56 protein-coding genes, 1 tRNA gene and 1 pseudogene (2 of these 58 only partly in view) are annotated in these 54,138 nt (G+C 65.7%); 35 read left to right on the forward strand and 23 right to left on the reverse strand.

Translation table 11 applies throughout. The annotated features are described in order from the left end of the window. From putA to ACZ47F_RS06820, 4 genes are all read right to left on the reverse strand, one after another. A protein-coding gene (putA, locus tag ACZ47F_RS06805; RefSeq protein WP_464926516.1) for a trifunctional transcriptional regulator/proline dehydrogenase/L-glutamate gamma-semialdehyde dehydrogenase crosses the window boundary here: on the reverse strand, positions 1-3,685 show its 5' portion. It extends 350 nt beyond the left edge of the window; the window shows 3,685 of its 4,035 coding nt (coding positions 1-3,685); the start codon lies at positions 3,683-3,685; its stop codon lies beyond the left edge, outside the window. A gap of 105 nt (positions 3,686-3,790) precedes the next feature. Continuing rightward, positions 3,791-3,949, reverse strand: coding sequence for a hypothetical protein (locus ACZ47F_RS06810; protein ID WP_464926517.1), 159 nt, complete (start codon positions 3,947-3,949; stop codon positions 3,791-3,793). Between the two features lie 297 nt (positions 3,950-4,246). Beyond that, positions 4,247-4,323: transfer RNA gene (locus ACZ47F_RS06815), tRNA-Pro, on the reverse strand. A 33-nt stretch (positions 4,324-4,356) separates the two neighbouring features. Then, positions 4,357-5,286, reverse strand: a complete 930-nt coding sequence (locus tag ACZ47F_RS06820; protein WP_464926597.1) for a polyprenyl synthetase family protein — start codon at positions 5,284-5,286, stop codon at positions 4,357-4,359. A gap of 345 nt (positions 5,287-5,631) precedes the next feature. Here ACZ47F_RS06820 and rplU point away from each other — a divergent pair, with 345 nt between their 5' ends. From rplU to proB, 4 genes are all read left to right on the forward strand, one after another. Further along, positions 5,632-5,943, forward strand: a complete 312-nt coding sequence (gene rplU, locus ACZ47F_RS06825; RefSeq protein WP_464926598.1) for a 50S ribosomal protein L21 — start codon at positions 5,632-5,634, stop codon at positions 5,941-5,943. Positions 5,944-5,955: 12 nt separating this feature from the next. Then, on the forward strand, positions 5,956-6,213 hold the full coding sequence (gene rpmA, locus ACZ47F_RS06830) for a 50S ribosomal protein L27 (RefSeq protein ID WP_464926518.1): 258 nt from the start codon (positions 5,956-5,958) through the stop codon (positions 6,211-6,213). A gap of 150 nt (positions 6,214-6,363) precedes the next feature. Further along, positions 6,364-7,428, forward strand: a complete 1,065-nt coding sequence (gene cgtA / locus ACZ47F_RS06835) for an Obg family GTPase CgtA (protein ID WP_464926519.1) — start codon at positions 6,364-6,366, stop codon at positions 7,426-7,428. Then, positions 7,415-8,557: a glutamate 5-kinase gene (gene proB / locus ACZ47F_RS06840; protein WP_464926520.1), complete on the forward strand. Its 1,143-nt coding sequence runs from the start codon at positions 7,415-7,417 to the stop codon at positions 8,555-8,557. The genes cgtA and proB overlap by 14 nt, the downstream gene beginning before the upstream one ends. Positions 8,558-8,575: 18 nt before the next feature. Here the strand turns inward: proB and ACZ47F_RS06845 are convergent, their stop codons facing one another. Together ACZ47F_RS06845 and ACZ47F_RS06850 are read right to left on the reverse strand one after the other, a co-directional pair. Beyond that, the gene (locus ACZ47F_RS06845; protein ID WP_464926521.1) at positions 8,576-9,127 is read right to left on the reverse strand and encodes a CNP1-like family protein; all 552 of its coding nucleotides are present in this window, start codon (positions 9,125-9,127) and stop codon (positions 8,576-8,578) included. Then, positions 9,124-9,714, reverse strand: coding sequence for an RNA pyrophosphohydrolase (locus ACZ47F_RS06850; RefSeq protein WP_464926522.1), 591 nt, complete (start codon positions 9,712-9,714; stop codon positions 9,124-9,126). Before ACZ47F_RS06850 ends, ACZ47F_RS06845 begins: the two co-directional genes overlap by 4 nt. 169 nt (positions 9,715-9,883) lie before the next feature. Here ACZ47F_RS06850 and ACZ47F_RS06855 point away from each other — a divergent pair, with 169 nt between their 5' ends. Both ACZ47F_RS06855 and ACZ47F_RS06860 read left to right on the forward strand, forming a co-directional pair. Further along, positions 9,884-11,614, forward strand: coding sequence for a proline--tRNA ligase (locus ACZ47F_RS06855; protein ID WP_464926523.1), 1,731 nt, complete (start codon positions 9,884-9,886; stop codon positions 11,612-11,614). Between the two features lie 20 nt (positions 11,615-11,634). After that, positions 11,635-12,282 carry a lytic transglycosylase domain-containing protein gene (locus ACZ47F_RS06860; RefSeq protein WP_464926524.1) on the forward strand — a complete coding sequence of 216 codons (648 nt, stop codon included), beginning with the start codon at positions 11,635-11,637 and terminating at the stop codon, positions 12,280-12,282. A gap of 94 nt (positions 12,283-12,376) precedes the next feature. Here the strand turns inward: ACZ47F_RS06860 and ffh are convergent, their stop codons facing one another. Continuing rightward, positions 12,377-13,726, reverse strand: coding sequence for a signal recognition particle protein (gene ffh, locus ACZ47F_RS06865; protein ID WP_464926525.1), 1,350 nt, complete (start codon positions 13,724-13,726; stop codon positions 12,377-12,379). A gap of 114 nt (positions 13,727-13,840) precedes the next feature. On the opposite strand from ffh, the gene ACZ47F_RS06870 reads away from it, so the two are divergent. The 10 genes from ACZ47F_RS06870 (at position 13,841) to dcd (ending at position 25,080) form a co-directional block, all read left to right on the forward strand. Continuing rightward, positions 13,841-14,680: a cytochrome C assembly family protein gene (locus ACZ47F_RS06870; RefSeq protein ID WP_464926526.1), complete on the forward strand. Its 840-nt coding sequence runs from the start codon at positions 13,841-13,843 to the stop codon at positions 14,678-14,680. Further along, positions 14,677-14,904, forward strand: coding sequence for a PP0621 family protein (locus ACZ47F_RS06875; RefSeq protein ID WP_464926527.1), 228 nt, complete (start codon positions 14,677-14,679; stop codon positions 14,902-14,904). Before ACZ47F_RS06870 ends, ACZ47F_RS06875 begins: the two co-directional genes overlap by 4 nt. Next, the gene (locus ACZ47F_RS06880; RefSeq protein WP_464926528.1) at positions 14,885-16,618 is read left to right on the forward strand and encodes a sensor histidine kinase; all 1,734 of its coding nucleotides are present in this window, start codon (positions 14,885-14,887) and stop codon (positions 16,616-16,618) included. The genes ACZ47F_RS06875 and ACZ47F_RS06880 overlap by 20 nt, the downstream gene beginning before the upstream one ends. Beyond that, a complete protein-coding gene (locus ACZ47F_RS06885; protein WP_464926529.1) occupies positions 16,615-18,060 on the forward strand; it encodes a sigma-54-dependent transcriptional regulator in 1,446 nt (481 codons plus the stop codon). Before ACZ47F_RS06880 ends, ACZ47F_RS06885 begins: the two co-directional genes overlap by 4 nt. A gap of 17 nt (positions 18,061-18,077) precedes the next feature. Continuing rightward, complete coding sequence (gene ampD, locus ACZ47F_RS06890) at positions 18,078-18,650, forward strand: 1,6-anhydro-N-acetylmuramyl-L-alanine amidase AmpD (protein ID WP_464926530.1); 573 nt, start codon at positions 18,078-18,080, stop codon at positions 18,648-18,650. Positions 18,651-18,950: 300 nt separating this feature from the next. Further along, the gene (locus tag ACZ47F_RS06895) at positions 18,951-21,884 is read left to right on the forward strand and encodes a ribonucleoside-diphosphate reductase subunit alpha (RefSeq protein ID WP_464926531.1); all 2,934 of its coding nucleotides are present in this window, start codon (positions 18,951-18,953) and stop codon (positions 21,882-21,884) included. A 153-nt stretch (positions 21,885-22,037) separates the two neighbouring features. Further along, on the forward strand, positions 22,038-23,252 hold the full coding sequence (locus tag ACZ47F_RS06900; protein ID WP_464926532.1) for a ribonucleotide-diphosphate reductase subunit beta: 1,215 nt from the start codon (positions 22,038-22,040) through the stop codon (positions 23,250-23,252). 434 nt (positions 23,253-23,686) lie between these two features. Beyond that, positions 23,687-24,115, forward strand: a complete 429-nt coding sequence (locus ACZ47F_RS06905) for a histone (protein ID WP_464926533.1) — start codon at positions 23,687-23,689, stop codon at positions 24,113-24,115. 55 nt (positions 24,116-24,170) lie between these two features. Next, on the forward strand, positions 24,171-24,494 hold the full coding sequence (locus ACZ47F_RS06910) for a DUF167 domain-containing protein (RefSeq protein ID WP_464926534.1): 324 nt from the start codon (positions 24,171-24,173) through the stop codon (positions 24,492-24,494). A 19-nt stretch (positions 24,495-24,513) separates the two neighbouring features. After that, entirely contained in the window at positions 24,514-25,080 is a 567-nt protein-coding gene (dcd, locus tag ACZ47F_RS06915) for a dCTP deaminase (protein WP_464926535.1), read from the forward strand. 22 nt (positions 25,081-25,102) lie between these two features. On the opposite strand, the gene argH is transcribed toward dcd, so the two are convergent. Further along, entirely contained in the window at positions 25,103-26,521 is a 1,419-nt protein-coding gene (gene argH, locus ACZ47F_RS06920; protein ID WP_464926536.1) for an argininosuccinate lyase, read from the reverse strand. A gap of 85 nt (positions 26,522-26,606) precedes the next feature. Between argH and ACZ47F_RS06925 the strand changes: the two genes are divergently transcribed. After that, complete coding sequence (locus ACZ47F_RS06925) at positions 26,607-27,638, forward strand: sensor histidine kinase (protein ID WP_464926537.1); 1,032 nt, start codon at positions 26,607-26,609, stop codon at positions 27,636-27,638. Continuing rightward, positions 27,635-28,444: a LytR/AlgR family response regulator transcription factor gene (locus ACZ47F_RS06930; protein WP_464926538.1), complete on the forward strand. Its 810-nt coding sequence runs from the start codon at positions 27,635-27,637 to the stop codon at positions 28,442-28,444. Before ACZ47F_RS06925 ends, ACZ47F_RS06930 begins: the two co-directional genes overlap by 4 nt. Here ACZ47F_RS06930 and ACZ47F_RS06935 read toward each other — a convergent pair. Beyond that, positions 28,430-29,251 (reverse strand): undecaprenyl-diphosphate phosphatase, encoded by an 822-nt coding sequence (locus tag ACZ47F_RS06935; RefSeq protein WP_464926539.1) that lies wholly within the window; start codon positions 29,249-29,251, stop codon positions 28,430-28,432. The two genes, ACZ47F_RS06930 and ACZ47F_RS06935, sit on opposite strands and share 15 nt — an antisense overlap. A 168-nt stretch (positions 29,252-29,419) precedes the next feature. Here ACZ47F_RS06935 and ACZ47F_RS06940 point away from each other — a divergent pair, with 168 nt between their 5' ends. From ACZ47F_RS06940 to ACZ47F_RS06955, 4 genes are all read left to right on the forward strand, one after another. Continuing rightward, a complete protein-coding gene (locus tag ACZ47F_RS06940) occupies positions 29,420-29,998 on the forward strand; it encodes a hypothetical protein (protein WP_464926540.1) in 579 nt (192 codons plus the stop codon). 134 nt (positions 29,999-30,132) lie between these two features. After that, positions 30,133-30,468, forward strand: a complete 336-nt coding sequence (locus ACZ47F_RS06945) for a c-type cytochrome (protein ID WP_464926541.1) — start codon at positions 30,133-30,135, stop codon at positions 30,466-30,468. Positions 30,469-30,485: 17 nt separating this feature from the next. Further along, on the forward strand, positions 30,486-30,842 hold the full coding sequence (locus ACZ47F_RS06950; RefSeq protein WP_464926542.1) for a c-type cytochrome: 357 nt from the start codon (positions 30,486-30,488) through the stop codon (positions 30,840-30,842). A gap of 499 nt (positions 30,843-31,341) precedes the next feature. Further along, complete coding sequence (locus tag ACZ47F_RS06955; RefSeq protein ID WP_464926543.1) at positions 31,342-31,545, forward strand: hypothetical protein; 204 nt, start codon at positions 31,342-31,344, stop codon at positions 31,543-31,545. Between the two features lie 24 nt (positions 31,546-31,569). Here the strand turns inward: ACZ47F_RS06955 and ACZ47F_RS06960 are convergent, their stop codons facing one another. From ACZ47F_RS06960 to tsaB, 4 genes are all read right to left on the reverse strand, one after another. Further along, positions 31,570-31,869 carry a hypothetical protein gene (locus tag ACZ47F_RS06960; protein ID WP_464926544.1) on the reverse strand — a complete coding sequence of 100 codons (300 nt, stop codon included), beginning with the start codon at positions 31,867-31,869 and terminating at the stop codon, positions 31,570-31,572. A 192-nt stretch (positions 31,870-32,061) separates the two neighbouring features. Then, positions 32,062-32,928 (reverse strand): uracil-DNA glycosylase, encoded by an 867-nt coding sequence (locus tag ACZ47F_RS06965; protein WP_464926545.1) that lies wholly within the window; start codon positions 32,926-32,928, stop codon positions 32,062-32,064. 5 nt (positions 32,929-32,933) lie between these two features. Continuing rightward, on the reverse strand, positions 32,934-33,419 hold the full coding sequence (gene rimI, locus ACZ47F_RS06970; RefSeq protein ID WP_464926546.1) for a ribosomal protein S18-alanine N-acetyltransferase: 486 nt from the start codon (positions 33,417-33,419) through the stop codon (positions 32,934-32,936). 65 nt (positions 33,420-33,484) lie between these two features. Further along, on the reverse strand, positions 33,485-34,300 hold the full coding sequence (tsaB, locus tag ACZ47F_RS06975; RefSeq protein ID WP_464926547.1) for a tRNA (adenosine(37)-N6)-threonylcarbamoyltransferase complex dimerization subunit type 1 TsaB: 816 nt from the start codon (positions 34,298-34,300) through the stop codon (positions 33,485-33,487). Positions 34,301-34,354: 54 nt separating this feature from the next. On the opposite strand from tsaB, the gene proC reads away from it, so the two are divergent. Next, positions 34,355-35,212 (forward strand): pyrroline-5-carboxylate reductase, encoded by an 858-nt coding sequence (gene proC, locus ACZ47F_RS06980; RefSeq protein ID WP_464926548.1) that lies wholly within the window; start codon positions 34,355-34,357, stop codon positions 35,210-35,212. Here proC and ACZ47F_RS06985 read toward each other — a convergent pair whose 3' ends face one another. From ACZ47F_RS06985 to argB, 3 genes are read right to left on the reverse strand one after another with little or no spacing between them, the layout of a single operon-like run. Further along, complete coding sequence (locus ACZ47F_RS06985) at positions 35,213-35,923, reverse strand: pyrimidine 5'-nucleotidase (protein WP_464924030.1); 711 nt, start codon at positions 35,921-35,923, stop codon at positions 35,213-35,215. Next, on the reverse strand, positions 35,913-36,596 hold the full coding sequence (locus tag ACZ47F_RS06990) for a Dph6-related ATP pyrophosphatase (protein WP_464924031.1): 684 nt from the start codon (positions 36,594-36,596) through the stop codon (positions 35,913-35,915). Before ACZ47F_RS06990 ends, ACZ47F_RS06985 begins: the two co-directional genes overlap by 11 nt. 7 nt (positions 36,597-36,603) lie before the next feature. After that, the gene (gene argB, locus ACZ47F_RS06995) at positions 36,604-37,518 is read right to left on the reverse strand and encodes an acetylglutamate kinase (RefSeq protein ID WP_464924032.1); all 915 of its coding nucleotides are present in this window, start codon (positions 37,516-37,518) and stop codon (positions 36,604-36,606) included. Between the two features lie 101 nt (positions 37,519-37,619). Here argB and ACZ47F_RS07000 point away from each other — a divergent pair, with 101 nt between their 5' ends. The 6 genes from ACZ47F_RS07000 (at position 37,620) to ACZ47F_RS07025 (ending at position 42,445) form a co-directional block, all read left to right on the forward strand. After that, a complete protein-coding gene (locus ACZ47F_RS07000) occupies positions 37,620-38,267 on the forward strand; it encodes a DUF1345 domain-containing protein (protein ID WP_464924033.1) in 648 nt (215 codons plus the stop codon). A gap of 26 nt (positions 38,268-38,293) precedes the next feature. Then, the gene (purT, locus tag ACZ47F_RS07005) at positions 38,294-39,499 is read left to right on the forward strand and encodes a formate-dependent phosphoribosylglycinamide formyltransferase (protein WP_464924034.1); all 1,206 of its coding nucleotides are present in this window, start codon (positions 38,294-38,296) and stop codon (positions 39,497-39,499) included. Positions 39,500-39,690: 191 nt separating this feature from the next. Then, positions 39,691-40,701 carry a serine/threonine protein kinase gene (locus ACZ47F_RS07010; protein WP_464924035.1) on the forward strand — a complete coding sequence of 337 codons (1,011 nt, stop codon included), beginning with the start codon at positions 39,691-39,693 and terminating at the stop codon, positions 40,699-40,701. Between the two features lie 123 nt (positions 40,702-40,824). After that, a complete protein-coding gene (locus ACZ47F_RS07015) occupies positions 40,825-41,052 on the forward strand; it encodes a hypothetical protein (RefSeq protein ID WP_464924036.1) in 228 nt (75 codons plus the stop codon). A gap of 21 nt (positions 41,053-41,073) precedes the next feature. After that, positions 41,074-41,904: a mechanosensitive ion channel family protein gene (locus ACZ47F_RS07020; protein ID WP_464924037.1), complete on the forward strand. Its 831-nt coding sequence runs from the start codon at positions 41,074-41,076 to the stop codon at positions 41,902-41,904. Further along, positions 41,882-42,445: an RNA polymerase sigma factor gene (locus tag ACZ47F_RS07025; RefSeq protein WP_464924038.1), complete on the forward strand. Its 564-nt coding sequence runs from the start codon at positions 41,882-41,884 to the stop codon at positions 42,443-42,445. Before ACZ47F_RS07020 ends, ACZ47F_RS07025 begins: the two co-directional genes overlap by 23 nt. A gap of 35 nt (positions 42,446-42,480) precedes the next feature. Here the strand turns inward: ACZ47F_RS07025 and glmS are convergent, their stop codons facing one another. Further along, positions 42,481-44,316 (reverse strand): glutamine--fructose-6-phosphate transaminase (isomerizing), encoded by a 1,836-nt coding sequence (gene glmS, locus ACZ47F_RS07030; RefSeq protein WP_464924039.1) that lies wholly within the window; start codon positions 44,314-44,316, stop codon positions 42,481-42,483. A 147-nt stretch (positions 44,317-44,463) separates the two neighbouring features. Here glmS and ACZ47F_RS07035 point away from each other — a divergent pair, with 147 nt between their 5' ends. Beyond that, entirely contained in the window at positions 44,464-44,958 is a 495-nt protein-coding gene (locus ACZ47F_RS07035) for an Lrp/AsnC family transcriptional regulator (RefSeq protein ID WP_464924040.1), read from the forward strand. On the opposite strand, the gene glmU is transcribed toward ACZ47F_RS07035, so the two are convergent. Both glmU and ACZ47F_RS07045 read right to left on the reverse strand, forming a co-directional pair. After that, entirely contained in the window at positions 44,927-46,336 is a 1,410-nt protein-coding gene (glmU, locus tag ACZ47F_RS07040; protein ID WP_464924041.1) for a bifunctional UDP-N-acetylglucosamine diphosphorylase/glucosamine-1-phosphate N-acetyltransferase GlmU, read from the reverse strand. The two genes, ACZ47F_RS07035 and glmU, sit on opposite strands and share 32 nt — an antisense overlap. Positions 46,337-46,500: 164 nt before the next feature. Next, positions 46,501-47,292 carry a hypothetical protein gene (locus ACZ47F_RS07045; RefSeq protein WP_464924042.1) on the reverse strand — a complete coding sequence of 264 codons (792 nt, stop codon included), beginning with the start codon at positions 47,290-47,292 and terminating at the stop codon, positions 46,501-46,503. A gap of 203 nt (positions 47,293-47,495) precedes the next feature. Here ACZ47F_RS07045 and ACZ47F_RS07050 point away from each other — a divergent pair, with 203 nt between their 5' ends. Next, the gene (locus tag ACZ47F_RS07050; protein ID WP_464924043.1) at positions 47,496-48,848 is read left to right on the forward strand and encodes a chloride channel protein; all 1,353 of its coding nucleotides are present in this window, start codon (positions 47,496-47,498) and stop codon (positions 48,846-48,848) included. Positions 48,849-49,067: 219 nt separating this feature from the next. Further along, positions 49,068-49,462 (forward strand): annotated as a pseudogene (locus ACZ47F_RS07055) (MFS transporter); the annotation flags it as partial. Between the two features lie 160 nt (positions 49,463-49,622). Here the strand turns inward: ACZ47F_RS07055 and ACZ47F_RS07060 are convergent. After that, a complete protein-coding gene (locus tag ACZ47F_RS07060) occupies positions 49,623-50,102 on the reverse strand; it encodes an Lrp/AsnC ligand binding domain-containing protein (RefSeq protein ID WP_464924044.1) in 480 nt (159 codons plus the stop codon). Positions 50,103-50,360: 258 nt separating this feature from the next. Beyond that, positions 50,361-51,101 carry an acetoacetate decarboxylase gene (locus ACZ47F_RS07065; RefSeq protein ID WP_464924045.1) on the reverse strand — a complete coding sequence of 247 codons (741 nt, stop codon included), beginning with the start codon at positions 51,099-51,101 and terminating at the stop codon, positions 50,361-50,363. Between the two features lie 163 nt (positions 51,102-51,264). Here ACZ47F_RS07065 and ACZ47F_RS07070 point away from each other — a divergent pair, with 163 nt between their 5' ends. From ACZ47F_RS07070 to tatA, 3 genes are all read left to right on the forward strand, one after another. Then, on the forward strand, positions 51,265-51,432 hold the full coding sequence (locus tag ACZ47F_RS07070; RefSeq protein WP_464924046.1) for a DUF6726 family protein: 168 nt from the start codon (positions 51,265-51,267) through the stop codon (positions 51,430-51,432). A gap of 12 nt (positions 51,433-51,444) precedes the next feature. Beyond that, entirely contained in the window at positions 51,445-52,947 is a 1,503-nt protein-coding gene (glpK, locus tag ACZ47F_RS07075) for a glycerol kinase GlpK (RefSeq protein WP_464924047.1), read from the forward strand. 119 nt (positions 52,948-53,066) lie between these two features. Beyond that, positions 53,067-53,330, forward strand: a complete 264-nt coding sequence (gene tatA, locus ACZ47F_RS07080) for a Sec-independent protein translocase subunit TatA (RefSeq protein WP_464924048.1) — start codon at positions 53,067-53,069, stop codon at positions 53,328-53,330. A gap of 110 nt (positions 53,331-53,440) precedes the next feature. Here the strand turns inward: tatA and ACZ47F_RS07085 are convergent, their stop codons facing one another. Then, positions 53,441-53,926 carry a hypothetical protein gene (locus tag ACZ47F_RS07085; RefSeq protein ID WP_464924049.1) on the reverse strand — a complete coding sequence of 162 codons (486 nt, stop codon included), beginning with the start codon at positions 53,924-53,926 and terminating at the stop codon, positions 53,441-53,443. Between the two features lie 188 nt (positions 53,927-54,114). Further along, positions 54,115-54,138 carry the 3' portion of a THUMP domain-containing class I SAM-dependent RNA methyltransferase gene (locus ACZ47F_RS07090; RefSeq protein WP_464924050.1) on the reverse strand. 1,275 nt of this gene lie beyond the right edge of the window, so 24 of the gene's 1,299 nt are visible here — the last part of the coding sequence; its start codon lies beyond the right edge, outside the window; it ends in the stop codon at positions 54,115-54,117.

The following is a 54,138-nucleotide window of genomic DNA, read 5'->3' on the forward strand; positions in this document are numbered from 1 at the left end:
TGGCGAGTGTGGCGGCGATGTGATGCACCAGGCCCAGTACCGTTTGCGGTATGCACCACACACCGCCGCTGCGGGGCAGGAGTCGGTAGCGGTTGGATTCTCCCGTCGGCCCAGGCAGGGTGTAAACCGTGCTGATCGGACTGTGGGCGAGATAGTGCTCGCATGCAGCCTGCGCCCGCGTCGTGGCCTCGTCATCCAGATTCATCGTGTGATTCTGCAGGGCGGCTAGCAGATCGCGCAGCGCGGCGAGGCTGGCAGGTTCTGCGGCGATTTGGCTGCACTCGGCGGCTGCGGCCGCGAGGTTGGCCGATAGCGCGCTGGTGGCCTGCACCGAAGGCTGCACTAGGCGGTGCAGATACAGCGGCCCGCCGGCCTTGGGGCCGGTGCCCGACAGGCCCATGCCGCCAAAGGGCTGCACCCCGACCACGGCGCCGATCATGTTGCGGTTGACATAGACATTGCCGGCGTGAATACGGCTGCTGGCCTCGGCAATGGTTTCGTCGATGCGGCTGTGGATGCCGAAGGTCAGGCCGTAGCCGGTGGCGTTGACGGCGTCGATCACCGCACCGAGTTGCGCGCGGGGATAGCGCAGCACATGCAGCACCGGGCCGAACACTTCGCGCTGCAGACGGCTGATCGTGTCGATTTCGATCAGCGCAGGCTGGACGAAAGTGCCATGACCGCCGCTTTGATCGCGCGCCAGTCGGGTGACCGCCTGCCCGTCGGCCTGCATTTGCGCGATATGCGCCTCGAGGTGCTCGCGCGACTCGGCATCGATCACTGGGCCGATGTCGGTGTGCAGACAGTCGGGGTTGCCCACGGTCCATTCGCGCATGGCCTCTTTGAGCATAGTGATCACGCGGTCGGCCACGTCTTCCTGCACACAGAGCAGCCGCAGCGCCGAGCAGCGCTGCCCGGCGGAATCGAAGGCCGAGGACAGCACGTCCGCGACCACCTGCTCGGCCAGGGCCGAGGAGTCGACGATCATGGCGTTTTGCCCGCCGGTCTCGGCGATCAGCGGAATCGGGCGCCCTTGTGGACTCAGGCGCTGCGCGAGGGTCTGCGCGATCAGCCGGGCCACCTCGGTGGAGCCGGTGAACATCACCCCGGCCACCGTGGGGTGGGCGACCAGCGCCGCGCCCACCGTGGCGCCATCGCCCGGGACGAGCTGCACCGCATCGGCGGGTACGCCGGCGGCGTGCAGCAGACGCACCATCGCCGCGGCGATCAGCGGGGTCTGCTCCGCCGGCTTGGCCAGCACTGCATTACCCGCAGCCAGCGCTGCTGCCACCTGGCCGCAGAAGATGGACAGCGGGAAATTCCACGGGCTGATGCACAGCACCACCCCGAGCGGGCGGTGCGTGGCGTTATCGAACTGCGCCGCCGCCTGCGCCGCGTAGTAACGCAGAAAATCTACCGCCTCGCGCACCTCGCCGATTGCGTTGGGCAGGGTCTTGCCGGCCTCGCGCACGATCAGACCGAGCAGCGGTTGCATCTGTTGTTCCAGTGCGTCGGCAGCGCGCTGCAGGCAGGCGGCGCGCGCAGCAGGCGGGGTGACCTGCCAGATCGGCGCGGCGTGCGCCGCCCGCTGCACGGCGAGGTCGATTTCGTCGGGCTGGGTGTTGCGCACCCAACCGACCAAATCGCGGTGGTCTGCCGGGTTGCGCACCGGCTGCCAGCCCTGTGTCGGCGGCTGCGCGGCGCCGGGCATGGCGTCGGCGACGATGCCGGGCGCCGCGAACGCCGGTTGCCGGGCGCTGCGCAGCAACGCGGCGGACAGCGAGGCCAGCTGCTGCTCGTTCGCCAGATTCAGGCCGATCGAGTTCAGCCGCGCCTGCGCGCCCAGGCCAGAAAACAACTGGCGGGGCAGCGGGATGTGCGGGTGTGGCGCGCCGAGCACACCGGTCTGCGCGGCGATCGCGCGGACCTCGTCCACCGGATCGGCCACCAGTGCGGCCACGTCGACCGCGGGGTCGTGGATCCGATGGACGAACGAGGTGTTTGCGCCGTTTTCCAGCAGGCGACGCACCAGATAGGCCAGCAGGGTGTCGTGGGTGCCTACCGGTGCGTAGATGCGGCAGGGGCGTCCGAGCTTGCCGTCGGCTGCCGCGCCGACCACCTGCTCGTACAGCGGCTCGCCCATGCCGTGCAGACACTGGAATTCGTAGCGGTCGGTTGGGGCGTCTTCCCCCGCCATGTGCAGGATGCTAGCCAGGGTCTGCGCATTGTGCGTGGCGAACTGCGGGTAGATTGCATCGGGTGCCGCCAACAGCTTGCGTGCGCAGGCCAGATAGCACACATCGGTGTGCACCTTTCGGGTGTAGACCGGATAGCCGTCGAGGCCATCGATCTGCGCCCGCTTGATCTCGCTGTCCCAGTAGGCACCCTTGACCAGCCGGACCATGAGGCGGTGGCCGCTGCGCCGGGCCAGGTCGATGAGATAGTCGATGACGACGGGGCTGCGCTTCTGATAGGCCTGCACCACGAAACCGATGCCGCTCCAGCCGGCGAGCGCCGGGTTGAAGCACAGCGACTCGAGCAGATCGAGCGAGAGTTCCAGACGGTCGGATTCCTCCGCGTCGATGTTGATGCCCACGTCGTACTGCCGCGCTAGCACCACCAACCGCGTGAGGCGCGGCAGTAGTTCAGCCATCACGCGGTCGTACTGCGCGCGGCTGTAGCGCGGATGCAGCGCAGAGAGTTTGACCGACAGCCCGGGGCCTTCGAGCACGCCGCGGCCGTGCGCGGCCTTGCCGATGGCATGCAGCGCCTGTTCGTATGCGGCGTAATAGCGCTGCGCGTCGCTCTCGGTCACCGCGGCCTCGCCCAGCATGTCGTAGGAATAGCGAAATCCCTTTTTCTCGTGGGCACGGCTATTGGCTAGCGCCTCGGAAATGGTCTGGCCGGTGACGAACTGCTCGCCCATCAAGCGCATCGCCCGTTGCACGCCCTGGCGGATCAGCGGCTCGCCACCCTTGCTGATCAGTCGGGTCAACGCGCTGCCTAGCCCTTTTTCGCTGGCGGTGGCGGTCATCCTGCCGGTGAGCATCAGCCCCCAGATCGTCGCATTGACGAACAGCGACGGAGAGTGTCCGAGGTGCGATTGCCAGTCGCCGCGGCTGATTTTGTCGCGGATCAGCGCGTCGCGCGTGGCGTTGTCCGGAATCCGCAGCAGTGCCTCGGCCAGGCACATCAGCGCCACGCCTTCCTGGCTGGACAGCGAGAACTCCTGCACCAGCGCTTCCACCCCACCCATTTCCCGCCGTGCCCGCACACCCTCGACCAATCGGGTCGCCAGGTGGCGGATCGCCGTGCGCTGCGCCGGATCGCGCACCTGCGCCAGTTCCACCAGCGCGGGCAGACAGTCCTGCTCCGGGCGGTACCAGGCCGCGGTGATGGCCGCGCGCAGGTCGGTCTGCGGCAGCACGCTCTGCGCCCAGTCCAGAAAGGGTTGAGCGTCCGATGTGGTTGCGCTCTCAGCGTCGATGGGGGGTGCTTCTGGTTGCGACGTGTTCGATGGATCGACAGCTTCGGCCGAAAAATGGCCGTGTTCGATCTGCTCGACCAACTGCAGCGTCGCCTGCTTGATCAGCCAGTGCGGCGTACGGCCGACCCGCGCTGCCGCAGCCCGCACACGCTGGCGTAGCGCTTCGTCCATTTTGATGCCGATCGTGGTTGCACCCATAGGTTGCTCCTTTGCGGGCCATGGTTGCGATCATGACAGGCCGGGAGGCTTGGCGCAACCCGGTCGTTGCCGATGTCGGGGTGCGCCGTGCGAGACGTTGCGCGGTCACGCCCGGTGCAGACGCAGTAGCGCCAGACCGAAGATGCAGAACACCGATCCCGACACGCCCTGCGGCCAGCCGACGGCAAACCAGCTGCGCAGGTGACTGCGCACCAGCACCGCCAACGCTGCATAAGTGCTCAGCACCCGCAGCGAGATCAGCATGCGGCTCAGGGTCAGCACAAGTCCCCGGCGTCGAGCACCCGCGGAGCTCGTGCGCGCCGCGCTTTAAGGCCGAGGAAACGACGGCCAAAGTGCCTGGATGCAGTGATTGACGCGCAAGCAGGCGAAACGTGAGATGCGCCGAATTGGAGCAACGTGTCGCTTTCATGCTGAAAAACGGCACGTCCAGTTTTGTGTCCGCGGTGCGATGTCCTGATGTTCCGACCGAGGGCTTTTTCTAGTCTTTGATTTACAAAACGAAAACGGCCACTTGTGGTGGCCGTGTCGATTTGGAAATTCTGGTCGGGGTGAGAGGATTCGAACCTCCGGCCTCTACGTCCCGAACGTAGCGCTCTACCAGGCTAAGCTACACCCCGATGATCTTCGTCAAGCGCATCGCAACCGGGAGGTCAAGCAGTGCGCTGCAAAGAGTAAGCGCATAAGTCTAGCAGAGCCTGTTGCGCGGGGCCAGGGCTGAGCTGTTGCAGCGCGGTTTCGGCGATGCGGATTTCCTTTTGCGCCGCGTCGCGTACGGCCTGCATCGCGCCGCACTGATGCACCACGGCCATGACTTCGTGCAGCGCGGAGGCGTCGCCCTGGCGAATGGCGTTTTCGATCAGCGCTCGCTGCTGCGCGGTGCCGCGCTGCATGGCGATGATCAGCGGCAATGTGGGCTTGCCTTCACGCAGATCGTCGCCGATGTTCTTGCCAAGTTCCTCCGAGAGGCCGCTGTAGTCGAGCAGATCGTCGATCAGTTGGAACGCGGTGCCGAAACTACGCCCGGCCAGCGCCATCTGTTCCTGCATCGCGGCATCTACACCTGCCAGCACGGCGCCGATGCGCGCTGCGGCCTCGAACAGCTTGGCGGTCTTGAAGCGGATCACCTGCAGGTAGCGCTGCTCGTCGACTTCGGGGTCGTGCATGTTGAGCAGCTGCAGCACTTCCCCTTCGGCAATGACATTGGTGGCGTCGGCCAGGATGTCCAGGATGCGCATGTTGCCGACCGACACCATCATCTGGAAAGCGCGCGAGTAGAGAAAATCGCCGACTAGCACACTGGCGGAATTGCCGAACAGGGCGTTGGAGGTTTCGCGTCCGCGTCGCATCGACGATTCGTCCACCACGTCGTCGTGCAGCAGGGTGGCGGTGTGAATGAGTTCGACCACCGCAGCCATGACATGTTGCTGCGGCCCGCGAAAACCCAGTGCCTGCGCGACCAGCAGCAGCAAGGCCGGACGCAGACGCTTTCCACCGCCGGTCACGATATACGCGCCGATGGTGTTGATCAGCGCGACCTCGGAAGCCAGGTGCGCCTGGATCGCCTGGTCCACCGCCCGCATATCCTGGGTGATGGGTGCGAAAATCGACTGGATGGTCGATGCGGCCGGAGTGGTCGGCGCTTGCGCAGGTGCTGAGGACATGGACAGTGGGTGGATGCTGGGGCGGCGGGTGTGACGGCATTTGAAGGGGCCGTTTCCCCCTGCATTTTAGGGAGGAGTCCTCTGTGCGGGCGGAGCAAGGCGATGATGGACACGGGCCAGCCCAGCTTGCTCCCAAGCGTGTGCAGCGTGATGCTAAAATGGATCGCTTTTCCAGGTCTGCTGCAAAAAGGGTTGAACGCTGCGGGCCTGGCCGTCCGTGCGGGAGCCAAGGATTGGCTTTCGCATTATCAAAGAGGTGAACTTATGTATGCGGTCATAAAAACCGGCGGCAAGCAGTACCGAGTTGCCGCGGGCGAAAAAATCAAGGTAGAACAGATGCCGGCAGACGTAGGTCAGGACATTGTGCTTGACGAGGTGCTTGCCGTGGTCAACGGCGATGAAGCCAAGTTCGGCACACCCCTGGTCGACGGTGCGAAGGTGACGGCCAAGGTGCTGTCGCACGGGCGGCATGACAAGGTGCGCATTTTCAAGATGCGTCGCCGCAAGCACTATCAGAAGCATCAGGGGCATCGGCAGAATTACACCGAGCTTCAGATCGAAGCGATCACGGCCTAAGGAGAAACTGACATGGCACAGAAAAAGGGCGGCGGCTCGACCCGCAACGGCCGCGATTCGGAAGCCAAACGACTGGGTGTCAAGATCTACGGCGGTCAAGGCATCTCGGCCGGTGGGATCATCGTGCGTCAGCGTGGCACCAAGTTCCATCCCGGTCACAATGTCGGCATCGGCAAGGATCACACCCTGTTTGCGCTGGTCGACGGTCGGGTGGAATTCGAAGTGAAGGGCGCGTTCAACCGGCAGACGGTTTCGGTCGTCGCCCATTGACCCGCAGAGCGACCGACTGATCCGGCCTTCCTGCGGCCGGATCGGGGTGCAGGCCCCGACACCGCCCCGGCATGGTGATACAAGGCACGCAGCGCGTGTTCATGTCTCGCCAGCCGGGGTTTTTTGTTTGTTCTGCGAAACGAGAGTCGTGTGAAATTTGTCGATGAAGTCGTGATCGAGGTGCATGCCGGCAACGGGGGCAACGGCTGTGTGTCGTTTCGCCGGGAGAAATTCATCCCCTTCGGCGGGCCCAATGGCGGAGACGGGGGGCGTGGCGGGCATGTGATCGCGCGGGCAGATGTCAACCTCAACACTCTGGTCGACTTCCGCTATGCCAAGGTGCACCGTGCGCGCAACGGCGAGCATGGCCGCGGCGCGGACCAATACGGCGCGGGCGGTGCCGACAAGGTGCTGCGTGTGCCGGTGGGGACGTTGATCTTCGATGCCCAGACCAACGAACTGCTTGCAGACCTGGTGCAGGACGGTCAGGAAGTCATCCTCGCGCACGGCGGGCAGGGCGGCCTGGGCAATCTGCATTTCAAGTCCAGCGTCAACCGCGCGCCGCGGCAGTCGACCAAGGGTCAGGAAGGAGAACATCGCAGGCTGCGCCTCGAACTCAAGCTGCTGGCCGACGTCGGCCTGCTCGGCCTGCCCAACGCGGGTAAGAGCACGCTGATTTCCGCCGTATCGAATGCACGGCCAAAAATCGCCGACTACCCCTTTACCACGCTGTATCCCCACCTCGGTGTGGTGCGTCTGGGGCCAGGGCGCAGCTTCGTGATCGCCGATATTCCCGGCCTGATCGAGGGCGCTGCCGAGGGGCAGGGTCTGGGGCACCAATTCCTGCGGCACCTGCAGCGCACCAAGCTGCTGCTGCACATTGTCGATATGGCACCGGTCGACGAGGGCGCCGATCCGGTCAAGGATGTGCGCGCCATTGTTGCCGAGCTGAAAAAGTACGATGCTGCATTGGCGGCCAAGCCGCGTTGGCTGGTCCTCAACAAACTCGACCTGCTGCCCGAAGGCGAGCGCGATGCGGCGGTGATATCACTGCGACGGCGCCTGCGATACAAGGGGCCGGTGTTCCCGATCTCGGCGCTGGCGCGCGAGGGGCTGGACCCGCTGCTGCACGCGATCGCCGACCACCTTGGTCAAAACAAACCGGTTCAGACCGCCGCGCCCGATCCCCGTTTCCGCAACGATGTCAGCAACTGAAATCCAAAGTTCTCCTTCCGTCGTGCAGTCGGCGCGGCGGGTGATCATCAAGGCCGGCTCTAGTCTGGTGACCAATGAGGGCCGGGGTGTCGACCGTGACGCCGTGTCGCGCTGGGCGGGCCAGATCGCCGGGCTGCGCGCTGCAGGCAAGGAAGTCATCCTTGTCTCCAGCGGTGCGATCGCCGAGGGCATGCGCCGGCTGGGGTGGGGCCGGCGTCCGCGCGAAATGCATCAGCTGCAGGCTGCGGCTGCGGTGGGGCAGATGGGGCTGGCGCAGGCTTACGAGACCGCGTTCAGCGCACGCGGCATCGTCGCCGCGCAAATCCTGCTCACCCATGCCGACCTGGCCGATCGCCAGCGCTATCTCAACGCCCGCACCACGCTGCTGACCCTGCTTGAGCAGGGAGTCGTGCCGGTGATTAACGAGAACGATACCGTGGTCACCGACGAGATCAAGTTCGGCGACAACGACACCCTGGGTGCGCTGGTGACCAATCTGGTCGAGGGCGATGTACTCATCATCCTCACCGACCAGGCCGGGCTTTACAGCGCGGACCCGCGCAAGCATGCCGATGCCCGGCTGATTGCACAAGCCAACGCCGAGGATACCGCCCTGCTGACCATGGCCGGCGGTGCCGGCAGCGGTATCGGCACCGGCGGCATGGTCACCAAGGTGACCGCGGCCCGCCGTGCGGCGCGCAGCGGTGCGCACACCGTGATCGCCAGCGGTCGTGAGCCGGATGTGCTACTGCGGCTGGCGCGCGGAGAACGGGTGGGCACGCAGCTCATGGCTGGACGTGCCAAACTCGCGGCGCGCAAACAATGGATGGCCGACCACCTCCAACTGCGTGGCTGGGTGACGGTGGATGACGGCGCGGCGCAGCGGCTGCGCGCACAGGGCGCCAGTCTGCTGCCGATCGGCGTGGTGGATGTGCAGGGCGACTTCGAACGCGGCGACGTGATTGCGGTGCGCGATCGCGCCGGTGTCGAAGTGGCGCGCGGGCTGAGCAACTACGCCGCCTCCGACGCACGGCGCATCATGCGGCATGCATCGGCGGAAATCGAGGCCATCCTGGGATTCAGCGAAGAGCCCGAGCTGGTGCACCGGGACAATATGGTGTTCCTGTAAACGCCGGGCGCCGCGCGCTCAGAACGGAATGGCGCGCAGGCCTTGCTGGATGCGCTGCGCGATTTGCGCAGTGGTCCCGTATACCGCACCGTCTTTGCACAGATCGTCATCGTACAGGGTGGAATGGATGCGCTGTGCGCCATCGGCCGGAATGCGTTGCCACTGGCTGGTGGTCACGGCAGACCAGGTTTTGCTGGCGTCGTTCCACAGCGCGTAGAGCTTCCACTGCCGTCGTGCGCAGTCGATGCCCTCGTAAGTCACATTGCTCGGTCCGCCTGGCACGCGGGCCACGAGGGTGTAGCGCACGACGTTCCCAGGCTGGACCGAGATTGAGGCACGGTCGACATAGAACCGCAGCGCGCTGCCTGCGGTGATGTGCACATGCAGCAACTCTGACGGCGCCGCAGGAAACACGACGGGAGATTCAGTCTCGCGAGTCTTGGTGCCGAACCAACCCTCGTCATCGACCGACTGCGCCCCTGCCGACCGCATTCCAAACGGCGCAGCCAGCAGGGTCACGATTAAGCCCAGCGTGGCCACGCGCAGGCGCGGGCGATCAGTGCGCATCATGCGGGATCCACCGGGTTGGTGACGATCGACAGCGACGGCTCGGTCGGCGTTGCCGTGCCGTCCGCCTGCTGGCGGTGACGCAGATTGGCGCGCAGATAGCGCGTGCGCGGCTCGGGGCGGGGGATGTAGTGCGACAGCTCGGTGAGCGCGAGCTGATAGACCTCGCGCTTGAACTCGATCACGCTGTCGAGCGGCACCCAGTAATCGTTCCAGCGCCAGGCGTCGAATTCGGGGTGGGTGGTGGTGCGCAGGCAGACATCGCAGTCACGTCCGGTCAAGCGCAGCAGATACCAGATCTGCTTCTGGCCTTTGTAGATGCCGCGGCTTTCGCGACGGACATAATGGCTGGGCACGTCGTAACGCAGCCAGTGCCGGGTACGGGCAATGATGCGCACATGGCAGCGATCGAGACCGATTTCTTCGCGCAGCTCGCGGTACATTGCCTGCTCGGGGGTTTCCCCCGGGTTGATGCCACCTTGCGGAAACTGCCAAGAATGCGCCCGCACCCGCTTACCCCAGAACACCTGGTTTTTGGCGTTGAGCAGAATGATGCCCACGTTGGGACGGTAGCCTTCGCGATCCAACATCGCCGATCCTCGATCTTTTAGAATTCTGCTCTGATTATAGGCGGCAGCCCTTGTCCGTGACGGTACTGTGCGATCTCTTGCCCGCGCTGCCGCGCCTTGCAATCCGCGCCCTGTGGCGCGGCGAGCGTGTTCCCATTTCTCCTACCCTGCCGGCCTTGCGCCGACTTGCATGAAGATTTCCCGCTTTTTCATCTCCACCCAGAAAGACGATCCGGCTGACGCCGATGTCCGCAGTCAGGCGCTGATGCTGCGTGCGGGTATGATCAAAAAACATGCCGCCGGGATTTACAGCTACCTGCCGCTGGGCCTGCGCAGCATCCGCAAGGTCGAGGCCATCGTGCGCGAGGAGATGAACCGCGCCGGCGCGATCGAGCTGCTCATGCCCATCGTGCAGCCCGCGGAGCTCTGGCAGGAAACCGGGCGGCTGGACAAGTTCGGCCCGGAACTGCTGCGCATCCGCGACCGGCACGACCGCGAATTCGTCATCCAGCCGACCTCCGAGGAAGTGATCACCGACCTGGTGCGCAGCGAAGTGCGCAGCTGGCGGCAGCTGCCGCTCAACTTCTATCACATCCAGACCAAATTCCGCGACGAGCGCCGGCCGCGCTTCGGCGTGATGCGCGCACGCGAGTTCACCATGAAGGATGCCTATTCCTTCGATCGCGACTTCGAGTCGGCGCAGGCGAGCTATCGCGCGATGTTCGATGCCTATGTGCGCATCTTCCAGCGGTTCGGCTTCGAATTCCGCGCCGTGGCGGCCGACTCGGGCGCAATCGGCGGCTCGCTCAGCCATGAGTTCCATGTGATTGCCGACACCGGCGAGGATGCTATCGCTTACTGCGAGGCGTCGGACTACGCGGCCAATGTCGAAAAGGCCGAGGCGCTGCCGCTGCTCGCCGCGCGTGCCGCGCCCACGCATCCGCTGCAGAAAACCCCCACACCAGGCGCGGCCAAGTGCGAGGACGTGGCCACGCTGCTGGGCATCCCATTGCAGAACACGGTCAAGTCGGTCGTGCTCGCGGTCGATGGCGATCAGCGCGGCGAGCCGGCCAGCCTGGTGCTGCTGCTGGTGCGCGGCGATCACACGGTCAACGAGGTCAAGGTCGGCAAGCTCGCCGGCCTGGCTGCCAGCCGCATGGCGACCGAGGCCGAGATCCTCGCCACGTTCGGCACGCCGCCGGGCTATCTCGGCCCGATCGGTACGCTGCGCCCGGTGCGGGTAATTGCCGATCGCACCGTGGCGAACATGAGCGATTTCGTCGTCGGCGCCAACGCGGTCGATTTCCACTACACCGGCGTCAACTGGGGACGCGACCTGCCCGAGCCGGAAGTGGCCGACATTCGCAATGTGCAGGCTGGCGACCCCAGCCCGGATGGCAAGGGTGTGCTGTCCATCTGCCGGGGCATTGAGGTCGGTCATGTGTTCTACCTCGGCACCAAATATTCCGCGGCGATGGGTGCCACCTTCCTCGACGACAAGGGTAAGACGCAGACTCTGGAGATGGGGTGCTACGGCATCGGCATCACCCGCATCCTTGGCGCCTGCATCGAGCAGAACCATGACGCCAAGGGCATGATCTGGCCCGATGCGATCGCGCCGTTCACCGCAGTGATCTGCCCCATCGGTTACGACCGTAGCGAGGCGGTGCGCTCGGCTGCCGATGCGCTGTACGCCGAGCTGATCGAGGCCGGCGTGGATGTGGCGCTAGACGATCGCGGCGAGCGTCCCGGCGTGATGCTGGGCGACTGGGAGCTGATCGGCGTGCCGCATCGGGTGGTGATTTCTGATCGCGGACTGGCCGCGGGCACGGTGGAATACCAGCATCGTCGCGATGCCGAACCCACCGTCTGGCCGCTGAGCGAGGCGCGCGCGCGGCTGCAGTCCCGCCTGCGGCATTGAACCGACAGGGGAGCAGCCGCATGCGGGGGGTGTCACGTCGCCGCTGGTTGTTGCGGGTGGCGGGTGCGGGCGCGGCTGTCGGCGTAGGATGGGCGCTGCCCGTGGCTTCGGCGTGGGCTGGAGCCCAGCGGGAAGAGCAGCTCAGCGATGCGGTACGCACTGCGCTGGCAGCGCAGATCGCCGAGGCCCCGCCGCCGCAGCCGCATTTCCGCGACATGATGCACCAGGCGCAATACCGGGTCTGGCTGCTGCTCGAATCGCTGTGGCTGCAGCACCGCATGCCTGACAAGATCGCGCGAGAAGCCTTCCTGCAGACGCTGTGGTACGAATCGCACCGCGCTGGGCTTGAGCCGGCGCTGATCCTGGGGTTGATCCAGGTCGAAAGCGGTTTTCGCAAGTACGCCATTTCACCCGCGGGAGCGATGGGCTATATGCAGGTCATGCCGTTCTGGACCCGGCAGATCGGCAACGGCGACATCACCAGCCTGTTCCACATGCAGGTCAACCTGCGCTATGGCTGTGTGATCCTGCGGCACTATCTCGACATCGAGAACGGCAATCTGTTCTATGCCCTAGGGCGCTACAACGGCTCGCGTGGCCGCGCGGCCTATCCCGATGCAGTGCTGGCTGCGCGCAGACGCTGGGTGGTGGCTGGCGGCTCGGGCTGAACCGGTGGGAGTCTGCCGGCTCAGGGCTACACTGAACAAGTCCCCTGCGCGCTGCGCATCCGGGCTGCGGGTGCACAAATGGCGTTCACAGGCCCTAGCGCGGCATCAGCCCGCCCATGCGCTGCATCATCTTGAACATCTTGCCGCCCTTCATTTTTTTCATCATGTCGCGCATCTGCTCGTATTGCTTGAGCAGGCGGTTGACTTCCTGCACCTGCACCCCGGCGCCGGCTGCGATGCGGCGCTTGCGCGTGGCCTTGATCAGCTCGGGCTTGTGACGCTCTTGCGGCGTCATGCTGTGGATGATGCCCTGCATGCGGCGCATGTCGCGCTCGGCCCGCGCCATGTCGGCTTGGCCGGCCTTGGCCTGCATCTCGGCGGGCAGCTTGTCGAGCATCCCCTGCAGCCCGCCCATCTTGTTCATCTGCTGCAGCTGCATCAGAAAGTCGTTGAGGTCGAACTGCGCGCCGGACTTCACCTTAGCGGCGAGTTGTTGCGCGGCGTCCAGATCGACCTGGCGCTGTGCCTGCTCGACCAGCGCCAGGATGTCGCCCATGCCGAGGATGCGGTCGGCCATGCGGCGCGGGTCGAAGGGTTCCAGGCCGTCGATCTTTTCCGACACCCCGGCGAACTTGATCGGCGCGCCGGTGACCTGACGCACCGACAGCGCCGCACCGCCTCTGGCGTCGCCGTCGAGCTTGGTCAGCACGATGCCGGTCAGCGGCAGCGCGTCATGGAATGCGCGCGCGGTGTTGATCGCATCCTGACCCTGCATCGCATCGACCACGAACAGGGTTTCGATGGGCTTGAGCGCGGCATGCAGCTCGCGGATTTCGCGCATCATCGCCTCGTCCACCGACAGCCGCCCAGCGGTATCGACCAGCAGCACATCGAAGTGGTGGCTGCGGGCGAACTCAACGGCACGCCGGGCGATGTCCAGCGGTTTGTCCTGCGGCGACGATAGAAAGAACTCCGCCCCGGCCTGCGCGGTGACCGTTTGCAACTGGGCGATCGCCGCAGGGCGGTAGACGTCGCACGACACGGTCAGCACCTTTTTTTTCTGCCGCTCGGTCAGCAGGCGCGCGAGCTTGGCGGTGGTGGTGGTCTTGCCCGCGCCCTGCAGGCCGGCCATCAGCACGATGGCCGGCGGCTGGGTGGCGAGGTTGAGCGGCACGGCGTCGCCGCCCATCAGATCGGCTAGCTCGCGCTGCACCACGCCCACCAGCGCCTGGCCCGGGGTGAGCGAGCCGACCACTTCCTGGCCGAGTGCCTTGTCCTTCACCCGCGCGGTGAACTCGCGCACCACGGGCAGTGCCACGTCGGCCTCGAGCAGGGCCAGCCGCACTTCGCGCAGCATGTCCTGGATGTTCGACTCGGTGATGCGCGCCTCTCCCTTGAGGGTTTTGACCACGCGGGACAGGCGCTGGGTGAGATTGCTGAGCATGGGGTGGGATGTGATGTGCGGGCGCAATGCAGGCGGGCAAAACCGCCGGCGACCAGCCCGGCCTTGCGGCGGGCGACGCCTCTTGACCGCAAGGGGCTCGGTTAAACTCGGACTATGTCGATTTTAGTGAATGGCCTTGCGTTCGTGCTGTATGTGCTGGCTGCCTTGCTGTCGCGGCCAAGTCCGGTTTTGACGCTCGGGCGCGCCGAAAGCGCAGCGACCGCCGCAACGCGCCGCTTCGAGCAATGGTCCACCGGGGTGATGGCGCTGGCCTGGGCGGCGCAGACCGTGACCTTCGTTCTGGTGCTGCGTGGCGAGCTGCAACCACATTTCGGCTTCGCCCAGGCGCTGTCGGTGACCTTTTGGCTGGTGGCCGCGGTCTATTGGGTGGAGAGTCTGTATTACCCGTTGCAGACCCTGCGCAGCTGGATTTGCCTGCTGGCGGCGATTTCCATTCTGCTGACCTGGGTCTTTCCCGGGGGATTTACGCCGCCCTACGGCGCTGGGCCGACATTTGCGTTGCACTGGGCCATGGGCATCGCGGCCTACGGTCTGTTCGGCACGGCCGCGCTGCACGGCATTCTGTTGTGGACAGCCGAGTATTCCCTGCACCGGCGCAAGGCGGCGGTGGCTGGCGTGTCGCGCAGCCTGCCGCTGCTCACGCTGGAAAAGCTCACCTACCGCCTGGCGGCGGTGGGCTTCGTGCTACTGACGGCCTCGCTGATCTTCGCCGCCACTTTCAGCGAGGAGCTGTTCGGCAAGCCGTTCGAGTTCAATCACCAGACCGTGTTCGGCATTGCCGCCTGGGTGATGTTTGCGGTGCTCATGTTCGGCAGGGCGTTCCTCGGCTGGCGTGGCACGCGGGCATTGACCTGGCTGTTTTCGGGCACGGTGCTGCTGTTGCTGACCTATGTCGGCTCGCGCTTTGTGCTGCAGGTGATTCTGCACCGATGAAATACCTCGTCCTGTTCGTCGTGGTCATCGTCGGGCTGATGCTGATCAAAAAACAACAGCAAGGTACCCGGATGCCGCCGCCTGGATCGCCGCGCAAGCCACCCCAGGTTCCCGAGGCGATGCTGCCGTGTGCGCACTGTGGCGTGCATCTGCCGGCCAGCCGCTGCGTCTGGTGCGACGGCAAGCCGTATTGCAGCGAAGAGCATGCCCGTCTCGGGTCATAAGCCGGCCTCGGCGCTCGCCGCAGACAGCGCGTTTGCACAATCGCTGTTCGCGCCGCACGCCTCGCCCCCCGGCACGGCGCTGGTACCGTCTTCGCGGCTTGGCCGCGAACGGCTGCGCACCTTCCGCGTGCTGGCCGCAGCGCGGCTGCTCATGGCCGTGATGCTGCTGGGTTGGCTGGTGCTGCTGCCCATGCTGCAAGCGGCCTCGGTCGCAGGACATCCACCTGGAATGCGGCTGGGCTATTGGATCGCCGGCGCCTATGTGGTGCAGACCGCCCTGAGCCTGTGGTGGAGTTTCTGGCGCAGCGACGGTCTGGCCTGGCAGGTGTTGATCGCCATCGCGGTCGATCTGCTGGTGTTCACCCTGCTGCAGTTCACCGCGGGCTACCCGGCGCGGGAGTTTTCGCTGATCTACGCGTTGCCGGTGCTCGCCGCGGGGGTTTATGGCACTTTGTCGCTGACCCTGTTCGTTGCGGCGCTGGTGACACTGACCCTGCTCGGCGGCGCCATGCCGGGGCTGCTCGTCGGTGCGGCCGAGGCCGATCAGCGGCTACTCAACGCGGCGTTTGTCGGGGCGGCTTATTTTGCGGTGGCGGTGCTGACCTGGCAGCTGTCGCAGCGGCTGGCGCGTCAGGAAGCGCGGGCCAGCGCCAGCGAGTCGATTGCGCGGCGACAGATGGCGCTGAACCAACGGGTGATCGAGGCGCAACACGACGGGGTGATGGTGGTTGACCGGAAGATGGTGCTCGAAGCGGTCAATCCAGCGGCGCAACAACTGCTCGACTTGCCCTGGGGCGATGCGGTGACCGCACGTTGGCTCGGCGGGCGCAGGGCGCTGGGCGATCTGCCGGTGGCGGCCGTGGTGCAGCAGGCGATCGAGCGCATGGCCATCGACGGCGAGGAAGAAACGCAGGTACAGGCCCGCACGCCCTCCGGCCGCCGGCTGTTGCTGCGGTTGACCAGGCTGGACAACCTGCCCGGGGGCGTTGCCTACCTCATCGTGCTGCAGGATCTGCGTGAGATCGATGCGCGCATCCAGCAGGAAAAGCTCGCAGCGATGGGCAGGCTGGTAGCCAGCGTGGCGCACGAAATCCGCAATCCGCTGGGCGCGATCGGCCAAGCTAATCAGCTGGCCCGGGAGTTCGCCGCAGACCCGGCGCAGCGCGAGCGCCTGCACCACCTGATCGCACAGAATGTCGAGCGCATCAATCGCACGGTCGAGGATGTGCTCGAGCTCGGCCGCACCGCGCCGCGCGAGATCGCTCGGTTCGCATGCGCGCCGCTGCTGCGTGAGCTGCATGCCGAGTTCGACATACCCGGTGCCGGCCGCATCGACCTGCTCATTCAGGACGAGGCGGCGCAGATCCGTTTTGATGCGCTGCACCTGCGCCGCGTGCTGGTCAACCTGCTGAGCAATGCCCGCCGCTATGCCAGCAACCAGCCGCACGCGATCGAAATCCGCCAGCTCGGCGCCCCGCACGTGATCGAGATCCAAGTGGCCAACGATGGCCCGCTGATCGACGCCGAAGTGCGCGCGCAACTGTTCGAGCCGTTTCGCACCACGAGCAACCGTGGCGTGGGGCTGGGCCTGTATATTTCCCACGAACTGTGTCAGCGCAACGGCGCGCGGCTGCTTTATCGTATCGAGCGCGAAGGTACGCCGCAGGCGCGCGGCGCCTTTGTCATCCAGATCGCATCCGGTCACCAGGCATGAACCCAGCAGACCTGCGCATTCTCATCGTCGACGACGAGCCGGATCTGCGCGAGCTCTACACCCTGAGCCTGGTGCATGAGGGCTGGCAGATCGATGTGGCCGACAGCGTGGCGCAGGCGCGCGAACACCTGGAGCGCCGGCGCTACACACTGATGCTCACCGACATGCGTCTGCCCGACGGCGAAGGCCTCGATCTGCTGCGCTGGCTGGAAAATCAGCCCGACCGCCATGAGAAGTCCATTGTCATCACCGCCTTTGGCAGCGCTGGCAACGCCGTGGCCGCACTCAAGGCCGGCGCCTTCGACTATCTGACCAAGCCGGTGGATCTGGCCGCACTGCGCCGCACGGTGCATGCGGCCATCGCCACCGCGCGGCAGGAGGCGCAGCCGCCCCGCAGCAGCGCGTTGCTGCGCATGGTGGGCGAGACGCCGGTGATGCGCACTCTCAAGCAGACGCTGCAGCGCGTGGCACGCAGCATGGCGCCGGTGCTGATTTGCGGCGAATCGGGTACCGGCAAGGAGCTTGCGGCGCGCGCGGTGCACGAGTGCAGCGCCCGTGCTGCCGGGCCCTTCGTGCCGGTGAACTGCAGCGCCATTCCCGAGCAACTGCTCGAAGCCGAGTTCTTTGGCTACCGCAAGGGGGCGTTCACCGGGGCCGCCAGCGATCACGCCGGTTTTTTTGCCGCGGCGCAGGGCGGCACGCTGTTTCTCGACGAAATCGGCGAATTGCCGCTGGCAATGCAGGCCAAGCTGCTGCGCGTCGTGCAGGAGCGGCGCGTGCGTCCGGTGGGCGAGACCGCAGAAATCGCAGTCGATGTACGGCTGGTCAGCGCCACGCACCGCAATCTGGAGCAGATGGTGGCGCAAGGGCAGTTCCGGCAGGACCTGTTCTACCGCCTCAACGTCATCGCCGTGACCCTGCCGCCGCTGCGCGAACGGTTGGACGACCTGCCGCTGCTGGTCGAGGCACTGCTGGCCAACATTCGCCGCGACAATGCTCGCCCGGGGCTGCGGCTGAGCCCGCTGGCGCTGCAGCACCTGCAGCAGCACCGCTTCCACGGCAATGTGCGCGAACTCGACAACCTGCTGCACCGTGCGGCGGCGCTGTCGACGCACGATCTGATCGGCCCGGAAGACATCGCCTTGCCCGGCGCGTCGCCGCAGACCGTTGCCGCGACACCGCTGACATCGCCAATCCCGCTGCAACCGCCGGCTGCGGCGCATCTGCATCAGGCTGCGGCGCCGATCCCGCTGCCTGCCGACCTCGGCGCCTATCTCGATCAGGTCGAGCGCAGCATCCTGTGCGAGGCGCTGCGCCGCACCCGCTTCAACCGCACCGCAGCAGCGCAGATGCTGGGGCTGAACCTGCGGCAGATTCGCTACCGCATGGAGCGTCTGGACATCCGCGAGCCGGGCGATGGCTCAGACGAGCTGGGCCGATGAGATCCGGCAGGTCAGCCATGATGCAGGTGGTCGATACCGGTTGGCTGCCATATGCTCGCCACATCCCGTCGCCCAACGCGGATGACCGGCCGCCAGGCATGCGCATCGATCTGTTGGTGATTCACTGCATCGCGCTGCCGCCGCGCCAGTACGGCGGTGACGCGATCGAGCGTCTGTTCTGCAACCGCCTCGATCCCGCGCAGCACCCGGCATTCGCTGCTCTGGCGGGACTGAAGGTCTCCGCGCATTTCGTGGTGCATCGCGACGGAGGGCTGACCCAGTTTGTCTCGTGCGAGCGACGTGCCTGGCATGCCGGGGTGTCGCAGTTTTTCGGCCGCACGCGCTGCAACGACTTCAGCATCGGCATTGAACTCGAAGGCAGCGACGACACGCCGTTCGAGCCGGCGCAGTACGACACCCTGATCGCGCTCGGATCCGAGCTGCTGGTGCGCTATCCCCTGCGTGCGGTGGTGGGGCACAGCGACATCGCCCCGGGCCGCAAGACCGACCCGGGTTCCGGCTTCGAGTGGAAAGCGCTGCGCAACGGCCTGGCGCTGCCGGCCAAGGCCTTTCCTTTCCAGCAGTTCTGATCACCGCGCAGCCTGCGGCTGTGCATGACTCTGTGCACAAGCTGTGGGTGGGCTGTCGATTTGTGAGGCGCTATAAATAGTGGTTGAAATTCGATTTGACCCTAGATATAGTGTCTTGCCGGTCCACCACTCCCCGGACTGACGACAGCGGTGCAAACACTTCGCGCTTGCCCGAACCCCATCGCCAGGGGATGCGGCCGACCGGCCCGATCAACCCGTGCCGTTGCGCAGCACAGCGCGTCTTGCGTCTGGATACCACCAGACCAGACGGTCTGTGCGGTACGTCCCAAGGAGTTCCCGATGTCTCTGACCCCCACTGCCGCGTTCCCATCCGCCCACCCCGCTTCGCCGTCCTCGCCCCGCGGTGTGGACATACCGCAGCAATCCGCACTGGGCGACTTTTCCGACTACAAGATCATTCGTCGCAACGGGGCCGTGGTCGGTTTCGAGCCGGGCAAGATCGCCGTGGCCATGACCAAGGCGTTTCTCGCAGTGCAGGGCGGGCAGGGTGCGGCCTCGGCGAGCATGCGCGAGACCGTGCAGGCACTGACCGAAAGCGTGGTGCGTGCGCTGCTGCGCAGCCGTCCCAGCGGCGGCACCTTTCATATCGAGGACGTCCAGGATCAGGTCGAGCTCGCCCTGATGCGCGCCGGCCAGCACGAGGTGGCGCGTGCCTATGTGCTGTACCGCGAGCGCCGCGCGCAGGAACGTGCCAAGCAGAAAGCCCAGGGCGCGCAGCAGGCCGCAGCACCCACCCTACACGTGCTCGACGGCCAGGACCGCAAGCCGCTCGACAAGGCGGCGCTGGTGCACCTGATCGATTCGGCCTGCGACGGCCTGAGCGCGGAGGTCAAGGCCGAGCCCATCGTTTCGGAAACCCTGCGCAATCTATACGACGGCGTGCCGATGCTCGAGGTCTACAAGGCGGCCATCCTGGCCGCGCGTACCCTGATCGAGCGCGACCCGGACTACTCCAAGGTCACCGCACGCCTGCTGCTGCACACCATGCGTCGCGAAACCCTGGGCGAGGAGGTCACACAGCACGACATGGAACAGCGCTATGCCGAGTATTTCCCGCAATGCATCAAGGAGGGCATCGCGCTCGAACTGCTCGACGAGCGTCTGGCGCAATTCGATCTGGCGCGGTTGGGCGCAGCGCTTAAGGCCCAGCGCGATCTGCAGTTCGACTATCTCGGCCTGCAGACCCTGTACGACCGCTACTTCCTTGTCAACCGCGCCGACACGCGGGTCAACAAAGACGGCCGCCGCATTGAGCTGCCGCAGGCCTTCTTCATGCGCGTGGCCATGGGGCTGGCGCTGAACGAAATCGACCGAGAGGCGCGCGCGATCGAGTTCTACGAGCTGCTGTCGAGTTTCGACTTCATGAGCAGCACGCCGACGCTGTTTAACTCCGGTACCCGGCGGTCGCAGCTGTCGAGCTGCTATCTCACCACCGTCGCCGACGATCTCGACGGCATTTACGAAGCGATCAAGGAAAACGCGCTGCTGTCGAAATTCGCTGGCGGGCTTGGCAACGACTGGACGCGGGTGCGCGCGCTTGGCAGCCACATCAAAGGCACCAACGGCAAGAGCCAGGGCGTGGTGCCGTTCCTCAAGGTGGTCAACGACACCGCGGTCGCGGTCAACCAGGGCGGTAAGCGCAAAGGTGCGGTCTGCGCTTACCTCGAGACCTGGCACCTCGACATCGAGGAGTTCCTCGAGCTACGCAAGAACACTGGTGACGACCGTCGGCGTACGCACGACATGAACACGGCGAACTGGATCCCCGACCTGTTCATGAAGCGCGTCATCGAAGGCGGCGACTGGACGCTGTTCTCGCCGTCGGACGTGCCGGATCTGCACGACAAATTCGGCCGCGCCTTCGAGGAGGCCTACCTGCGCTACGAGCAAAAAGCGCGCGATGGCGAGATCAAGCTGCACAAGATCGTTCCCGCGGTGCAGCTGTGGCGCAAGATGCTGACCATGCTGTTCGAAACCGGGCACCCCTGGATCACGTTCAAGGACGCCTGCAATGTGCGCAGCCCGCAGCAGCATGTCGGCGTCGTGCACTCGAGCAATCTCTGCACCGAAATCACGCTCAACACCAGCGACAGCGAAATTGCGGTCTGCAACCTCGGCTCGGTCAACCTTGCCGCGCATCTGGCCGACGGGCCCGACGGTACGAAGGTCATCGACCAGGCCAAGCTCCGGCGCACCGTGCGCACGGCGATGCGCATGCTCGACAACGTCATCGACATCAACTACTACGCCGTCGCCAAGGCGCGCAACGCCAACCTGCGGCATCGCCCGGTAGGTCTGGGCATCATGGGCTTTCAGGACTGCCTGTATCAACTGCGCATTCCGTATGCCTCGCCGCAGGCGGTCGAGTTCGCCGACCGTTCGATGGAGGCGGTGTGCTATGAGGCCTATTGGGCATCGAGCGAGCTGGCGCGTGAGCGCGGGCGCTACAGCAGCTACAGCGGCTCGCTGTGGGATCGCGGCATCCTGCCGCTCGACAGCCTGAAGCTACTCGCCGAGCAGCGCGGCGGCTACGTCGAGGCCGACACCTCGAGCACCCTCGACTGGGACGCGCTGCGCGAGCACATCCGGCAGCACGGCATGCGCAATTCCAACTGCGTGGCAATTGCGCCCACGGCCACAATCTCCAATATCGTTGGCGTCGACGCCAGCATCGAGCCCACCTTCCAGAACCTGTATGTCAAGTCCAATCTGTCGGGTGAGTTCACGGTCATCAACCAGTACCTGGTGCGCGACCTCAAGGCCCGTGGACTGTGGGATGCGGTGATGGTGGCCGATCTCAAGTATTTCGACGGCAGCACGCAGCGCATCGACCGCATCCCGGCCGATCTGAAAGCACTGTATGCCACGGCGTTCGAGATCGATGCCAGATGGATCGTCGAAGCTGCAGCGCGCCGTCAGAAGTGGATCGATCAGGCGCAGTCGCTCAATATCTACATGGCCAACGCCTCGGGCAAGCTGCTCGACGACACCTACAAGCTGGCCTGGATGAGCGGTCTGAAGACCACTTATTACCTACGCACCATCGGGGCCACGCATGCCGAGAAGTCCACGGTCAAGGCTGGCCAGCTCAACGCGGTGCCGCAAGCGCCGAGCGCGCCGGTATCGGCTGTCGCATCGGCGCAGGTCGTGGCGCAGTCCGGAGACATTCGCTTCTGTGCCATCGACAACCCGGAATGCGAAGCCTGTCAGTGAACCCGCGCGGCATTACGGTGCATCGCTGCGACACCATGCCCATGCGGCCTGCGATGCGCCAGCACAACATGCGCATCACAAACCGCGCATCCCCATTGCAATCGTATTGAGCGCTTGCTTTGAACACTTGATAATCTGAAAGAGGTCACGAACATGCTTACCTGGGACGATCCACAACCGAACTCTGCAAGCTCCGCGCAAGCCGCGCTGGCAGGGCGTTCTTTCCCCTTGATGAGCGATACGGCCACAGCGCACCGCGCGGCGCAGGCCGCTGTCTCTGCACCGGCGATGACTGCAGGTCTTCATCCAGACCCTTACAGCCAGCGTGCCGCGTCCAACGCCCGCGTTCGCGCCGAGGACAAGCGCATCATCAACTGCCGGGCCGATGTCAACCAGCTCGTGCCGTTCAAGTACAAGTGGGCCTGGGACAAGTACCTGGCCTCCTGCGCCAATCACTGGATGCCGCAGGAAATCAACATGTCGCGCGACATCGCGATGTGGAAGGACCCCCATGGCCTCACCGATGACGAACGTCTGATCATCAAGCGCAACCTCGGCTTTTTCACCACTGCCGATTCGCTTGCAGCCAACAACATCGTGCTGGGCACCTATCGTCACATCACCAATCCCGAGTGCCGCCAGTATCTGCTGCGTCAGGCATTCGAAGAAGCAATCCACACCCATGCCTATCAGTACATCGTCGAGAGCATCGGGCTGGACGAGGGCGAGATCTTCAACTCCTATCACGAGATTCCGTCGATCCGCGACAAGGACGAGTTTCTCATCCCCTTCATCGACACCCTCACCAACCCGGCATTCCGCACCTCGGCGTTCGGTGGCACAGAACGTCACGACCAGGAGCTGCTGCGTTCGATCATCGTGTTCTCCTGCCTGATGGAAGGACTGTTCTTCTATGTCGGCTTCACCCAGATCCTGTCGATGGGCCGGCAGAACAAGATGACCGGTGCGGCCGAGCAGTACCAGTACATCCTGCGCGACGAGTCCATGCACTGCAACTTTGGCATCGATCTGGTCAACCAGATCAAGCTGGAGAACCCGCACCTTTGGACGCCCGAGTTCAAGCGCGAAATCACCGATTTGTTCCATCAGGCCATCGACCTCGAATATCGCTATGCCGAGGACACCATGCCGCGCGGCGTGCTGGGGCTCAACGCCTCGATGTTCAAGGGTTATCTGCGCTTCATCGCCAACCGCCGTGCGGTGCAGATCGGGCTCGATCCCATCTTTCCTCACGAAGAAAACCCCTTCCCCTGGATGAGCGAGATGATCGACCTGAAGAAGGAACGCAACTTCTTCGAAACCCGGGTGATCGAGTATCAGTCGGGTGGCGCGCTGTCCTGGGAATGATGCCTGCCTGACTTGCGAGCACGCACAATACTGTGACCATCCATCGCGCCCATTCCACCCAGACACGACCGGCTGCGCAGGGCCGGTGGGTGGAGTCGTCCGCGCTGTTTTGCGCAGCACATGGCCTGAAGGCATCATTGCAGATGCCCGGCTCCTTGTTCCGTTCTTCCAGGCGCGCCCACTGTCGTCTCGGCTCGTGCGAGGCCGCGGGCTCGAGCGTGGGGCGCCGTTTCGCATTCCTTCCCGCCGGGCCCCTGTGGCCGCGGGAGGCGAATCCCCTGCACGGATCCGCGCTGAACCGATTGCAGGTGGTGCCGGCTGAACGCCGTGCCGATGTCCCGTACAGGAAACCGCCGGGAGGCGGGGCCGTGAGGCGCTCGGACGCGATTTGGCGACCGGCTCAATTTCATAAGACTTGATCAAGGAGAATCACCATGGCAACTGCGAAAAAAGCTGCGGCGACGAAAAAGGCCGCGGCCACTGTGAAAAAAGCGGCACCGGCCAAGAAGGCAGCACCCGCCAAAAAAGCGGCGCCGGCGAAGAAGGCTACTGCAACGAAAAAGGCGGCTGCGGTCAAGAAGGTCGCAGTGAAGAAGGTTGCTGCGGCGAAGAAAGCCGCGCCTGCAAAGAAGGCAGCACCGGCGAAGAAGGCGGTTGCAGCTAAAAAAGCGGCACCAGCCAAGAAAGCCGCGCCGGCAAAGAAGGCTGCGGCGAAGAAGGCGGTTGCCACGAAGCAGGCCGCGCCAGCGAAGAAAGCGGCTGCGACCAAGAAAGCCGCGGCTGCGCCGGCCAAAAAAGCCGCGCCGGCACAAACCAAACTCAACCCGCAGTCACCCTGGCCGTTTCCGACCAGCAAGCCCTGAGGGTTCGACGCGATTGAACCCGGGCGCGCTGCCCGGGTTTTTGTTTGTACGCCGCATGACGACCTTGCCTCATCCTCCAGCTTGGCTGCATCCCGACGGCACAGGCTGTGTGGTCGATGTACAGGTGGTGCCCAATGCGCGGTGCACGGCAATCGACGGCGAACGCGGCGACCTGCTGCGCGTGCGCCTAGGGGCGCCCGCCGTGGACGGCAAGGCCAATGCGGCACTCACCGAACTGCTGGCAAGCTGCTGTGCGGTACGCCGTCGTGACGTGCAGATCCTCAGCGGACAGACCGCCCGACGCAAGCGCGTGCGCATCGATGCCCCCATCAATGCGGTATGGTTGCGCCTTTTCGCTCTCTTGCAGCAGTCCGCTTGAGCCGGACTGCGTAGACATCATGAGTATCAAATCCGATCAGTGGATCCGCCGCATGGCGCAAAACGCAGCGATGATCGAGCCGTTCGAGCCCAGTCAGGTGCGCGAGGCGGACGGCTGCCGCATCATCAGCTATGGCACGTCGAGCTATGGCTACGATATTCGCTGCGCCAATGAATTCAAGATTTTCACCAACATCAACAGCACCATCGTCGATCCGAAAAACTTCGACGAAAAGTCCTTCGTCGACTTTCGCGGTGATGTGTGCATCATCCCGCCCAACAGCTTCGCGCTGGCGCGCACCATGGAGTATTTCCGCATCCCGCGCAATGTACTGACCATCTGCCTGGGCAAGAGCACCTACGCGCGCTGCGGCATCATCGTCAATGTCACGCCGTTCGAGCCCGAGTGGGAGGGCTATGTGACCCTGGAGTTTTCCAACACCACGCCGCTGCCCGCCAAGATCTATGCCGGCGAGGGTTGTGCGCAGGTGCTGTTTTTCGAGAGCGACGAGGTCTGCGAGGTCAGCTACAAAGATCGCGGGGGTAAGTATCAGGGCCAGCATGGCGTGACCCTGCCGCGCGCCTGAAGCGCGGCGGCGCTGCGGGTCGTCACCGCGGCCCGCGCTGGCAGGCTTCGCCAAGCGCAGCCTGCCAGCGCGCCACCTGGGCACGCACCTGGCTGGGTGCGGTGCCACCGAGATGGTCGCGTGCGGCAACCGACCCTTGCAGTCGCAGCACCTGCTGCACATCGGCGTCGATCAGCGGTGAGAAACCGCGCAGGGTGTCCAGATCGATGTCCTCCAGGCCAATGCCGCGTTCGACCGCAAAGCGCACCGCGCGCGCAACGGCCTCGTGCGCGTCGCGAAACGGCAGCCCTTTTTTCACCAGATAGTCGGCCAGGTCGGTTGCTGTAGAGTAACCCTGCAGCGCGACGCGCTCCATGGCATCGACCCGGACCTGGATGCCGCCCACCATGTCGGTGAAAATGCGCAGGGTGTCGATCAGCGTGTCGGCGGTGTCGAATAGCGGTTCCTTGTCTTCCTGGTTGTCCTTGTTGTAAGCCAGCGGCTGGCCCTTCATCAGCATCAGCAGGCCCATCAGGTGACCGGCCACGCGCCCGGTCTTGCCGCGCGCGAGTTCGGGCACGTCGGGGTTCTTTTTCTGCGGCATGATGCTCGATCCGGTGCAGAACCGGTCGGCCAGATCGATGAAGCTAAATGCCGGGCTCATCCACAGCACCAGTTCCTCGCTGAAGCGGCTGATGTGCACCATGATCAGCGCCGCGCATGCGCTGTATTCGATGGCGAAATCGCGGTCGCTCACTGCGTCGAGCGAGTTCTGGCACACACCGTCAAAGCCCAGCAGTTCGGCCACGCGCAGGCGGTCGATCGGGAAGGTGGTACCGGCCAGCGCCGCAGCGCCCAGGGGCAGGCGGTTGACGCGGCTGCGGCAGTCGCGCAGACGCTCGGCGTCGCGGCCGAACATTTCTACATAGGCCAGCAGATGGTGGCCGAAGCTCACCGGCTGCGCCACCTGCAGATGGGTGAAGCCCGGCATGATGGTGTCGGCATGCTGCGCAGCAAGGTGCACCAGCGCGCGCTGCAGCGCGCGGAGTCGATCGATCGTCTGGTCGATGCTGTCGCGCAGCCATAGGCGGATATCGGTGGCAACCTGATCGTTGCGGCTGCGGCCGGTGTGCAGGCGCTTGCCGGCGTCACCCACCAGCTGCACCAGCCGCGCTTCAATGTTCAGGTGAACGTCCTCGAGTTCGAGTTTCCAAGTGAAGGTGCCGGCCTCGATCTCGGCGCGGATCTGCGCCATGCCGCGTTCGATCGACGCCAGGTCCTGTGCGCTGAGGACGCCCTGCTCGGCCAGCATGGTGGCATGCGCCAGTGAACCCGCGATGTCGAACAACGCCAGCCGCCTGTCGAAGCCCACCGAGGCGGTATAGCGCTGCACCAGATCGCTGACCGGCTCGGAAAAACGCGCGGACCAGGCGTGCTGCTTGTGTTCGAATTGATCGTGCATGGGAGGACTTCGCTGGTGGCGTTGAAGCGCCGGTGTGAAAAGCCATCGATTCTAGAGAGCCCGCCGACACGGCCACCGCACGGACATGGAAGAACCCGTCACTTCTATCGACGCGGCAGTGCGTCTAGACATTTGCGGGCCGGGCAGCCTGGTGCGGGCGCTGTTTGCGGTCAACGCGCTGCTCGGGTTGATTTTGCTGCTGCGCCTGCCCCCCGGCGACAGTCATGTCGAGATGCTGCTGCTGCTGTCCTGGGTGGAGCCCGCCGTCCTGTTGTGGCTGGCGCTGATGTGTCTGACGCAGCGTTTCTGGCGCCTGCGCGCTGCGGCGACAGTGCTGGCTGTGGCCGCAGGGCTGGGCGGCGCCTGCGCGCTGGGGCTGAACCTGATGGTGCAACCGCTGTTTGCCGCGCTGGTGCCGGGCACGGCGCAACAGCCCTGGCAGGCGGCGCTGGTCGGGGCGGTGCTGGCACTGGTGTTCGTGCACTATCTGCAGCTGCGCGCCCGCGCCTTCACGCCGATCGACATGCAGGCGCGGCTGAGCGAGCTGCAATCACGCATCCGTCCGCACTTCCTGTTCAACGCCCTGAACGCCGCCAGTGCGCTGGTGCGCGAGCAGCCCGACCGTGCCGAGGCGGTGCTCGACGATCTGGCCGAACTGTTTCGCGCCAGTGTGGGCAAGCCCGGCACCCTGGTCAGCCTGGAGCAGGAAATCGACCTCGCGCGGCGCTATCTCGACATCGAATCGGTGCGGTTCGGTGCGCGCATGCAGGTCAACTGGAGGGTGGACGACAGCCTGCTGCAAATCCGCGTACCCACCCTCACCCTGCAGCCCCTGGTAGAAAACGCGGTGCGCCACGGGGTGGAGCGCAGCAGCCGGGCGGTGCAGATCGACATCGATGTGGGCCGACGGCTCGGGCAGATCGAGGTGAGCGTGCGCAACGACCTGCCGGCGATGGACGATGTGGCCGCACCGCGTCGCAACGGCACCGGCACTGCGCTGCGCAACATCCGCCAGCGGCTGCATCTGCTGTATGACATTGCCGCCGAGGTGGACCAGGGCGAGGTGCTGGAAAATGGCAAGGCCCGCTGGCGGGCCCGGTTACGTCTGCCCCTATGAACCTGTTGCTGATCGATGATGAACCCTTGGCGCGCAGCCGCCTGCGCCGTCTGCTGGCCGAGCTGCCCGAAACCGCGCAGGCCGCGGTGGACGAAGCAGCCGACGCCGCCGAGGCCTGGGCTCTTCTGCGCGCGCAGCGCTACGACGTGCTGCTGCTCGACATTCAGATGCCGGGGCGCAGTGGCATGGATCTGGCGCGCCGCCTCGCAGGCGATCCGGGCATGCACCATCCGGCCATCGTGTTCGTCACCGCGCATGAGGAGCATGCGCTCGATGCCTTCGGCGTGTCCGCAATCGACTATCTCACCAAGCCGGTGCGGCGCGAGCGTCTGGCGCAGGCCATGGGCAAGGCTGTGCTGTGGCTGCGCGCGCGGGGGGCGGCGCAGCCGCAGGTGCCGGCGGTCGGCACGGTCTATCTGACCGTGCAAGACCGCGGGGCGCTCAAACGCGTGCCGCTGACCGACATACTCTACTGCCGCGCCGAGTCCAAATACACCACGGTGCAGACCGCACAGCAGCAGTATCTGGTGGACATCTCGCTGACCGATCTGGAGCAGCGCTATCCCGGGCACTTCGTGCGCATACACCGCAGCGCGCTGGTGTCGGTCTGCGCGATTCGCAGCTTGGAGCGCATCGCCGGCACGATGGACAGCTCGGTACCAGCGTCGGACGACGGCGCCAGCGACCTGGAGACCAGCGGCTGGAGCTTGCATCTGCACGGTGTGCCCGACACGTTGCCGGTCAGCCGCCGGCGCGTGGCGGCGGTCCAGGCCCTGCTCCGCAACGCGCGCTCAGCCAACGAGTAGCGCGACGCCACCCAGCAGCAGGCAGTAGATGCCAAACGGTCGCAGCGCCTTCATCTCGTGGGTGGAAAACCAGCGCATCAGGAACCAGGTGGACAGCCAGGCAAACGCACCCGACAGCAGCCCGGCCACGGCGATGGTGCCCAGCAGCGAGTGCGGCACGCCGGCATGGAGCAGCTTGGGCACTTCCAGCACCCCGGCTGCGGCGATGATCGGGGTGGCGAGCAGGAAGGAAAACCGGGCTGAGTCGGCATAGTTCAGTCCCAGCCCCAGTCCGGCCACCAGCGTGGCCCCGGAGCGGGAAAACCCCGGAATCAGCGCCAGGGCCTGTGCCAGCCCCACGACAAACGCGCGCGACCACGCCAGTCTGGGCAGGCCAACCAGCCCGCGGCGGTGCTTGAGAAAGTCGCCGCCGAGCAGCAGCAGGCCATTGAACATCAACGCGACTGCGGCAAAGGTAAAGCCGCCGAACAGTGCCTTGATCTTATGGGACAGCAGCAGACCGAGCAGGCCCGCTGGAATGGTGCCGACGACGATCAACCACAGCAGCCGCGCGTCCGGGTTGGACGCCCTGCCGCCCGCGCGCAGCCAGCCCGCGATGAGCCGCACCCAGTCGCGCCAGAAATACAGCACCAGCGCCGTAGCCGTGCCCAGGTGCAGCACCACGATGAACGGCAGAAACCAGTCCGCAGTGCGGTCGATCGGCCAGTGCAGCAGGGCGGGTACGAGAATGCTGTGTCCCAGGCTGGAGATGGGAAACAGCTCGGTCACGCCTTGGAGGGCGGCGATGGCCAACAGATAAAGGTGCATGGGCAGGGATGTGGTTGAGGGCGGACGCAAACGACAGCGCCGAAGATTTTTGCAGAGCCACGCTGACGCCGGTCTGAGCTTGGCGCTTGGTTACAGACTTTTACCGTGGCAGTGTCACGGACTGGTCATCCGGCGCTTTTACATTCCCCCCAGATCGAGGGGGTTACCATGTCTGAACTGAGTCCGACCTACGTCCTGCGCAAGACGGCGCTGGGACGCAGTGAACAGCAACAGCGCAGCAGTGCACTGAGTGCCAGACAGCGCCATGTCCTGATTCTGTGCGATGGCCGCCGTCCACTGGGCGAGCTGTGCGGCCTGATGGGCGAAGAGGCGTTGGCGCTGGCGCAAGCGCTGATGGCTTCCGGTCATGTCGAAAAGGTCGTGGCGGCCGTCGCAGGGCGCAGCGCTGCGGCGGTGGTGGTGCCGTCTGCCGTGCCGGCGGCCCAACTCGCGCAGGCGGTTGCGCCGCCGTCGAAACGATCGATCGCCTTGTCGCGCATGTATATGTTCGACATCGTCGAGCGCCTGCTTGGCGCGCAAAGCGGGCCGGCGCGGGCGCACTTGCGTGCGGCCGATCACCCTGAGGCCCTGCTCCAGGCCCTGCACGACTGCCTGCGGCTCATCGCCGAGGTCGCCGGCAGCGCCCAGGCCGAAAAGGTCAGGGTGCAACTGTGCACCATGCTCCCGGAGGACTGGGTCGCGCTGTTCCAGCCGGGTCGCCTGCCGCAGGTTGTCGCAGCAGGTTGATGCAAAACGACGAGTCTGCGTTTTGTCAATTCAGGAACGCGTTGAGACTTGACTGCGACAAAATGCCGCGTTGTCGAGCATGGGCTCCCTATAATGAGGCGCTTGTTCGTTGGCTCTTGAGACTCCGCGCTGCAATGAAAAAAGTCCTCTTTCTCGCCTCACTGATGCTGGCGGCGTCCGCCCACGCGCAGGACGTGGTCGGTAACGCCGCCGAGGGTGCCAAGCTCGTGGCCACCTGCCAAGGCTGCCACAACATGGGAGGCGGTTACCGCTCCTCGTTTCCCGAAATCTATGCCGTGCCGATGATCAACGGCCAGAGTGCGCAGTACATCGTGTCCGCGCTGAAGGAGTACAAGAACGGCAACCGTCGCTTTCCGACCATGCGCGCAGTCGCGGCGTCGCTGACCGACCAGCAGATGGCCGACATCGCCGCCTACTACGCCGTGGCCAAGGGCCAGCCGATCAAATGACAGCGGGGAGAACCGGAATGAACAAATTCGTGTTGCTGGCTGTGGCCAGTCTGCTCATGGCGCAGGGTGCGAGCGCGGCGAACATCAAAAAAGGTGAGGAACTGGTGAACAAGGGCGGCTGCATCGCCTGTCACGGTGCGGGGTTGGACAAGCCCATTGCGCCGAACTATCCCAAGCTCGCCGGCCAGTACCAGAGCTATCTGTTTCACGCCCTGCAGCAGTACCAGGCCAAACACCAGACGCCGCTGTACGGCCGCAACAACCCGATCATGAGCGGCATCGTGGCGCAGTACAACAAGCAGGACTTGGAGGACATCGCCGCCTATATTGCCAGCCTGAAGGGTGATCTGTACATCCGCGACGAAATGCGCTGAGACACACCCCTTTGATGCCGCCCTTCTGCAGCCCTTCGGATGGCGGCGGCAAACAGCAAAAAGCCCGCCCTGCGCCAATGACGGCGTGCCTGCCGCGATTGCGGTGAAGTACGCACGGCGAGCCAAGGCCGGGGCTGCTCATGGCGTCGACTACCGGCTCGGCGCGTTCGGGGTGGGCAGGTCTGCCAAACTTGCACTGCCTCTGTGCAAGCAGTCCATCCCCTTTTAGCAGGCCGTTGAAAAACGTCGCGAGGATGGTCAGATGCAAGGCGCACGGCGCGCAGCGACCGAGACATATCAAATAGATAGGCGAGGCAGCGCGCACCGCGCAACGCCGCAGATGGCCCACCGCAGTAGTTTTTCAACGGCCTGTTAGAGCAGAGCAACCTTGGCGTAGCCGAGCGGCATACTCCCGGTTCGGCAAGACTGAGTAGCCGCGTTCTCGGCCGAATGCGATGCGAACCCGCAGCGCGATGAGGACCCGGTCAAGGGGCGCATGATGAAGCGGGAGCTCGCTGCGGCGGCCGCCATCGGCAAGTCGCCAGCCCGCTGTGCGACCCACCCGTTCCCGAGCCAGGCCGAACCCGAGAAGGCAGTCTGCTACCTCACCGACTTCGGCGACCTGGACGATGACCACAAGGCCCGGTTGCACCCGAAGGCCAGCCTGCACGCCATCGACCGATTCTTCATGTCCGCGCGCTGACTTTTTGCATGCTGGGCCTGCGCCTCAATCCGTCAGCTCGGCGATGATGCGGTACAGCAGCCGCACGGTCAGAATGACGTAGACCGCGCCGAACAGGAAAATCAGCGCGACGATCAGGCGGATCGAGTCTGTCGGCAAGGCGCTGAAAAACGGCGACACGAGATAGCCCGCGGTGAACAGCCCGATCAGCAGGGTGAGCATTTTCCAGGCCTTGCCGACTTGGCCACCCGGAATTTTGCTGCGCAGCAGCAGCACATCCACCAGACCATAGATCATGACGGCGATGCCGATGGCATTGATGAAAAACGCGGTGTCGATTTGCATGTCTCCCTCCTGAAATGATGGTGTTGTGTTCCGGTATTCGTGAAGCTCCGGGATCGATCGATTAACGATATTTACATTGTTCGGGCGAAACCGCATTCGCACGCTCCGTATCAACCCGAAGTTATCCGAATGCAGCGCGAAAAACGTGAAAAATTTCACGCCACTCGACGATGCCGACGCGCGCGCAGTGCCTCAGTCGGGCGCGGTCGGCTTCAAGGTGTCTCGCGCAAGGCACAGATCCCGCCAGGCCCGGGCCTTGTCCGCCGGGTTGCGCAGAAGGTAAGCGGGGTGATAGCTGACGATCAGCGGAATGGTGGCGTAGCGGTGCACCCGACCGCGCAACTGACTGATGGGCGCGTTGCTGCCGAGCAGGGTTTGCGCCGCAAAGCGTCCGAGCGCGAGGATCAGTCTGGGCTGAAGCAGGGCGATCTGGCGCTCGAGCCATGGCACGCATTGCGCCACCTCTTCGGGCAACGGGTTGCGGTTGCCCGGTGGTCGGCACTTGAGCACATTGGCAATGTAGACCGCGCGCTGCGGATCGTCGGCATGGCGATCCAGACCGACGGCCCGCAGCATGGCATCGAGCAGCTGCCCGGCGGCGCCGACGAAAGGCTCGCCCTGGCGGTCTTCCTCCGCGCCCGGGGCTTCACCGACGATCATCCAGCGCGGCTGGGTCGAGCCGGTGCCGAACACCGCCTGGTGCCGCAAGCTGCCCAGCTTGCAGGCGCGGCAGACTTCGGTTGCCGCGCGCAGTTCTTCCCAACCCATCCGCGCAATGATGCTGGTCCGCTCGGGGTCGGCTGGCGATCGGGCTGCAGGTGCCGGCGCTGCGGCGCTGCGGGATGCCTGCCCGATCTCGCCCATGTCGCTCGCCCGGGTTGCGCGCTGGGCGGCAGCGGGCTGCGCGGCTGCGGTGGTTTGCGGGACGAAGGCTTGCGCAGTCGTGTGTTGCGCCAGCACGCTGCGTCGCAGGTACACCGGCCCGAGGCCGAGTGTCTGCATCCAGCGCAGGGTTTGCGGCGTCAGGCGCGGTGCAGGCGGGATGGGCTGCGCGGGCATGGCGCTCAGTCGGCAGACGCCGCGCGCAGGCCGCGGCGCTGCAGCAGGTCGCTGACCTGGGCAGACATGACCAGCGCATCTTCGCGGCAGGGGCGGCCTTGGGTATCCAGCGCGGGGTAGTAGCCGCGCCGCCGGGCGATGGGGTAGAAGCCGTAGCGCTCGTAGATGCGCACCGCCTGCGTGTTGCTCGGGCGCACTTCCAGCCATAGCAGTTGTGCGCCGTCGGCCTGGCTGAGCAGGGTCACCGCATCGAGCATCAACAGGCTCAGTCCCTGGCCCTGCGCCGGCGGCGCTACGCAGATGTTGAGCAGGTGCATTTCTTCCACTCCGGGCATGGCGACGAAATAGCCGATCACCGCGTCCTGCGGGTCGGTCAGCACCTGGGCGTGATATTGCGCGGTCAGCGAATCGGCAAAATTGCCGAGGCTCCAGGGGAAGGCATAGACCGCCTGTTCGATCTGCGCCACTGCATCGAGATCGCTCGGAGCCATCGGTCGCAGCGCGTAGGCGACTTGCCCGGCCGCTGCCGGGAATTGAACAGGATGCAACTGGGCGTTCATGCGCGGGCAAGTTCGCGCTCGGCGGTGGTCTGCGCCACCTTGTCGCGCACATAGATCGGCTGCGCCTGCGCCGCGGGCACAGTCTTGGCGTTGGCGTGGTCCAGCCTTGCGAGCCGCGCTACGGCAGCGGCGGACGGCGTGCAGTGGGTGGCCTGCAGCACAGCGCGGTGCAGTGCGTGCAGGTGCGGGTTGTCGGCGGGCAGGCGCGCGCAGGCGGCGGACAGCGCCTGTACATGCACGTCCCAGGCGTTGCCGCAGGCGTGCAGCGGCGTCTGCGGGCCGAATGCTGGCTGAAGATCTGCCAGCACTTCGGCCCAGGCTAGCAGGGCGCGGTCGGGCGGGTGCACCGCGGGTGGGTGCAGGGGTTGCCAGCCTGTGGCCTCGGCGCGGAAGACTTCCCAGTACAGCTCGCCCATGCGTGCGTCGTTGGCCGCAAGCACGATGCTGCCGATGGCCGGGCGGTCTGGCGCGGGGCGCGGGGTGCCTTCGCGCTGCAGCAGCGCGAAGGCGGTTTCGGCCTGCGCCCGCAGGGTATCGATCGGCGCGACCGGCAGGCCCAGCGCATACGCCAGACCCTGCGCTGCCGCCACGGCGGTGCGCAACCCGGTGAAGGCGCCGGGGCCGGCACCCATGGCGATCAGGTCCAGGTCGGCAAAGCGCAGACCGGCCTGCTGCAGCAACTCGGCACACAGTGGCAGCAGGCGCTGCGAGGCCCGCGCACCGCCCGGCTCGTCGCGGCTGTGGCACACGTCCGGGCAGCTGAGCGCCACGCTCAGGGCTTCGGTGCTGGTGTCGAAAGCGAGCACGTGCATGATGCCGGGATTATCGACGAATCGGCGGCGGCGTCCGGCAGCCATAATGTGCGCATGAACTCAACATCACGCCCTGACCAAACCCCTATCCTGTCCCTGCCCGTCATTGCCTTCATCGGCGGCGGCAACATGAGCAGCGCGCTGATCGGCGGGCTGCTCGGTGCCGCGGCAGACCCGGCGCGCATGCTGGTGGTCGAGCCGTCTGCCGAGCAGCGTCAGCGGCTGCAGCAGCGCTTTGACGGTGTGCGCCTGCTGCCTGCGCCAGGCGCCGAGCTGCGCGAGGTGCAGGCGGTGGTCTGGGCAGTCAAGCCGCAGCAGTTCGCACAGGCCGCAGCCGACTGTCGACCGCATCTGGCCGATGCGCTGCAGGTCAGCATCATGGCCGGGGTGCGCTGCGCGGCGATTGCGCGCAGGACCGGGGCGCAGCGCATGGTGCGCACCATGCCCAACACCCCGGCGCTGATCGGCCAGGGCATCACTGGGCTATATGCCACCGCGCAGGCCAGTGCGGACGACCGTGCGCTGGCCGATGCGCTGCTCGCGCCCGCAGGGCAGCGGGTGTGGGTCGAGCGCGAGGATTTGCTCGATGCGGTGACCGCGGTGTCTGGTTCCGGCCCGGCGTATGCGTTTTACCTGGCCGAGGCCATGAGCCGCGCCGGCGAGGAGCTCGGTCTGAGCGCAGCGCAGGCGCGCGAATTGGCGCTGGCCACGCTGGCCGGTGCCGCAGCACTTGCGCAGCGTAGCAGCGAGCCGCTGGCAACACTGCGCGCCAATGTCACGAGCAAGGGCGGCACGACCGCAGCGGCGCTGGCGGTGTTCGACGCGGCGGACATGCAGATGACGATTGGCCGCGCGCTGCACGCCGCGGCACAGCGTGCCAGGGAACTGGGCGACGCGATCGATGCGGATTGATCAGCGCAGACCATGCAGCTCGCGCAGGCTGCGGATGCGCGCGGCGATGAACGCCGGACGGCCGTGCAGCCCAGTGCGCTCCATCGGCAGATCGCGGCGTCTGCGCTGCGCGCGGCGGGCGTAACGCACCATCCAGGTGCCGCGTAGCCCGATGCGGCGCGCTGCCTGCAGATTCCCGGGCGTGTCTTCCACCAGCACGCAGTGCACCGTGCGCAGGCGGTGGCGCGCCAGCACATGGCGCAGCATGCGCGCGTCCGGCTTGGGGCGCAGCCGCCCGAACATCCACATGTCCTCGACCGCGAGCAGCCCATCGACCAGCGGCCAGAGCTTGAGAATTTTCAGTACCCGGCGGGCATAGTCGCGCGGGGCGTTGGTCAGCACCAGCTTGCGCCCGGGCAGGCTGGCCAGCGCGGCGCGCTCGCTGGCGTCGCAGCGCAGCATGCGGTGCAGATGCGCAAAGGCGTGCGTCTCGCGCAGAAACTGTGCCGCGTCCACGCCGTGCTCGTGCATCAGGCCGAGCAGTGTGGCGCCGTAGCGATGCCAGAACTGCGCGCGGATGCGGTTGGCCTCGTCGCGGTCCACGCCCAGATGTCGCTCGATGAACGCGGTCATTTCGGCGTTCATCAGCGGAAACACCCGCCATGCGGCGTCGTGCAGGGTGTTGTCTAGATCGAGCAGCCAAACGGTCTGGTGGGCAGAGTCACGCCGCATCGGCCAGCTCCAGATCGGCAAAGCAGTAGCGCACCGCACCGAAGCGCGCCGGCGCGGTCCAGGCGCGCAGACCCTGCACGCGATGCGCCACCGGGCGGGCAAACGCCGGGCCGTCGAACACGAAGGTGTGGAACTCGCCCCTCTCCCCGCAGGCGTCGACCCCTGCGGGCAGGCTGGCGACGAAGTCGGCGTCGAACAGGCGGCCACAGAAGGTGTCGTCCAGATGGCGGCTGTCGGTGCACACCACCCGGGCGCGCCAGCCTTGCGCCAGGAACGCATCGACCAGCGCTTGCCGGGGCTGTCCCCACAGCGGCAGATGCGCTTGCAAACCGGTCTGGGCGCAGACCTGCTCCTCCCAGTCGCGGTGGGCTTGCAAGTCAATGTCGCCGAAAACCGCCACGCTTGCGCCGCGTGCGGCCAGCGCCTGCAGCTGCGCGACGAACACGGTCTGATAGTCGTCCCAGCTTGCCGCAGCGGTGACCAGTTCAAGCCCGAGCGCATCGGCCTGCGCCTGCAGCAACGCCAGCGGCACGCCGTGGCTGCGCAGGCGCTGCCCGGTCTCTTCCAGCATGGCCAGCAGCCAGCGCACCTCCAGCCCCTGCGCGCGGGCGCGCTGCACGGCGAGCATCGCGTCCTTGCCGCCGCTGAACGAGGCCAGCGCGAGGGGGTTCAATGCGGGCTCAATGCGAGCGGATCATGGTGCCGAAGGCCTGCTCGGTCAGCACTTCGAGCAGGATGGCATGGGGAATGCGGCCATCGACGATGTGCACCGAGTTGACGCCAGACTTGGCCGCGTCCAGCGCCGAGGCGATCTTGGGCAGCATGCCGCCGGAAATGGTGCCGTCGGCGAACATGGCGTCAATTTCGTGCGCGGTCAGATCGGTGAGCAGTTCGCCCTTCTTGTTCAGCACGCCCGGGGTGTTGGTCAGCAGCAGCAGCTTTTCCGCGCGCAGCACCTCGGCTAGCTTGCCGGCCACCACGTCGGCGTTGATGTTGAACGCGGCATTGTCCTCGCCAAAGCCGATCGGCGAGATCACGGGAATGAACTGATCGTCCTGCAGCGCTTTGACCACCGACGGATCGATCGCTGCAACCTCGCCCACCTGGCCGACGTCGATCTCGGCCTCGGGGTTGTCGCGGTCGCGCATGCGCAGCTTGCGCGCACGGATCAGCCCGCCGTCGCGCCCGGTCAGGCCCACGGCCTTGCCGCCGGCGTGGTTGATCAGACCGACGATGTCCTGCTGCACCTGCCCGGCCAGCACCCACTCGACCACTTCCATGGTCTCTTCGTCGGTCACGCGCATGCCCTGCACGAAAGTGCCCTTCTTGCCCACGCGGCTGAGCGCCTCGTCGATCTGCGGCCCGCCGCCATGCACCACCACTGGGTTCATGCCGACCAGCTTGAGCAGCACCACATCTTCGGCAAAGTCCTGCTGCAGCGCCGGGTCGGTCATGGCGTTGCCGCCGTACTTGATGACCAGGGTCTTGCCGTGAAACTTGCGGATATAGGGCAGCGCCTGGGCAAGGATTTCGGCTTGCTCGCGCGGGGCGATGTGCGACAGATCGGGGGGCGAGATGGACGTGTCGTTGCTCATGGGGCAGGGGTGGGTGAGGTGGACGGGGTGCTGCGTTGCGCAATTCAATTCTAGGAGCCCACTGCGCGCCCCGCGCATCGCCGCCGATACACTGCTCTGCCATGCGCTTTCGCCCTCTTGTCCTTTATCACACCCTGCGCCAGCGGCCGCGCCTGAGCGCCTCGCTCGCGCTGGGCTTGGTGTTGTGGGGTGTGCTGCGCACGCAGATGGCGCCGGTGCTGGCCGTGCTGTGGGCCTTCGACGCCGCCGCGCTGCTGTTTCTGGCGACCACCGCGTGGATGATGGGGCATGCCACCACCGACACCCTGCGGCGCCGCACCGAGCGCGAAACCGAAGGCCGCTGGACCGTGCTGCTGTTCAGCCTGCTGCTGTCGGGCGCGGTGTTTGCCGCGCTGTCGGTCGAGCTGCATGCGGTGCACGGTCATCCCGGTGTGCTGGCGCTGGCTGGCAGCAGCATCGTGCTGTCGTGGCTGTTCTTTTCGGTGATGTTCGCGCTGCAGTATGCGCACAGCGACTACGCCGCGCGTCTCAAGGGCGAACCGGCGCTGCTGTTTCCCAACGACCAGATTCCCGATTACTGGGACTATCTGTATTTTTCCGTGGTGCTGAGCATGACCTTCCAGACCTCGGACGTGAATATTGCCGGGCGGCGGGTGCGTCGCCTGGTGCTGCTGCACAGCGTGGCGGCGTTCTTTTTCAATGTGGTGATCCTGGCGCTGACGGTCAATGCCCTGGCCGGCGCCTTCTGAGCCGTTTCATTTGGGAGATTCGAGTCATGACGACCATTGGCACCCCGCTTTCCCCTTCGGCCACGCGCGTGATGCTGCTCGGCGCAGGCGAACTGGGCAAAGAAGTGCTCATCGCGCTGCAGCGCCTGGGGGTGGAGACCATTGCGGTGGACCGCTACGACCACGCACCGGGGCAGCAGGTGGCGCATCATGCCCGCACCATCCAGATGAGCGACCCCGACGCGCTGCGCGCCCTCATCCTTCAGGAAAGGCCGCATCTGGTAGTGCCGGAAATCGAGGCGATCGCCACGCCGGTGCTCGAGGAACTCGAGGCCGAGGGTGTGGTGACCGTCATCCCCACCGCCCGAGCCGCGCGGCTGACCATGAACCGCGAGGGCATCCGCCGCTTGGCCGCCGAAGAGCTGGGTCTGGCCACCTCGCCCTATGCCTTTGCCGACTCGCTGGATCAACTGCAGGCCGCGATCGACGGCGGCATCGGTTACCCCTGCGTGGTCAAGCCGGTCATGAGCTCGTCGGGCAAGGGGCAGAGCAAGCTCGACGGCCCGGCCGACGTGCGCCCGGCCTGGGAAACGGCGATGTCCGGCGGACGCGTGGCGCAGAGCCGCGTGATCGTCGAAGGCTTCATCGACTTCGACTATGAAATCACCCAGCTCACGGTGCGCAGCCTGGGCGCCGATGGTGCGGCGGCACGCACCGATTTTTGCGAACCCATCGGCCATGTACAGGTGGCCGGGGACTATGTGGAGAGCTGGCAGCCGCATCCGATGCATCCAGTCGCGCTGCAGCGCAGCCGTGATATCGCCCGCCGCATCACCGACGCGTTGGGCGGGTATGGCATCTTTGGTGTGGAGCTGTTCGTCAAGGGCGAGCAGGTGTGGTTTAGCGAGGTCAGCCCGCGCCCGCACGACACCGGGCTGGTCACACTGATCACGCAGTGGCAGAGCGAGTTCGAGCTGCACGCCCGCGCCATTCTCGGCCTGCCGGTGGACACCACACTCAAGACCGCCGGTGCCAGCGCGGTGATCTACGGCGGCATCGATGCGAAGGGCGTGCGCTTCGAAGGGGTGGACGCCGCGCTGGCCATACCCGGAACGGATCTGCGGCTGTTCGGCAAACCCGAGAGTTTCGTCAAGCGCCGCATGGGCGTGGCGCTGGCGCGGGCCGAATCCACTGACATTGCCCGCGCCAATGCCAAGCGTGCGGCGCAGCAGGTGCGGGCGGTCGAAGGCTGAACGACTGGGCTGGCAATGCTGCGGCCCAGGGGATGTGCCGTTGCCACTGTGCCAGCCAGACCTCGAAGTCTGCAGCCGACAGCGGGGACGCGGCGCAACCGGCAATGGCGCCAGGTGTTGCGTGGCGCTTGGTCGCCAGTGCGGCCAGCGGGCGCGCGCACAATGCACGGCAGTTTCGACCGAGTGCGCCCATGAACCCCAACGCCTTGCCAAATGCCACGGCGCATGCGCCGCCGCAACGCTACGCCGACCTCACGCCAGACCATGTGCTGGCGGCGATCGAACACCTGGGCCTGCGCTGCGACGGCACGCTACTGCAGCTCAACAGCTTCGAGAACCGGGTGTTCCAGGTCAAGCTGGAAGACGGCGGTCAGCGCATTGCCAAGTTTTATCGCCCAGGCCGATGGAGTGACGCAGCCATTCTCGAGGAGCATGCGTTCACGCTGGAGCTCGCTGCGCGCGAGATTCCCGTGGTGCCGCCGCTGGTGATCGATCAGCGCACCCTACATCATGTCGGCGGCCATCGCTTTGCGCTGTTCGAGCGGCAGGGCGGTCGCACTCCGGAGCTCGAGCAGGAGCAGACCCTCGAATGGCTGGGGCGCTTTCTCGGGCGCATCCATGCGGTTGGCGCATGCGATGCCTACCGGGTGCGGCCGGTGCTGGACATCCAGACCTTCGGTCACCTGCCGCGCCAGCAGCTGCTGGACGGCGACTGGATCCCTGCAGACCTGCGCCCGGCCTGGGCCGCGGTATCCGCGCAGGCGCTTGGTGCCGTGCGCGCCAGCTTCGATCGAGCAGGTCGGGTACAGTCGTTGCGGCTGCACGGCGACTGCCATCCGGGCAATCTGCTGTGGACCGACGATGGCCCGCATTTCGTCGATTTCGACGACAGCCGCATGGGCCCGGCGATCCAGGACTTGTGGATGCTGCTCAGCGGTGATGCCGCGGACATGCGCGGCCAGTTCGATGCGCTGCTGCGCGGCTACACCGTGTTCCGCGACTTCGATCAGAAAGAGACCCACCTCATCGAAGCCCTGCGCACCCTGCGCCTGCTGCATCACAGCGCCTGGATCGCCAGCCGCTGGCATGATCCCGCTTTCCCCGCTGCGTTTCCGTGGTTCGGCAGTGCGCGCTACTGGCAAGACCGCATCCTCGAACTGCGCGAGCAGATCGCGCAGATGCAGGACGAGCCGTCGTGGTGAGCCACGCAACCCGGCGCTGAGAGCGCCTGCGCGGTGCCGTGCCGCCGGCTGATGTGACGTTTGCGCGCAGCGCTACGTCCAAACAGTCGACCTCAGGCTGTCAACTCGAACGGAGACCATGACATGACATCCACCGACCATGATTTCGAGCACCGTCTGGCGCAGCAGCTGCATGCCGCGCCGGAGGATTTGCCGGATTTGCCCGGCGTGCTGCGGCGGGCGCGGCGTCGCGTGGACGCGCGCAATGTGCTGTCGCTGATCCTGGGGCGGATCTGGCTGGCCCTTGCCGGCTTGCTCGCCCCTGCCGCGGTTCGGCTGCACCGCTTGAGCAGCACGCGCCGCGCTGGCTGAATGACTTTCTGGAGATCGATGATGGAAACCGTCAACCAAACCCTGACCTATCTTGGCAACCCGCTGCTGGCCCTCTATGGCCGCTTGGCTGCGGCATTGCCCAATCTGCTCGGTGCGCTGTTGCTGGTGCTGGTGGGCTATCTGCTGGCCAAGGTGGCTGCCGCCGTGGTGCGTCGTGTGCTGGTCCGCATCGGCGCCGATCGCCTGGCCGAACAGACCGGCCTGACCCGTTTCACCCAGCAGTGGGGCATGCAGCAGCCGCTGTCGACTGCGCTGGGCGCGCTGGTCTTTGCCTTTGTGCTGTTGGCGTTTGCCCTGTCTGCGGCGGATGCGCTCGGGCTGGCTGCAGCGAGCACTGCAGTGGCTGCGGTGATGCTGTTCCTGCCCAAGTTCGTTGCGGCGATGGCCGTGCTCGTGCTCGGCCTGATGGCTGCGCGCTGGCTGTCTGGGCTGGTGCAGCGTACGGCAGAGGGAGCTGGGCTGGACTATGCATCGACCCTGTCGCGCCTGACCATGGGCGTGCTGACCGCGCTGGTGCTGCTGCTGGCGATCGAGCAGCTCGATATCCGTACCGCCCTGCTACAGGAGGTCATCGGCGTGATGCTGGTGGCGCTGGGCGTGGCGGTGGCGCTGTCGCTGGGTCTGGGCACACGCAATCTGGCGGCAGAGATCGTCAGCGGCGTGTATCTGCGGGACCTGCTGGGCGAGGGCGATCGCATTGAGTGGCATGGCCTGCAGGCAACGGTGCGCGAGGTCGGAACGATCAAGACCGTGCTTGCGCTCGACGATGGGCGTCAACTCACCGTGGCCAATTCACGCTTGAGCCGCGATGAGGTCATCATCGCGCGCTGAGCCCCGCCCCGCGCCGGCAGATGACGCCGCCCTGGTGGCGCAGGCGCAGGCCGAGCTGCCTTACCGCACCGGCGCGTTCGAGACGCTGGTGCGGTGGCACGGCGGCCGCATCAAGGCTCTGGCGCGGCGCTTCGTCTACACGGCTGCCGACGCCGAGGATCTGGCGCAGGACATTCTGCTCAAGCTGTTCTTCGAGCTGCCGCGCTTTCGCGGCGAGGCGGCGTTCACGACCTGGCTGTGGCGCTTGGCGGCCAATGCCTGCATCGACCACCAGCGTCGCTGCGCCGCGCGTCCGGCCCAGACCGAGGACGTGGAATCCAGCCCGGAGATCGTCGACACTCGCGATGCCATCAGTGCCACCGAGGCGCGGATCGACACCGAGCGGCTGCTGCAGCGCCTGCCGGCCCAGGACCGTCTGATCGTGCTGCTGCGGCTGCAGGTGGGGCTGGAGTTCGCCGAGGTGGCGCAGGCGGTCGGCCTGGGGCTGTCGGCGGTGAAAATGCGCTACCAGCGGGCGATCGAGCGGCTGCGCACGGATTGAGCGGCGCGCGGGCGCATCAATCGCGTGAACAGGCCCTACTCCACGGTCACGCTCTTCGCCAGGTTGCGCGGCTTGTCCACGTCGGTGCCGCGTGCGGTGGCGGTGTGGTAGGCCAGCAGTTGCAGCGGCACGACATGCAGGATGGGCGAGAGCGCCCCGTAGTGCTCGGGCAGGCGGATGAGGTGCACGCCCTCGCTGGCTTCGATCTGGCCGTCAGCGTCGGCGAAAACGTAAAGCTCGCCGCCGCGGGCGCGCACTTCCTGCAGATTGCTCTTGAGCTTGTCGAGCAGCGCGTCGTTCGGCGCCACGGCCACCACCGGCATGGCCTCGGTCACCAGCGCCAGCGGGCCGTGCTTGAGTTCGCCTGCGGGATACGCCTCGGCGTGGATGTAGGTGATTTCCTTGAGCTTGAGCGCGCCTTCGAGGGCGATGGGGTAGTGCATGCCGCGGCCGAGGAACAGGGCGTTTTCGCGGCGGGCGAACTGCTCGGCCCAGGCGATGATCTGCGGCTCCAGCGCCAGCACGCTTTGCACGGCGGCGGGCAGGTGGCGCAGGCAGGTGAGCATGGCGACTTCAGCCTCGTCGATCAGGCGGCCTTTGGCGCGAGCCAGCGCTCCGGCCAGCAGGTAGAGCGCGACAAGCTGGGTGGTGAAGGCCTTGGTCGAGGCCACGCCGATTTCGGCACCGGCACGGGTGAAGAACTGCAGGGCGGTTTCGCGTGCCATGGCGCTGGTGGCGACGTTGACCACGGCCAGGGTGTGGGTGTGGCCGAGTTGCTTGGCGTGTTTGAGCGCGGCCAGGGTGTCAGCGGTTTCGCCCGACTGGGAAATGACGACGACCAGCGCGCTCGGGTCGGGCACTGAATCGCGGTAGCGGTATTCGCTGGCGACCTCCACCTCGACGGGCACACGGGCGATGGATTCGATCCAGTACTTGGCCGTGAGTCCGGCGTAGAAGCTGGTGCCGCAGGCCAGAATGCGCACGCCGCTGATGGCGGGGAACACGCTCTCGGCCTGCGGGCCGAACAGTGCGGGGGTGATGGCCTGGATGCCGTCGAGCGTGTCGGCGATGGCGCGCGGCTGCTCGAAGATTTCTTTCTGCATGAAGTGGCGGTAAGGGCCAAGCTCCACGGCGGCGGTGTAGGCGGTGATGGTGCGTACTTCGCGTTCGGCGGGCTTGTGGGCGCGGTCGACGATCCACACCTTGCCGGTCTGCAGGTCGGCCACGTCGCCGTCTTCCAGATAGATGAAACGGTCGGTGGTGCCGGCCAGCGCCAGCGCGTCAGAGGCGAGAAAGTTCTCGCCCTGGCCCAGACCGACGACCAGCGGCGAGCCGTTGCGGGCGCCGACGATGCGGTGCGGTTCCTCGCGGCTGAACACTGCGATCGCGTAGGCGCCGTGCAGTTGCCGCGTGGCCGCCTGCACCGCCTCGAACAGATCGCCGGCGTAGAGATGGTCGATCAGGTGGGCGATGACCTCGGTGTCGGTTTCGCTCTCGAACTGGTAGCCGTCGGACTTGAGCATCGCGCGCAGCGCCTCATAGTTCTCGATGATGCCGTTGTGCACCACGGCGATATGCGCCGACTGCCCGCCTTTGTTCGGTCCGGCTGAGAAATGCGGGTGCGCGTTGGCGGTGGTCGGCGCGCCGTGCGTGGCCCAGCGGGTGTGGGCGATACCAGTGAATGCGGTCAGTCCGCGCGTCTGCGCATCGAGCTCGGCCACGCGCGCCACGCTGCGCGCACGGTATAGACCGCCGTTGGCATAGACCGCGATGCCGCAAGAGTCGTAGCCGCGGTACTCCAGGCGACGCAGGCCCTCGATCAGCACCGGAACGATATTGCGCTGCGCCACAGCGCCGACGATTCCACACATGGACAGACTCCCTTCATATTGCGGTGACGCGATGATAGGCAGGTCGATGTGAAATGAGCATGCAATATTTCATGGAAAATGCTGTGAAATTCCACAATGCAATCTGCGTGAAATAAAATTTCATTTCAAATTCAAGAATGGAATGAAATGAATGTCATCTCCCTGGATGATGCCGACCGCCGCCTGCTCGATCTGCTGCAACAAGACTGCGCGCTGAGCAATCAGGAGTTGGCGCAGCGCGCGCATCTCTCGCCACCGACCTGCCTGCGCCGCGTGCGGCGACTGGTCGAGGCGGGGGTGATCGAGCGGCGCATCGCGATACTCGACCCGCAGCGCGTGGGCGCGGGGCTGACCGCCATTGTCGAGATCACCCTGGTAGAGCAGACCGCCGAGCGGCTGGCGGCGTTCGAGGCGCTGGTGGCCGATGTGCCCGAGGTGCAGCAATGCTGGCAGGTCTCGCCCGGGCCGGATTTCGTGCTGGTGCTGCTGGTAGCGGACATGGCCGCGTATCACGCGCTGGCGCACCGCCTGTTCACTGCGGCGCACCAGGTGCGCAATGTGCGGACGTTTTTTTCGGTGCACCGCAGCAAGTTCGCGCCGCGGGTGCCGCTCACTCCGCCGACGCGGCCGGTTTCTTCTTGACCGGACGGCTCCAGCCGTCGAGAGTGACCGCGCGCGCACGGGCCACGGTGAGCTTGCCTGCGGGCACGTCCTTGGCCACGGTCGAGCCCGCGCCGATGGTGGCACCGGCGCCAACCGTGATCGGGGCGACCAGCACCGAGTTCGAGCCGGTGTGCGCGTCGTCCTCGATCACGGTGCGGTGCTTGTTGGCGCCGTCGTAGTTGGCCACGATGGTACCCGCGCCGATGTTGACCCGCGCGCCCACGGTGGCGTCGCCTACATAGCTGAGATGGTTGGCTTTGGAGCCTGTGCCCAGGGTGGAATTCTTCACCTCGACGAAATTGCCGATGTGCACGCCGTCGGCCAGCGCCGTGGTCGGGCGCAGGCGGGCGAAGGGGCCAATCAATGCATCCGCGCCAATGGCCGCGCCGTCGAGATGGCAGAACGGGTGGATCACTGCGCCGGCACCCACGCGCACATCGCGCAGCACCGCGTACGGGCCGACACGCACACGGTCGGCCAGATGCACTTCGCCCTCGAACACGCAGCCCACATCGATGAACACATCGCGCCCGCAGTGCAGCGCGCCGCGCACATCCAGCCGCGCCGGATCGGCCAGGGTCACGCCGGCATCGAGCAGGCGCTTTGCCACACGGCGCTGCACCACCCGCTCCAGATGCGCGAGCTGGCTGCGGTCGTTCACGCCGAGCACATCGTCGGCGTCGGCCACGGTCGAGGTCTGCACCGGCACGCCGTCGGCCACGGCCAGCGCAACCACGTCGGTCAGGTAGTACTCGCCCTGCGCGTTGTCGTTGCGCAGCTGGCCCAGCCAGCGGCGCAGATGCTGCAGCGGCGCGCACAGAATACCGGTGTTGCATTCGTGCACCGCGCGCTGCTGCGGCGTGGCGTCCTTGTGCTCGACGATACCTTGCACCGCCCCGCTGGCGTCGCGCAGGATACGGCCGTAACCGGTGGGGTCGGGCAGTTCGACCGTCAGCAGCGCCAGCGCCCCGGCCCGCGCCTGCGCGACCATGGGCAATAGGCTCGCGGCGCTCACCAGTGGCACGTCGCCGTACAGCACCAGACACACGCAATCCGGCGGCAACTCGGGCAGCGCCTGCCGCACCGCATGGCCGGTGCCGAGCTGCGGCTCCTGCAGCACGAAGCGCAGATGCGGCTGGTGCGCAAAAGCCTGCTGCACCTGCTGCGCACCAAACCCGGTGACCACCACCGCGCGCGCGGCAGCGAGCCGATGTACCGTGTCTAGCACATGGCCAAGCAGCGGCTTGCCCGCTAGCGGCTGTAGCACCTTGGGGCTGTCGGACCGCATGCGTGTGCCCTTCCCGGCGGCAAGGACCACGATACTCAGCGGGCAGGTGGGGGTGGGGGAGGCTGTCATGTGGCCGATTCTATTGACCCGGTGTGCAGCGGTTTGAACGCCTTGCCTGCCTGCCTGCCCCCACACCGTGGGGGAGGGGCTGCATCCACTGTGCCTTTGGGCGGCTTGGGGCGTGCAGCCTGAGCCTGCCCGCGATGGCGGGGCGACGGGCGCGCCTAGAATCGTCAGGCAGTCGCGGGGTGGGTGACCGTCTTGGGCACTTCGGTGACGATGCGCTGCAACAGAAACTTGGGCAGGCCGATCCAAATGTCAAACAGCGCCACGCCCATTTCCAGCATCGCGATCGGGCAGGACAGCGCGCCGCCGATCAGCACGAACCAGGCGAAGCCCGGATTCTGCTTGGTCAGGAACCACCCGGCGAAGTCCAGCAGCATCGCAACGAAGGGGGTGACCACCGAAATCGCCTTGATCTGGTTGTGCACCCGGGTCTGCAGGAACAGCCAGCCTGCCACCCAGAAAATCAGCCCGAGCATGGTCAGGTGCACCATGCCGTTGAGCAGCATGCTGTTGTACGACATGCCGGTGTCCACCTTGGCCACCGCCTTCACGTCTTCATACGAGGCCAGCGGCGGGTTGTGCAACTGCTTGCTCATCGCCACGCTGTGGCACATCATGCAGTGCTGATCGATGATCGGTTTGATCTGGCTCTCGTACTCGGCCTTGCTCTGCCCGCTGACCACCCAGTGATCGACGGTCTGCTGAATCGCTGGCCATTGCGCCTTGGGCACGCCGGCGTTGGTCAGCATGGTCGGCAGCACGGTTTGCAGCTTGCTGCTGTCACGGTTGCCGTAGTAGGCAATTTGGATGTCCTTGAGCGTAACGCCCGTCTTGCCGTCCAGCCCCGTGTGCGTGACGTAGAGATAGGCCTCGGCACAGAGCAAACCGACGCACACCAGAAAAATGAAGCCGGTGTGCAGCAGCTTTTCCGGCACGGTGAGTTGATGAAGGGAACGCATGGAAGGCTTTCTCGCAAGAGGTTCGCAGATTTGAACGGGTCGATTTTTTAACTTCTGTCAAAAAAGAAGGGTTATCCTACTTCGTAAAAACCCTTACGTGCAATGCCCGAGTTGCCGCCGTGGACACATGCAAGGTTTTGTTTCGATTGACTTTTACCCGGGGCAGTATGTTGCTCGGCTGGTCGCTGCTATCTTCGATGACCATGCATGCTCCCGTCCGTCTCGCTGCGCTCTGGCGCTTGACTCGCAAGGAACTCCGCAGATCCTGGCTGAACTACGGGGTGCTATGGCTCGGGGCGGTGCTGGTGGGCCTGGCAGCGGTGCAGTTCGCCAACTGGACCAATGATGTCCTGGCGATTTTCCTGCGCTGGATCGATGGGCGTGTCTGGCTTGCCCTGCTGATCACACCGACGCTGACCGCCTGCGGGGTGTGGCTGACCTTCCGCTGGTTCAACGGCAGTGAGGGCAGCGGCATTCCTCAAGTCATTGCTGCGCTGCACGGCCCGCCCGACTCCTCGCGCATCCGGCGGCTGTTTGGGCTGCGTATCCTGGTGGGCAAGATCGGCGTGGGGTTGCTGGGCATGCTCGGCGGGCTGACCCTGGGCCGCGAGGGACCGACGGTGCACATCGGCGCGTCCGTCATGATCGAGATGCGGCGTTTCTACCCGCGTGTGTCGCTGCGCATGGAGCGCATGTTGCTGCTGGCGGGCTCTGCTGCCGGGCTTTCAGGCGCGTTCAATACCCCGCTGGCCGGGATTCTGTTCGCCATCGAGGAACTCACTCGCAGCTTCGAGGGGCGCACCAACGGGGTGCTGATCACCAGTATCGTGTTCTCCGGTCTGGTGTCGCTGGCCCTGGCCGGCAACTATTTGTATTTTGGGCAGATCAGTGCGCCGGGTGTCTTTCCGCTGGCTTTCATCCTGCCGGTGCTCGTTGCCGCGGTGCTGTGCGGCCTGGCCGGGGCCGCGTTCAATCTGGCGCTGCTCAAGCAGGCACGCTGGATCCCTGCGAAGCTGCTGGCCTGGCGCGGGCGTTCGCCTTTGGTGTGGGGTGCGGGGCTGGGGCTGCTGGTGGCGCTCATCGGCATTGCCTCGGATGGGCAAACCTGGGGCAGCGGCTACGACCAGGCGCGGCATTTACTGATGAACCACGGCGAGCAGGTGAATTGGACTTACCCGCTGGCAAAGTGGCTCACCATGGTGCTGTCCTACATCACGGGACTTCCGGGCGGGCTGTTCTCGCCGTCGCTGTCCATCGGCGCGGGGTTCGGGCAGTGGGTCAGCCAGTGGTTCGGGCAGTATCCACAGTCGGCGCTGGTCGCGATCTGCATGGTGGGCTATCTGGCTGCGGTCACGCAGTCGCCGCTGACCTCGTTCGTCATTGTGATGGAAATGATCAACGGCGGCGGGCTGGTGATTCCGCTGATGGCCACCGCACTCATCAGCAGCCGCGTGGCCAATGTCTTCACCCCGCCGCTGTATGAGGCGCTGGCCGAGCAGAAGTATTTCACGCTCGGCTCGCATCCTGCTCAGCGTGCGGCAGACGCGCCGCATTGACGGGCGGCATCGGTGGGCGGCAAGGCGCCCGCGTTCATCACGACGAGGAGACAGACATGATTTAACAGGCCGTTGAAAAACTACTGCGGTGGGCCATCTGCGGCGTTGCGCGGTGCGCGCTGCCTCGCCTATCTGCCTATCTATTTGATATGTCTCGGTCGCTGCGCGCCGTGCGCCTTGCATCTGGCCATCCTCGCGACGTTTTTCAACGGCCTGTTAATCCCTGCAGACACAGCAGCCCCGCCGCTTTCGGAGCAGGTCTATCGCCGCATCGGCTGGCGCATCATTCCATTTCTGATCCTGTGCTATTTCGTCGCCTATCTCGACCGGGTGAACATCGGCTTCGCGCAGTTGCAGATGAAGGGCGATCTGGGCTTTTGCGATGCGGTGTACGGCTTGGTGCGGGCATTTTCTTTCTCGGCTACTTCGCGTTCGAGGTGCCCAGCAACCTGATCCTGTACCGAGTCGGCGCGCGTGTGTGGATCGCGCGCATCATGATCACCTGGGGGTTGATCTCGGCGGCCATGCTGTTCGTCACCACACCAACGCAGTTCTATGTGATGCGCTTTCTGCTCGGCGTGGCCGAGACCGGGTTCTTCGGCCCGTCCATCATTGGCTGGGCGAAGCAGGCCACGCAGAGCACCAATGGCGGCATTCTGATGCTGGCTGGGTTCATGGTGCTGTGCGCTGTGCTGGTGTTGCTCATACCGCGCACCGGCAAGTGAGCAAACCGAGTCTGCGCGCAAGGGATGCGCGCAGTGGCCGCTCAGGAGGTCAGAGCTCGACCTTCAAGCGGGTGGTGCTCTTGACCTCGTCGATGACCGCGAACGAGCGGGTTTCGCGTACGCCGGGCAGGCGGGCGATGACCTCGGCGACGAAGGCTCTGTAGGCCGCCATGTCGGCCACGCGGACCTTGAGCAGATAGTCGAAGTTGCCGGCCACCATGTGGCATTCGAGGATTTCGCTGCGTGCCTTGACCGCCGACTGGAATTTCTCGAAGCCGTCAGGCGCCGAGCGGGCGAGCTGCACTTCGACGAGTACCATCAGCCCGGCACCGAGCAGATCGGGGTTGAGTCGGCCCTCGTAACCGAGGATGAACCCGTCGCGCGTCAGACGCTTGACCCGCTCGAGCACGGCGGTTGGCGAGAGGTTGACCATCTGCGCCAGCCGCAGATTGGCGATGCGTCCGTCCTCCTGTAGCAGGGTGAGCAAACGCCGGTCGATCCGGTCGATGCCGCCGATTTTTTCAGACATGGCGGGTCTCCGTTTGCCGGCGGTGCGGCTGCGGATGGAGCGGTAGAGAGTTCTTCATGACTTGGGCGTGAACGGTTGGATTCTTGAGAATTTTAATTTAGCGCATCAATGTCGGCAGTGCCGCGCAGGTGCGACAATTTCCTGATCGGCCCCGGGTTTCGGGGGCGCGCAACATTGTAAAACGTGGGGTTCTGCAGGGTTTTGTCTGGTGCCGATGCTGCGCCTGTCTCCCGTTTTCGTTCACCCATGCCACTGGCATCACCGTTTCAGATAGTCGTGCACCACACGGCCCAGACCCAGGGTGAGGTCGGCGAGGATGTGCATGCCCGACACCACTTCCAGCACCGGCAGCGCGGCCACGGGCGCCAGCGCATGCGCATGCAGTTCCAGCGCGGCCGGCCCCTCCCACGCGCCTTTGACCACCAGGTCCTCCAGGTCATACTGCACCAGCTCGCAGATGCGCGGGGTGCAGTCCACATGGGGAATGATTTTGAGCAGAAAGTTCGGCTGCTGCAACGAGGCGAGCACCTCGGCGGTGTCCAGGGGGCGGTGCTTGTAGCCCATCGTGCCGGTGGCAATGCGCACTGGGCCGTAGTCCAGCGTGCCGACTAGAGTGTCGGCCACCACGCTGACATGCGGCTTGGCCAGTTTTTTCGGAAAGCCCCAGATCTCGCGCCCGCCAGCGATCGGGGCCTCGTCGTCTAGATACATCGCGATCTGGTAAGTGGCCGGCTTGCTCTGATACAGCACCGGCACGACCTGGCCCGATTCGGTGTAGGTGCCAAAGCCGGTGGAATCGGGCATGCGGATGAATTCGAACTTGACCAGATCGCCCGCTGGTTCCAGCGGCTCGGGAACCATGGCGCGCAGCACCTTGGGGTCGGTGCGGTAGGTGACGACAAAAAACTCGCGGTCGATGAACCGGTACGGCCCGGGCCGATAGGCGGGGCTGGTGAGCGGCATGGAAAACGCGGTCATGGCAACGTCGGCAGCTTTCATCGGGTGTCCTTTCACAGCGGTGCGCCGGGCGGGATGCCGCAGCGGCAGTGCTTGATCCGTGTCGCCACGCGCCGCAGGGTTCCACTGGCCTAGGCGGGTTTCAGCCTGGGTTCAGCGTTGCGGCGGGCATAATGGCCCAAAAAGCTGTCCAATCTTCCGCCTCATGACCAGAAGACTCATTCCTCTGCTGCTCTGCGCGGCCATGCTTGGCGGCTGCGGTGTGGTGGCTGCGCCCTGCCGTGTGGCCTCGGTCGGTCTGAAGATGGTGCCGGTCGTCGGGCATGTGGCTGCCGCGCCCACCGATGTATGCGCCGCGGTGATCGATCCCTGAGGCGGCCTGGCAATGACACTGATCGCCGCGCTTGACCAGGGCACATCGAGTTCGCGCACCCTTATCGTTGATGAGGCGGGCCGGGTGGTCGCCAGTGCCCAGCGGGAGTTCACCCAGCACTATCCACAACCCGGCTGGGTGGAACACGACCCGCTCGAAATCTGGGCCACGCAAAACGCCACACTGGCCGAGGCGCTGGCCCGCGCCGGCGCGGGGCTGCGCGATCTGGCGGCAATCGGCATCACCAACCAGCGCGAAACCGTGGTGCTGTGGGAGCGTGCAAGCGGCCAGCCCGTCGACAATGCGATCGTCTGGCAAGATCGGCGGACTGCGTCGATCTGCGACGAACTCGCCGCCAACGGCTATGGCCCCGAACTGCAGCAGCGCACCGGCCTGCTGCCGGATGCGTATTTTTCCGCGACCAAGCTGGCTTGGCTGCTTGACCACGTCCCCGGCGCCCGCGCCCGCGCCGAGGCCGGGGAATTGGCTGCCGGCACCATCGACAGCTGGCTGGTGTTCAAGCTCAGCGGCGGCACGACCCATATCACCGATGTCAGCAACGCCAGCCGCACCCTACTGTGCAACCTGCACACCGGCGAGTGGGACGACGCGCTGCTGGCCTTGCTGCGGGTGCCGCGCGCGGTGCTGCCGACCATCGTGCCGAGCTGCGGTGCGCTTGCCGTGGCGCGGTGGGGCGGGCTGGAGATTCCGATCACCGGCATGGCCGGCGACCAGCAGGCCGCGTTGTTCGGTCAGGCCTGCCTGCAGCCCGGCATGGCGAAGAACACTTACGGCACCGGCTGCTTTGCGCTGCTGCACACCGGCACGCAGCCGGTCATCTCGCAGCGCCGGCTGCTGTCGACCATTGCCTGGCGGCTCGGTGCCGGGCAAGCGCTGCACTACGTGCTCGAAGGCAGCGTGTTCGTCGCCGGGGCGGCGGTGCAGTGGCTGCGCGACGGCCTGGGCCTGGTGCAAAGCGCTGCGCATGCGCAGCAACTGGCCGACAGCGTGCCCGACAGCGGCGGCGTGCTGTTCGTGCCGGCACTGGCCGGGCTGGGCGCGCCGCATTGGGACGCGCAGGCGCGCGGCCTGCTCATCGGCCTGACCCGCGGCAGCACCGCAGCGCACATCGCCCGCGCCGCGATCGACGCGATGGCCTACCAGAGCGCCGAACTGTTCGCCGCGATGCAGGCCGACGTGGCCGCAAACGGCGGCGCGCCGCTTGCCGAGCTGCGGGTCGATGGCGGTGCCGCCGTCAACGACACGCTGATGCAGTTGCAGGCCGATCTGCTCGGCGTGCCGGTGGTGCGCCCGCTGCAGACCGAGAGCACGGCGCTCGGCGCGGCCTATCTGGCCGGTCTGGGTGCCGGCATCTGGCGTAGCCCGCGCGATCTGGCTGCGCTGTGGCAGCCGCAGCGGCGCTTCGAGCCGGCGTTGCCCGCGCCAGAGCGCGAGCGGCTGATGGCGCGCTGGGCGAAAGCGGTCGAGCGGGCCAAGGGCTGGATCGATTCCTGAGCACCCCGGCACCACTGTTGCGTTTGCTTGCAATCGCACCACAGAACCCGGGTGGACAATTGCCACACCAAGCATGACCGGGCGTGCGCGTGGCGCCACGTCTGCACGGGAGAATCGACATGGGTGAATTCAGTATCTGGCACTGGCTGATCGTGCTGCTGATCGTGGTCATGATCTTCGGCACCAAGAAGCTCAAGAACATCGGCACCGACCTCGGCCAGGCGGTGCGCGGCTTCAAGGAGGGCATCAAAGACGCGGATGCCGCACAGCAGCCGGCTACCGGCGCCGAGCCCGCGCCGCCGCCGCAGGTCACCGCCTCCAGGTCGCCGCTGGGCACCAGCGCCGCCCAGCAGGCCGAGGACATTGCGTTCAAGCCGAAGTGAACCGGCGGGGGCGTTTGCGTGTCGTCACCACCGGACAGCTCGATCTGGGCATGTCCGGCCGCGCGTCAACTGCCCGGGCGGACAGAACCTGGCTGGTGGATCGGCCCTTCTCAGTGCGATTCGACCGCGGCCCGGATTCCCGCTGCGTCGCGGGCAAAGGCGATGTGTGTGATCTTGCCCTGGTGGACATGCAGCACGGTCACCGCGTCCTTTTCATGCGGCATGAACGCGGCCTGCTCCGACTTGGTCGCCAGTAGGATGGCGTAAGGGCGTTTGCGCATTTTGGGCAAGGCAAAGGTCTGCGTCACGAAACCGGGCATGCCGTTGATGTCCGCCAAAAACACTATGCCCGCTTTGCGCATGCCCTCCGCCCCGAGGAGGGTGAGGAAGGCATTGGCCTCGTCCGAAGGCGCTTTCTCGACGGCGAACAGCACAACACGCGTGCCCGCGCCCGGAAATGCCTCCGCCTTGCCGTGCTGGGTTTCAAACTGCGTTTGTAGCAAGGCGTCGCCCACGGTCAGCGGAGCCGCACTGGCCAGCGCAGGCCAGGCCAAGGTCGTCATCGCGGCAAGGAAAACAAAAGCGCGTCGTTGCATGTCTGCTCCTGGGTTGAGATGCTGTATCAGAGCAGAAACTGATGACCACGTTCAGGCCCAAGCGCCGGTCCGGGACTGATGGATTGCGTTGTGTCGATGCGTTTGCGGGGCAGGTATCGGCCGGATGCGTTTGCTGCTGGGACGGGCTGGCCACTAGCAGCGGGGGGGCTACTCAGCGCCTGCTGCGGTCATTGGCTTTGTGCCCTTGTGGC

It is taken from the genome of Thiomonas islandica, from assembly GCF_055383445.1.

Coding starts and splice junctions, on each gene's coding strand:
- ampD (WP_464926530.1), top strand. CDS start 18,078: ATGATGCAGGTGGTCGATACCGGTTGGCTGCCATATGCTCGCCACATC.
- ACZ47F_RS07015 (WP_464924036.1), top strand. CDS start 40,825: ATGACATCCACCGACCATGATTTCGAGCACCGTCTGGCGCAGCAGCTG.
- ACZ47F_RS06880 (WP_464926528.1), top strand. CDS start 14,885: ATGCCCGTCTCGGGTCATAAGCCGGCCTCGGCGCTCGCCGCAGACAGC.
- ACZ47F_RS07070 (WP_464924046.1), top strand. CDS start 51,265: ATGACCAGAAGACTCATTCCTCTGCTGCTCTGCGCGGCCATGCTTGGC.
- ACZ47F_RS06910 (WP_464926534.1), top strand. CDS start 24,171: ATGACGACCTTGCCTCATCCTCCAGCTTGGCTGCATCCCGACGGCACA.
- glpK (WP_464924047.1), top strand. CDS start 51,445: ATGACACTGATCGCCGCGCTTGACCAGGGCACATCGAGTTCGCGCACC.
- ACZ47F_RS07000 (WP_464924033.1), top strand. CDS start 37,620: ATGCGCTTTCGCCCTCTTGTCCTTTATCACACCCTGCGCCAGCGGCCG.
- ACZ47F_RS06810 (WP_464926517.1), bottom strand. CDS start 3,949: ATGCTGATCTCGCTGCGGGTGCTGAGCACTTATGCAGCGTTGGCGGTG.
- ACZ47F_RS07020 (WP_464924037.1), top strand. CDS start 41,074: ATGGAAACCGTCAACCAAACCCTGACCTATCTTGGCAACCCGCTGCTG.
- ACZ47F_RS07025 (WP_464924038.1), top strand. CDS start 41,882: ATGAGGTCATCATCGCGCGCTGAGCCCCGCCCCGCGCCGGCAGATGAC.
- ACZ47F_RS06960 (WP_464926544.1), bottom strand. CDS start 31,869: ATGCAAATCGACACCGCGTTTTTCATCAATGCCATCGGCATCGCCGTC.
- ACZ47F_RS07065 (WP_464924045.1), bottom strand. CDS start 51,101: ATGAAAGCTGCCGACGTTGCCATGACCGCGTTTTCCATGCCGCTCACC.
- ACZ47F_RS06945 (WP_464926541.1), top strand. CDS start 30,133: ATGAAAAAAGTCCTCTTTCTCGCCTCACTGATGCTGGCGGCGTCCGCC.
- ACZ47F_RS06895 (WP_464926531.1), top strand. CDS start 18,951: ATGTCTCTGACCCCCACTGCCGCGTTCCCATCCGCCCACCCCGCTTCG.
- argB (WP_464924032.1), bottom strand. CDS start 37,518: ATGAGCAACGACACGTCCATCTCGCCCCCCGATCTGTCGCACATCGCC.
- rplU (WP_464926598.1), top strand. CDS start 5,632: ATGTATGCGGTCATAAAAACCGGCGGCAAGCAGTACCGAGTTGCCGCG.
- ACZ47F_RS06875 (WP_464926527.1), top strand. CDS start 14,677: ATGAAATACCTCGTCCTGTTCGTCGTGGTCATCGTCGGGCTGATGCTG.
- proC (WP_464926548.1), top strand. CDS start 34,355: ATGAACTCAACATCACGCCCTGACCAAACCCCTATCCTGTCCCTGCCC.
- ACZ47F_RS06930 (WP_464926538.1), top strand. CDS start 27,635: ATGAACCTGTTGCTGATCGATGATGAACCCTTGGCGCGCAGCCGCCTG.
- ACZ47F_RS06925 (WP_464926537.1), top strand. CDS start 26,607: ATGGAAGAACCCGTCACTTCTATCGACGCGGCAGTGCGTCTAGACATT.
- argH (WP_464926536.1), bottom strand. CDS start 26,521: ATGCACGATCAATTCGAACACAAGCAGCACGCCTGGTCCGCGCGTTTT.
- rimI (WP_464926546.1), bottom strand. CDS start 33,419: ATGGCTCCGAGCGATCTCGATGCAGTGGCGCAGATCGAACAGGCGGTC.
- ACZ47F_RS06860 (WP_464926524.1), top strand. CDS start 11,635: ATGCGGGGGGTGTCACGTCGCCGCTGGTTGTTGCGGGTGGCGGGTGCG.
- tatA (WP_464924048.1), top strand. CDS start 53,067: ATGGGTGAATTCAGTATCTGGCACTGGCTGATCGTGCTGCTGATCGTG.
- ACZ47F_RS07060 (WP_464924044.1), bottom strand. CDS start 50,102: ATGTCTGAAAAAATCGGCGGCATCGACCGGATCGACCGGCGTTTGCTC.
- ACZ47F_RS06845 (WP_464926521.1), bottom strand. CDS start 9,127: ATGATGCGCACTGATCGCCCGCGCCTGCGCGTGGCCACGCTGGGCTTA.
- dcd (WP_464926535.1), top strand. CDS start 24,514: ATGAGTATCAAATCCGATCAGTGGATCCGCCGCATGGCGCAAAACGCA.
- ACZ47F_RS06870 (WP_464926526.1), top strand. CDS start 13,841: ATGTCGATTTTAGTGAATGGCCTTGCGTTCGTGCTGTATGTGCTGGCT.
- rpmA (WP_464926518.1), top strand. CDS start 5,956: ATGGCACAGAAAAAGGGCGGCGGCTCGACCCGCAACGGCCGCGATTCG.
- tsaB (WP_464926547.1), bottom strand. CDS start 34,300: ATGCACGTGCTCGCTTTCGACACCAGCACCGAAGCCCTGAGCGTGGCG.
- purT (WP_464924034.1), top strand. CDS start 38,294: ATGACGACCATTGGCACCCCGCTTTCCCCTTCGGCCACGCGCGTGATG.
- ACZ47F_RS06820 (WP_464926597.1), bottom strand. CDS start 5,286: ATGCGGGCGGTGGACCAGGCGATCCAGGCGCACCTGGCTTCCGAGGTC.
- glmU (WP_464924041.1), bottom strand. CDS start 46,336: ATGACAGCCTCCCCCACCCCCACCTGCCCGCTGAGTATCGTGGTCCTT.
- ACZ47F_RS06965 (WP_464926545.1), bottom strand. CDS start 32,928: ATGCCCGCGCAGCCCATCCCGCCTGCACCGCGCCTGACGCCGCAAACC.
- ACZ47F_RS06900 (WP_464926532.1), top strand. CDS start 22,038: ATGCTTACCTGGGACGATCCACAACCGAACTCTGCAAGCTCCGCGCAA.
- ACZ47F_RS07045 (WP_464924042.1), bottom strand. CDS start 47,292: ATGCGTTCCCTTCATCAACTCACCGTGCCGGAAAAGCTGCTGCACACC.
- ffh (WP_464926525.1), bottom strand. CDS start 13,726: ATGCTCAGCAATCTCACCCAGCGCCTGTCCCGCGTGGTCAAAACCCTC.
- ACZ47F_RS07035 (WP_464924040.1), top strand. CDS start 44,464: ATGAATGTCATCTCCCTGGATGATGCCGACCGCCGCCTGCTCGATCTG.
- ACZ47F_RS06850 (WP_464926522.1), bottom strand. CDS start 9,714: ATGTTGGATCGCGAAGGCTACCGTCCCAACGTGGGCATCATTCTGCTC.
- ACZ47F_RS06940 (WP_464926540.1), top strand. CDS start 29,420: ATGTCTGAACTGAGTCCGACCTACGTCCTGCGCAAGACGGCGCTGGGA.
- glmS (WP_464924039.1), bottom strand. CDS start 44,316: ATGTGTGGAATCGTCGGCGCTGTGGCGCAGCGCAATATCGTTCCGGTG.
- ACZ47F_RS07010 (WP_464924035.1), top strand. CDS start 39,691: ATGAACCCCAACGCCTTGCCAAATGCCACGGCGCATGCGCCGCCGCAA.
- ACZ47F_RS07050 (WP_464924043.1), top strand. CDS start 47,496: ATGCATGCTCCCGTCCGTCTCGCTGCGCTCTGGCGCTTGACTCGCAAG.
- ACZ47F_RS06985 (WP_464924030.1), bottom strand. CDS start 35,923: ATGCGGCGTGACTCTGCCCACCAGACCGTTTGGCTGCTCGATCTAGAC.
- ACZ47F_RS07085 (WP_464924049.1), bottom strand. CDS start 53,926: ATGCAACGACGCGCTTTTGTTTTCCTTGCCGCGATGACGACCTTGGCC.
- ACZ47F_RS06955 (WP_464926543.1), top strand. CDS start 31,342: ATGAAGCGGGAGCTCGCTGCGGCGGCCGCCATCGGCAAGTCGCCAGCC.
- ACZ47F_RS06885 (WP_464926529.1), top strand. CDS start 16,615: ATGAACCCAGCAGACCTGCGCATTCTCATCGTCGACGACGAGCCGGAT.
- ACZ47F_RS06905 (WP_464926533.1), top strand. CDS start 23,687: ATGGCAACTGCGAAAAAAGCTGCGGCGACGAAAAAGGCCGCGGCCACT.
- proB (WP_464926520.1), top strand. CDS start 7,415: ATGTCAGCAACTGAAATCCAAAGTTCTCCTTCCGTCGTGCAGTCGGCG.
- ACZ47F_RS06855 (WP_464926523.1), top strand. CDS start 9,884: ATGAAGATTTCCCGCTTTTTCATCTCCACCCAGAAAGACGATCCGGCT.
- ACZ47F_RS06935 (WP_464926539.1), bottom strand. CDS start 29,251: ATGCACCTTTATCTGTTGGCCATCGCCGCCCTCCAAGGCGTGACCGAG.
- ACZ47F_RS06950 (WP_464926542.1), top strand. CDS start 30,486: ATGAACAAATTCGTGTTGCTGGCTGTGGCCAGTCTGCTCATGGCGCAG.